Source organism: Bradyrhizobium sp. LeoA1Lang (assembly GCF_055413685.1).
The window spans coordinates 1-54,067 of the sequence record NZ_JBVAPG010000048.1 but is presented as its reverse complement, the minus strand read 5'-3'; the positions used below and the strand labels follow the sequence as shown (position 1 = coordinate 54,067).

57 protein-coding genes, 8 pseudogenes and 1 riboswitch are annotated in these 54,067 nt (G+C 60.1%); of the genes and pseudogenes, 21 read left to right on the top strand and 44 right to left on the bottom strand.

Features of this window, described 5'->3' with window-relative positions:
• Nucleotides 1-793 precede the first annotated feature (793 nt).
• Nucleotides 794-1,147 carry a hypothetical protein gene (locus ACZYOF_RS18205; protein WP_463716594.1) on the bottom strand — a complete coding sequence of 118 codons (354 nt, stop codon included), beginning with the start codon at nucleotides 1,145-1,147 and terminating at the stop codon, nucleotides 794-796.
• Nucleotides 1,148-1,184: 37 nt separating this feature from the next.
• A complete protein-coding gene (locus tag ACZYOF_RS18200; RefSeq protein ID WP_463716593.1) occupies nucleotides 1,185-2,039 on the bottom strand; it encodes a sensor histidine kinase in 855 nt (284 codons plus the stop codon).
• 706 nt (nucleotides 2,040-2,745) lie between these two features.
• On the opposite strand from ACZYOF_RS18200, the gene ACZYOF_RS18195 reads away from it, so the two are divergent.
• Nucleotides 2,746-3,498, top strand: a complete 753-nt coding sequence (locus ACZYOF_RS18195) for a transporter substrate-binding domain-containing protein (protein ID WP_463716597.1) — start codon at nucleotides 2,746-2,748, stop codon at nucleotides 3,496-3,498.
• A gap of 63 nt (nucleotides 3,499-3,561) precedes the next feature.
• Here the strand turns inward: ACZYOF_RS18195 and ACZYOF_RS18190 are convergent, their stop codons facing one another.
• Together ACZYOF_RS18190 and ACZYOF_RS18185 are read right to left on the bottom strand one after the other, a co-directional pair.
• The gene (locus ACZYOF_RS18190) at nucleotides 3,562-3,855 is read right to left on the bottom strand and encodes a hypothetical protein (protein WP_282531935.1); all 294 of its coding nucleotides are present in this window, start codon (nucleotides 3,853-3,855) and stop codon (nucleotides 3,562-3,564) included.
• Between the two features lie 230 nt (nucleotides 3,856-4,085).
• Nucleotides 4,086-4,402, bottom strand: a pseudogene (locus tag ACZYOF_RS18185) (hypothetical protein); the annotation flags it as partial.
• Between the two features lie 113 nt (nucleotides 4,403-4,515).
• Between ACZYOF_RS18185 and ACZYOF_RS18180 the strand changes: the two are divergent.
• Entirely contained in the window at nucleotides 4,516-5,070 is a 555-nt protein-coding gene (locus ACZYOF_RS18180; RefSeq protein ID WP_282531936.1) for a carboxymuconolactone decarboxylase family protein, read from the top strand.
• Nucleotides 5,071-5,355: 285 nt separating this feature from the next.
• Nucleotides 5,356-5,580 (top strand): antibiotic biosynthesis monooxygenase family protein, encoded by a 225-nt coding sequence (locus ACZYOF_RS18175; protein WP_282531937.1) that lies wholly within the window; start codon nucleotides 5,356-5,358, stop codon nucleotides 5,578-5,580.
• Between the two features lie 698 nt (nucleotides 5,581-6,278).
• Here ACZYOF_RS18175 and ACZYOF_RS18170 read toward each other — a convergent pair.
• Nucleotides 6,279-6,428 carry a hypothetical protein gene (locus tag ACZYOF_RS18170; RefSeq protein ID WP_282531938.1) on the bottom strand — a complete coding sequence of 50 codons (150 nt, stop codon included), beginning with the start codon at nucleotides 6,426-6,428 and terminating at the stop codon, nucleotides 6,279-6,281.
• Between the two features lie 108 nt (nucleotides 6,429-6,536).
• Here ACZYOF_RS18170 and ACZYOF_RS18165 point away from each other — a divergent pair, with 108 nt between their 5' ends.
• Both ACZYOF_RS18165 and ACZYOF_RS18160 read left to right on the top strand, forming a co-directional pair.
• Nucleotides 6,537-7,550, top strand: a complete 1,014-nt coding sequence (locus ACZYOF_RS18165; protein ID WP_282531939.1) for a LysR family transcriptional regulator — start codon at nucleotides 6,537-6,539, stop codon at nucleotides 7,548-7,550.
• A 553-nt stretch (nucleotides 7,551-8,103) separates the two neighbouring features.
• Nucleotides 8,104-8,496, top strand: coding sequence for a tautomerase family protein (locus ACZYOF_RS18160; RefSeq protein ID WP_282531940.1), 393 nt, complete (start codon nucleotides 8,104-8,106; stop codon nucleotides 8,494-8,496).
• Between the two features lie 86 nt (nucleotides 8,497-8,582).
• Here ACZYOF_RS18160 and ACZYOF_RS18155 read toward each other — a convergent pair whose 3' ends face one another.
• The 6 genes from ACZYOF_RS18155 to ACZYOF_RS18130 form a co-directional block, all read right to left on the bottom strand.
• The gene (locus ACZYOF_RS18155) at nucleotides 8,583-8,744 is read right to left on the bottom strand and encodes a hypothetical protein (protein WP_463716592.1); all 162 of its coding nucleotides are present in this window, start codon (nucleotides 8,742-8,744) and stop codon (nucleotides 8,583-8,585) included.
• On the bottom strand, nucleotides 8,714-9,247 hold the full coding sequence (locus ACZYOF_RS18150) for an enolase C-terminal domain-like protein (RefSeq protein ID WP_282531941.1): 534 nt from the start codon (nucleotides 9,245-9,247) through the stop codon (nucleotides 8,714-8,716). The genes ACZYOF_RS18155 and ACZYOF_RS18150 overlap by 31 nt, the downstream gene beginning before the upstream one ends.
• 222 nt (nucleotides 9,248-9,469) lie before the next feature.
• Nucleotides 9,470-10,357, bottom strand: coding sequence for a LysR family transcriptional regulator (locus ACZYOF_RS18145; protein ID WP_282531942.1), 888 nt, complete (start codon nucleotides 10,355-10,357; stop codon nucleotides 9,470-9,472).
• Between the two features lie 72 nt (nucleotides 10,358-10,429).
• Nucleotides 10,430-11,443, bottom strand: a complete 1,014-nt coding sequence (cydB, locus tag ACZYOF_RS18140) for a cytochrome d ubiquinol oxidase subunit II (RefSeq protein WP_282531943.1) — start codon at nucleotides 11,441-11,443, stop codon at nucleotides 10,430-10,432.
• Complete coding sequence (locus ACZYOF_RS18135; protein ID WP_463716591.1) at nucleotides 11,440-12,840, bottom strand: cytochrome ubiquinol oxidase subunit I; 1,401 nt, start codon at nucleotides 12,838-12,840, stop codon at nucleotides 11,440-11,442. The genes cydB and ACZYOF_RS18135 overlap by 4 nt, the downstream gene beginning before the upstream one ends.
• Before the next feature lie 715 nt (nucleotides 12,841-13,555).
• Entirely contained in the window at nucleotides 13,556-14,188 is a 633-nt protein-coding gene (locus ACZYOF_RS18130) for a LysE family translocator (RefSeq protein ID WP_282531945.1), read from the bottom strand.
• A gap of 18 nt (nucleotides 14,189-14,206) precedes the next feature.
• Nucleotides 14,207-14,287: riboswitch (ZMP/ZTP riboswitch) on the bottom strand.
• A gap of 136 nt (nucleotides 14,288-14,423) precedes the next feature.
• Here ACZYOF_RS18130 and ACZYOF_RS18125 point away from each other — a divergent pair.
• Entirely contained in the window at nucleotides 14,424-15,362 is a 939-nt protein-coding gene (locus ACZYOF_RS18125; protein WP_282531946.1) for a hypothetical protein, read from the top strand.
• Here the strand turns inward: ACZYOF_RS18125 and ACZYOF_RS18120 are convergent.
• Nucleotides 15,347-15,496 carry a hypothetical protein gene (locus ACZYOF_RS18120; protein WP_282531947.1) on the bottom strand — a complete coding sequence of 50 codons (150 nt, stop codon included), beginning with the start codon at nucleotides 15,494-15,496 and terminating at the stop codon, nucleotides 15,347-15,349. The genes ACZYOF_RS18125 and ACZYOF_RS18120 overlap by 16 nt on opposite strands.
• A 329-nt stretch (nucleotides 15,497-15,825) precedes the next feature.
• On the opposite strand from ACZYOF_RS18120, the gene ACZYOF_RS18115 reads away from it, so the two are divergent.
• Together ACZYOF_RS18115 and ACZYOF_RS18110 are read left to right on the top strand one after the other, a co-directional pair.
• Entirely contained in the window at nucleotides 15,826-16,191 is a 366-nt protein-coding gene (locus tag ACZYOF_RS18115; protein WP_282531948.1) for a redoxin domain-containing protein, read from the top strand.
• A 302-nt stretch (nucleotides 16,192-16,493) separates the two neighbouring features.
• Nucleotides 16,494-16,820 (top strand): annotated as a pseudogene (locus tag ACZYOF_RS18110) (LysR substrate-binding domain-containing protein); the annotation flags it as partial.
• Nucleotides 16,821-16,871: 51 nt separating this feature from the next.
• Here ACZYOF_RS18110 and secY read toward each other — a convergent pair.
• From secY to ACZYOF_RS18075, 7 genes and pseudogenes are all read right to left on the bottom strand, one after another.
• Complete coding sequence (secY, locus tag ACZYOF_RS18105; RefSeq protein ID WP_463716590.1) at nucleotides 16,872-18,203, bottom strand: preprotein translocase subunit SecY; 1,332 nt, start codon at nucleotides 18,201-18,203, stop codon at nucleotides 16,872-16,874.
• 97 nt (nucleotides 18,204-18,300) lie between these two features.
• Nucleotides 18,301-18,624 (bottom strand): annotated as a pseudogene (gene rplO / locus ACZYOF_RS18100) (50S ribosomal protein L15); the annotation flags it as partial.
• Between the two features lie 21 nt (nucleotides 18,625-18,645).
• Nucleotides 18,646-18,849, bottom strand: a complete 204-nt coding sequence (gene rpmD / locus ACZYOF_RS18095; protein ID WP_463716589.1) for a 50S ribosomal protein L30 — start codon at nucleotides 18,847-18,849, stop codon at nucleotides 18,646-18,648.
• Between the two features lie 21 nt (nucleotides 18,850-18,870).
• Nucleotides 18,871-19,190: pseudogene (locus ACZYOF_RS18090) on the bottom strand (uS5 family small ribosomal subunit protein); the annotation flags it as partial.
• 62 nt (nucleotides 19,191-19,252) lie between these two features.
• A pseudogene (locus ACZYOF_RS18085) lies at nucleotides 19,253-19,426 on the bottom strand (50S ribosomal protein L18); the annotation flags it as partial.
• A 55-nt stretch (nucleotides 19,427-19,481) separates the two neighbouring features.
• A pseudogene (locus ACZYOF_RS18080) lies at nucleotides 19,482-19,679 on the bottom strand (hypothetical protein); the annotation flags it as partial.
• A gap of 460 nt (nucleotides 19,680-20,139) precedes the next feature.
• On the bottom strand, nucleotides 20,140-21,066 hold the full coding sequence (locus tag ACZYOF_RS18075; RefSeq protein ID WP_463716588.1) for a LysR substrate-binding domain-containing protein: 927 nt from the start codon (nucleotides 21,064-21,066) through the stop codon (nucleotides 20,140-20,142).
• A gap of 214 nt (nucleotides 21,067-21,280) precedes the next feature.
• Here ACZYOF_RS18075 and ACZYOF_RS18070 point away from each other — a divergent pair, with 214 nt between their 5' ends.
• Nucleotides 21,281-22,033 carry a sulfite exporter TauE/SafE family protein gene (locus ACZYOF_RS18070; RefSeq protein WP_282531952.1) on the top strand — a complete coding sequence of 251 codons (753 nt, stop codon included), beginning with the start codon at nucleotides 21,281-21,283 and terminating at the stop codon, nucleotides 22,031-22,033.
• Nucleotides 22,034-22,187: 154 nt separating this feature from the next.
• On the opposite strand, the gene ACZYOF_RS18065 is transcribed toward ACZYOF_RS18070, so the two are convergent.
• Complete coding sequence (locus tag ACZYOF_RS18065; RefSeq protein ID WP_282531953.1) at nucleotides 22,188-22,307, bottom strand: LysR family transcriptional regulator; 120 nt, start codon at nucleotides 22,305-22,307, stop codon at nucleotides 22,188-22,190.
• Nucleotides 22,308-22,635: 328 nt separating this feature from the next.
• Between ACZYOF_RS18065 and ACZYOF_RS18060 the strand changes: the two genes are divergently transcribed.
• From ACZYOF_RS18060 to ACZYOF_RS18030, 7 genes are all read left to right on the top strand, one after another.
• Nucleotides 22,636-22,986 (top strand): tautomerase family protein, encoded by a 351-nt coding sequence (locus ACZYOF_RS18060; RefSeq protein WP_282531954.1) that lies wholly within the window; start codon nucleotides 22,636-22,638, stop codon nucleotides 22,984-22,986.
• Nucleotides 22,987-23,065: 79 nt separating this feature from the next.
• Entirely contained in the window at nucleotides 23,066-24,433 is a 1,368-nt protein-coding gene (locus ACZYOF_RS18055; protein ID WP_463716587.1) for an NAD-dependent succinate-semialdehyde dehydrogenase, read from the top strand.
• A 237-nt stretch (nucleotides 24,434-24,670) separates the two neighbouring features.
• Nucleotides 24,671-25,423 (top strand): sulfite exporter TauE/SafE family protein, encoded by a 753-nt coding sequence (locus tag ACZYOF_RS18050; RefSeq protein ID WP_282531956.1) that lies wholly within the window; start codon nucleotides 24,671-24,673, stop codon nucleotides 25,421-25,423.
• Between the two features lie 11 nt (nucleotides 25,424-25,434).
• On the top strand, nucleotides 25,435-26,631 hold the full coding sequence (zapE, locus tag ACZYOF_RS18045) for a cell division protein ZapE (protein WP_463716586.1): 1,197 nt from the start codon (nucleotides 25,435-25,437) through the stop codon (nucleotides 26,629-26,631).
• Between the two features lie 4 nt (nucleotides 26,632-26,635).
• Nucleotides 26,636-26,833 (top strand): helix-turn-helix domain-containing protein, encoded by a 198-nt coding sequence (locus ACZYOF_RS18040; RefSeq protein ID WP_282531958.1) that lies wholly within the window; start codon nucleotides 26,636-26,638, stop codon nucleotides 26,831-26,833.
• Nucleotides 26,834-27,475: 642 nt separating this feature from the next.
• Entirely contained in the window at nucleotides 27,476-28,774 is a 1,299-nt protein-coding gene (locus tag ACZYOF_RS18035) for an integrase catalytic domain-containing protein (RefSeq protein ID WP_463716585.1), read from the top strand.
• Nucleotides 28,775-28,785: 11 nt separating this feature from the next.
• Nucleotides 28,786-29,148, top strand: a complete 363-nt coding sequence (locus tag ACZYOF_RS18030) for a hypothetical protein (RefSeq protein ID WP_463716584.1) — start codon at nucleotides 28,786-28,788, stop codon at nucleotides 29,146-29,148.
• Nucleotides 29,149-29,225: 77 nt separating this feature from the next.
• Here ACZYOF_RS18030 and ACZYOF_RS18025 read toward each other — a convergent pair whose 3' ends face one another.
• Nucleotides 29,226-29,435 carry a 4Fe-4S dicluster domain-containing protein gene (locus tag ACZYOF_RS18025; protein WP_463716583.1) on the bottom strand — a complete coding sequence of 70 codons (210 nt, stop codon included), beginning with the start codon at nucleotides 29,433-29,435 and terminating at the stop codon, nucleotides 29,226-29,228.
• A gap of 23 nt (nucleotides 29,436-29,458) precedes the next feature.
• Nucleotides 29,459-29,848, bottom strand: coding sequence for a Rid family hydrolase (locus tag ACZYOF_RS18020; protein WP_282532687.1), 390 nt, complete (start codon nucleotides 29,846-29,848; stop codon nucleotides 29,459-29,461).
• A 387-nt stretch (nucleotides 29,849-30,235) separates the two neighbouring features.
• Here ACZYOF_RS18020 and ACZYOF_RS18015 point away from each other — a divergent pair, with 387 nt between their 5' ends.
• Nucleotides 30,236-30,886, top strand: coding sequence for a LysR substrate-binding domain-containing protein (locus ACZYOF_RS18015; protein WP_463716582.1), 651 nt, complete (start codon nucleotides 30,236-30,238; stop codon nucleotides 30,884-30,886).
• Between the two features lie 140 nt (nucleotides 30,887-31,026).
• Here the strand turns inward: ACZYOF_RS18015 and ACZYOF_RS18010 are convergent, their stop codons facing one another.
• The 4 genes from ACZYOF_RS18010 to ACZYOF_RS17995 all read right to left on the bottom strand — a co-directional run bounded on the left by ACZYOF_RS18010 (nucleotide 31,027) and on the right by ACZYOF_RS17995 (nucleotide 33,088).
• Nucleotides 31,027-31,467, bottom strand: coding sequence for an acyl-CoA thioesterase (locus tag ACZYOF_RS18010; RefSeq protein ID WP_463716596.1), 441 nt, complete (start codon nucleotides 31,465-31,467; stop codon nucleotides 31,027-31,029).
• Nucleotides 31,468-31,577: 110 nt separating this feature from the next.
• Nucleotides 31,578-32,252: a GNAT family N-acetyltransferase gene (locus ACZYOF_RS18005; protein ID WP_463716581.1), complete on the bottom strand. Its 675-nt coding sequence runs from the start codon at nucleotides 32,250-32,252 to the stop codon at nucleotides 31,578-31,580.
• A gap of 213 nt (nucleotides 32,253-32,465) precedes the next feature.
• Nucleotides 32,466-32,765, bottom strand: a complete 300-nt coding sequence (locus ACZYOF_RS18000) for a hypothetical protein (RefSeq protein WP_282532686.1) — start codon at nucleotides 32,763-32,765, stop codon at nucleotides 32,466-32,468.
• Nucleotides 32,762-33,088, bottom strand: a complete 327-nt coding sequence (locus ACZYOF_RS17995) for a hypothetical protein (protein ID WP_463716580.1) — start codon at nucleotides 33,086-33,088, stop codon at nucleotides 32,762-32,764. The genes ACZYOF_RS18000 and ACZYOF_RS17995 overlap by 4 nt, the downstream gene beginning before the upstream one ends.
• Before the next feature lie 431 nt (nucleotides 33,089-33,519).
• Here ACZYOF_RS17995 and ACZYOF_RS17990 point away from each other — a divergent pair, with 431 nt between their 5' ends.
• Nucleotides 33,520-33,975 (top strand): hypothetical protein, encoded by a 456-nt coding sequence (locus ACZYOF_RS17990; protein WP_463716579.1) that lies wholly within the window; start codon nucleotides 33,520-33,522, stop codon nucleotides 33,973-33,975.
• 1,162 nt (nucleotides 33,976-35,137) lie between these two features.
• On the opposite strand, the gene ACZYOF_RS17985 is transcribed toward ACZYOF_RS17990, so the two are convergent.
• The 6 genes from ACZYOF_RS17985 to ACZYOF_RS17960 form a co-directional block, all read right to left on the bottom strand.
• A complete protein-coding gene (locus tag ACZYOF_RS17985) occupies nucleotides 35,138-35,290 on the bottom strand; it encodes a hypothetical protein (RefSeq protein WP_282532683.1) in 153 nt (50 codons plus the stop codon).
• An 81-nt stretch (nucleotides 35,291-35,371) separates the two neighbouring features.
• A complete protein-coding gene (locus ACZYOF_RS17980) occupies nucleotides 35,372-35,497 on the bottom strand; it encodes a hypothetical protein (protein WP_463716578.1) in 126 nt (41 codons plus the stop codon).
• Nucleotides 35,498-35,574: 77 nt separating this feature from the next.
• Nucleotides 35,575-36,186, bottom strand: coding sequence for a TorD/DmsD family molecular chaperone (locus ACZYOF_RS17975; protein ID WP_282532681.1), 612 nt, complete (start codon nucleotides 36,184-36,186; stop codon nucleotides 35,575-35,577).
• Between the two features lie 36 nt (nucleotides 36,187-36,222).
• On the bottom strand, nucleotides 36,223-36,864 hold the full coding sequence (locus tag ACZYOF_RS17970; RefSeq protein WP_463716577.1) for a DUF3306 domain-containing protein: 642 nt from the start codon (nucleotides 36,862-36,864) through the stop codon (nucleotides 36,223-36,225).
• 17 nt (nucleotides 36,865-36,881) lie between these two features.
• Nucleotides 36,882-37,358: a DUF3305 domain-containing protein gene (locus ACZYOF_RS17965; protein ID WP_282532775.1), complete on the bottom strand. Its 477-nt coding sequence runs from the start codon at nucleotides 37,356-37,358 to the stop codon at nucleotides 36,882-36,884.
• On the bottom strand, nucleotides 37,355-37,714 hold the full coding sequence (locus tag ACZYOF_RS17960; protein WP_282532774.1) for a hypothetical protein: 360 nt from the start codon (nucleotides 37,712-37,714) through the stop codon (nucleotides 37,355-37,357). The genes ACZYOF_RS17965 and ACZYOF_RS17960 overlap by 4 nt, the downstream gene beginning before the upstream one ends.
• A 228-nt stretch (nucleotides 37,715-37,942) precedes the next feature.
• Here ACZYOF_RS17960 and ACZYOF_RS17955 point away from each other — a divergent pair, with 228 nt between their 5' ends.
• A complete protein-coding gene (locus ACZYOF_RS17955; RefSeq protein WP_463716595.1) occupies nucleotides 37,943-39,937 on the top strand; it encodes a 4Fe-4S binding protein in 1,995 nt (664 codons plus the stop codon).
• A gap of 4 nt (nucleotides 39,938-39,941) precedes the next feature.
• On the opposite strand, the gene ACZYOF_RS17950 is transcribed toward ACZYOF_RS17955, so the two are convergent.
• The 7 genes from ACZYOF_RS17950 to ACZYOF_RS17920 all read right to left on the bottom strand — a co-directional run bounded on the left by ACZYOF_RS17950 (nucleotide 39,942) and on the right by ACZYOF_RS17920 (nucleotide 47,757).
• Complete coding sequence (locus ACZYOF_RS17950) at nucleotides 39,942-40,946, bottom strand: formate dehydrogenase subunit gamma (protein WP_463716576.1); 1,005 nt, start codon at nucleotides 40,944-40,946, stop codon at nucleotides 39,942-39,944.
• Nucleotides 40,947-41,001: 55 nt separating this feature from the next.
• Nucleotides 41,002-41,604 (bottom strand): formate dehydrogenase FDH3 subunit beta, encoded by a 603-nt coding sequence (gene fdh3B, locus ACZYOF_RS17945; protein WP_463716575.1) that lies wholly within the window; start codon nucleotides 41,602-41,604, stop codon nucleotides 41,002-41,004.
• A gap of 12 nt (nucleotides 41,605-41,616) precedes the next feature.
• Nucleotides 41,617-44,571, bottom strand: coding sequence for a formate dehydrogenase subunit alpha (locus ACZYOF_RS17940; RefSeq protein WP_463716574.1), 2,955 nt, complete (start codon nucleotides 44,569-44,571; stop codon nucleotides 41,617-41,619).
• A 12-nt stretch (nucleotides 44,572-44,583) separates the two neighbouring features.
• On the bottom strand, nucleotides 44,584-44,796 hold the full coding sequence (locus tag ACZYOF_RS17935) for a formate dehydrogenase (RefSeq protein ID WP_463716573.1): 213 nt from the start codon (nucleotides 44,794-44,796) through the stop codon (nucleotides 44,584-44,586).
• Nucleotides 44,797-45,362: 566 nt separating this feature from the next.
• Nucleotides 45,363-46,457, bottom strand: coding sequence for a DUF7482 domain-containing protein (locus ACZYOF_RS17930; RefSeq protein ID WP_282531538.1), 1,095 nt, complete (start codon nucleotides 46,455-46,457; stop codon nucleotides 45,363-45,365).
• 67 nt (nucleotides 46,458-46,524) lie between these two features.
• Nucleotides 46,525-47,100: a cytochrome P460 family protein gene (locus ACZYOF_RS17925; protein WP_282531537.1), complete on the bottom strand. Its 576-nt coding sequence runs from the start codon at nucleotides 47,098-47,100 to the stop codon at nucleotides 46,525-46,527.
• 9 nt (nucleotides 47,101-47,109) lie between these two features.
• Nucleotides 47,110-47,757 carry a cytochrome P460 family protein gene (locus ACZYOF_RS17920; protein ID WP_282531536.1) on the bottom strand — a complete coding sequence of 216 codons (648 nt, stop codon included), beginning with the start codon at nucleotides 47,755-47,757 and terminating at the stop codon, nucleotides 47,110-47,112.
• A gap of 759 nt (nucleotides 47,758-48,516) precedes the next feature.
• Here ACZYOF_RS17920 and ACZYOF_RS17915 point away from each other — a divergent pair.
• Together ACZYOF_RS17915 and ACZYOF_RS17910 are read left to right on the top strand one after the other, a co-directional pair.
• A complete protein-coding gene (locus ACZYOF_RS17915) occupies nucleotides 48,517-48,708 on the top strand; it encodes a hypothetical protein (RefSeq protein ID WP_463716572.1) in 192 nt (63 codons plus the stop codon).
• A gap of 217 nt (nucleotides 48,709-48,925) precedes the next feature.
• Complete coding sequence (locus tag ACZYOF_RS17910) at nucleotides 48,926-49,300, top strand: hypothetical protein (protein WP_282531534.1); 375 nt, start codon at nucleotides 48,926-48,928, stop codon at nucleotides 49,298-49,300.
• 579 nt (nucleotides 49,301-49,879) lie between these two features.
• Here the strand turns inward: ACZYOF_RS17910 and ACZYOF_RS17905 are convergent.
• The 5 genes and pseudogenes from ACZYOF_RS17905 to ACZYOF_RS17885 all read right to left on the bottom strand — a co-directional run.
• A pseudogene (locus tag ACZYOF_RS17905) lies at nucleotides 49,880-50,631 on the bottom strand (SDR family oxidoreductase).
• A gap of 244 nt (nucleotides 50,632-50,875) precedes the next feature.
• Nucleotides 50,876-51,295 (bottom strand): cupin domain-containing protein, encoded by a 420-nt coding sequence (locus ACZYOF_RS17900; RefSeq protein ID WP_282531533.1) that lies wholly within the window; start codon nucleotides 51,293-51,295, stop codon nucleotides 50,876-50,878.
• Between the two features lie 53 nt (nucleotides 51,296-51,348).
• Complete coding sequence (locus tag ACZYOF_RS17895) at nucleotides 51,349-51,819, bottom strand: pyridoxamine 5'-phosphate oxidase family protein (protein ID WP_282531532.1); 471 nt, start codon at nucleotides 51,817-51,819, stop codon at nucleotides 51,349-51,351.
• A gap of 42 nt (nucleotides 51,820-51,861) precedes the next feature.
• Complete coding sequence (locus ACZYOF_RS17890) at nucleotides 51,862-52,548, bottom strand: glutathione S-transferase N-terminal domain-containing protein (protein ID WP_282531531.1); 687 nt, start codon at nucleotides 52,546-52,548, stop codon at nucleotides 51,862-51,864.
• Between the two features lie 189 nt (nucleotides 52,549-52,737).
• Nucleotides 52,738-53,919 (bottom strand): annotated as a pseudogene (locus ACZYOF_RS17885) (MFS transporter); the annotation flags it as partial.
• Nucleotides 53,920-54,067: the final 148 nt, after the last annotated feature.

Below are 54,067 nucleotides of genomic sequence, written 5' to 3'. Positions count from 1 at the left end.
TCCGGCGGCCCGAGTTTGGCCGATCAGCAAGCTCTGTCAAGGCGGGCCTGCGGCCCCCGCCTGCGGCGGCTACGGCCTTGACAGAGCTTGCTGCCCGGCCACTGTTAGCCACCATGGGATCGACACCAATGTCCGGCTGATAAAACAAACGACTGCAATTCACCCTTCACAGAAGTCTCTTACACAAAATATCTGACATTCCCATCAGCATCCGCCGCATCATGGTCTCGGCCTCGTCGAGAACTCGACTTCCTCCGGCGAAAATGTCCGCAAAGCCTACTCCTCTCTCAGCACCGTCTCGTAAACCACCACCTCCTCGATCACGGTGTAGACCTCAAGGTAGCCGTCATCGGCCGCAAAAACTTTCCGCGGCCTTGACCGCCACCGCAAAGTCATCCACCGCCGCCACGGTCTCACCCGTCTCCGCGTTCACCACGCGATAGACCCTCGCATCTGCTGCTGTCGGTACTTCAGCCGGATGCGCCATGCCTCCAGTTCGGCATGAAAGCGCACCCACTCGCCCCGACATGCTTCGCCGCCAGCTCCTGAAGGTCCGGCGGCGGATTGTTCTTCAACCAGTCAGCGATGGCCGTCGTCACGCTCCACCGCCTTCTCATAATCGATGTCCTGCAAGGTCCGGCAGAACGCGGGGATTTGCTCGACAGCGAGCACCAGCTCGCAAATGCACCGGCCGGCCTCGCCGAGCGCCGGGATGTGCGGGCCGCAATGCGGTCATCGCATAAGCAAATCTGAAATGACGCCGCGTGCGGCGCGTCGGGCCGTAACTTTTCCGTCATGGCGAAGGTCCCTTCGTGATCGGACAAAACACCCGATGCCGGTCCTTGCCGCGACCGATCCACCGCCCGCGCCAGCCCCGCTTCAAACACCACAGCTCCAGGGGTGCGTTTGGCTCGACCACCACGGGCTGCAAGCCGGACGCCAGAATGCCGTCGACCAGTCGTGTTAACGCACCGCGCCCCGGCGCAACGGCATTGAGCAGCACCAAGCGAATGCGCTGCCCGTCGCGCGTAATGAAGGTATCGGTCTTCCACTCGGCCCAGTCCAGCCAGTCGGCCACAAACACCCGCTCGCAGCCGCGCGCCCGCTCGCTCCGCAAAATTTTCGCCCGGGTGGGAAAGGCCGCCATCAACCTATTGCATGTCGCGCCAAATATCATCCCTACTTCACGGCGCGAACGGAAGACTTGAGCCAGCATGCCTTGCTAGAACACGCTCGTCGCGCTCTAGAGGCAGAGTGAACTGAAAGGAGGCGCCCCGAGGTTCATTCGCGCCGGCCCACATCCGCCCGCCGTGCGCCTCGATGATCGAACGGCAGACGGTCAAGCCTATGCCGACGCCTCGGACCTTGGTGGTATAGAAGGCCTCGAATAGGCGGTCGACACTCTTCAGATCCAATCCCGGACCCGAATCTCGTACCGCCACCAGTGCGCCGTTTGATTCCTCTTTCTCCGTGCAAATCAGCAACTCGCGTGCTTCTTCGCGCATGCTGCTCATTGCCTCCATAGCGTTGATAATCAAATTGAGGATTACTTGCTGTAGTTGCACCCGATCTGCTTGGACAGTCGGCGAGGGCTCTGCGAACTGCGTCAGCACTGATACGCCGTTTTTCGTCACCTCGTCACGCGTCAGCTCGAGCACGTCGCGGATCGCTCCATTGATCTCCACGCGCTCCTTCTTCGGTGGCGCCTCCTTGAAGAGCCCCCGGATCCGGTAGATCACGTCACTGGCTCGATAAGCGTCCCTCACGATGCAATCGAGCGTTTGTCGTACCTCGCCCAGGGCCGGGGGTCGATGATCCAGAAAGTGCCGAGCGGCTTGGGCATTAGTGACTATCGCCGCAATGGACTGCGTCACTTCAGGGGCGACCGAGGCCGCAAGCCGTCCTATCGTTGTGATGCGGTCGAAGTACGCCAAATCGACCTGCACCTCGCGCAAGGCTTTGGAGGCGAGCGTCAGGGAGTGCGTTCGTAGTGGTACGGCATCAAAGGTTTTTTCAGTCCTGTCTAGTGGGGCGTCCACATGTCCACTGTCGATAATGGTGCTCTCCTTCGCATGTTCGGAGTGGAATTTTTTCAGTCGTGTAGAGGGCTGATACCGAGCTTTGTGGCCGAGCGTGTACCAAAGGCGTAGATGTCGGCTTCTAACGGCCAGGCGGAAACATCGATCAGTCTGAACATTACCGCTCGTGACTCCAGAGCGACGTGCGCGTGACCGAGGCACGCTAAAATCTCTCAAATACATGTTGGCTAGCGGCGGCTCGAAGGAGCCGCACGCTGCCAAGCTTTGTCGTCACCACCAGCCGTAGTCACCACCAGCCGTAAGAGAAGCCCGGATAGTAATAGGTCGGATAGCCCCAATACGCACTATAGGCGGGATAGCCCCGGTACGAAGGGTACGGATAACCCCGCCGCGCCCGATAGCAATTGCGAGCGCAATCGCGAAGCTGCGGACTTGAATCTTCATGATAACTCCTGTTCGTGTTAAAAATGGCCATCCACTACCCGACGAGAATAGGAACGCGAAACTCGATGTCTAATGACAATCGGTTATTGAATCGATTTCATCGACGCGGTTTACCACGTCGGGCTTGCTGACTTATTCTGTGCCTGCCTCGCGTGACTGACGCTGATGAAGGCTCGATGCTGATGACGGGCCAGTGGGTGGAGAATTTCGAATTATCCTTCAATCCGTACCTTATCTCGCCGGCCTCGTCCTCGCGGTCTCGATGATCGCCGTTCCGGCAGGTGCCGCCTCGCTGAAAGGTGAAATCTCTCCCACCGGCAAGCTGCGGGTGGCGATCGGGATCAGCCCGTCCGGCGGCGCGTTCTGGTCGACCAAGAAAGAATCCGGAGCATATGCCGGCGTGCCGGTCGACCTCGGCAAGGAGATGGCGGCGCAACTCGGCGTGCCCGTGGACTATGTGGTTTTCCAGAACTCCGGCCAGATCACCGACTCCGCCTCGAAAGGCAGCTGGGATATCACGTTCCTGCCGAAAGACCCGGAGCGCGAGACCAAGATGTCGTTCGGCCCGAGCTACATGGTCGCGGATACCACCTACATCGTCAAGGCCAATTCGCCGGTAACGAATTTTGCGACGCTCGACCAACCCGGCACCAAGGTCGCTGCCGTCAACAACACCACGATCATGCGCGGTGCGATCGCGCATCTGAAGAACGCCAAGGTGACGGGCTATCAGACCTATGACGAGATCTTCAACCTTCTGAAGGGCGGCGAGATCGATGCGTTCGCGCTGGAGCGCGACCAGCTCAACGCAATGGCCAAAAAGATTCCCGGCACACATGTGCTGGACGACACCTTCAAACAGACCGTCACCGCGGTCGCGGTGCCGCTGGATCATCCGCAGTCGCTGGCGTTTGCGACCAAGTTCATGACCGACGCCGAATCGAACGGCTTACTGCGCAAGGCCTATGACAATAACGGCCTCAAGGACATTCCGATCCGCACCAAGACGAACTAAGTACACATGCTTACGCGCCGCGCGCCGGACCTGTTCCGGGGACACCGCGAAGCTAGAGTCAGCTTACGTGCGGTTCAAAGGCCGGTACGGGTGCGACAGAAAGCCGGTGCCAATCGACCATGCGATCAGCCAGAGGCAGGTGGCAAGCGCGCTCGCGGCGGCCCATTGCGCCCGATAAAGGCTGCCGGCAACTGGGATGAGGATCACCCCGACAAAAACAAGGCCGACCAGAACAAGGGGCATCAACATGCGCGCGACAATGCCCGAGAACAGCCCCCAACTATTGCCGCGGCTCAGGCGCCATGCGCCTTTGAGGTTTAGTTCCGTGTTTCCGGTGGCGTTGGCCGGAAGCAGCACACACAAGCGCTGCAATACGATGACGCCCGCAACATAGGCCGCGGCGAGCGTCGCGCGCCCTCGCGGTAACTGTTGTTGCCCTCCTGAGCCTTTTTGCTATTAAACCGCTCCGATCGAACATCGGAGCAGCGAATCTGTGCCGGTGTGCTTCCAATGGCCCTCGGCCTGATGAGCTGGGGTTACCCCGCCGCCATTCTGGCGGGACTCGCAGTACTCGCCATTGCGTTGACGCACTTGTCTTCACCGATCGCGTTGACACTCAGTTCCCACGTCACGTGGATCGTCGTGCGTCCGTTGGGCGTGAACACGTCCGACGTCGAATCCAGGATCAGACGGTCCTTGTGACCGAGCGTCTTCACGTAGTGCTGCACCATGAGGCTTCCGCCGATCGTCCCGACAACATCCGCCGGCCGTCCGGCGCAGTGGTGAATCCTGCGGCGATGTGAGCCGGAGAACAGCCCTGATACTCTTGCTCGGCCAGGCCGAAGCACCAGGCTGGAATATCGATCTTGCCGATCGTGGCGTTGATGATGGCGGTGAACCGTATCTTTCAACGAATGAGAGGATCCATTCCAAAGAAGTTGGATTATCACGCGCGCTGCGGCAAGTAGATCTCGGAGTGGATGGACGATCCAAATTACCAACCGAAAGGCAGACGCCATGTCATCCCGTATCAAGATCCCCACCCGCGAAGAAGCTCCCGATGCATCGCAACCCGCGCTTGAGAAGGTCAACAAGACGCTGGGCTTCGTGCCGAACCTTCAGCGTCTGATGTCGATCAGCCCCGCTGCCCTCAACGGCTGGGCCGGGCTCATGGGCTCGTTGAGCACGACTCTCGACCTCAAGACCCGCGACGGCATCGCGCTCGCCGTCTCCGAGGCCGACGGATGCAACTACTGTCTGGCGGCGCACTCCTACACCGCGCGCAATCTCGCCAAAATCGACGTCGACGAGATCTCCATCAATCGCGAAGGCAGATCCGCCGATCCGAAGCGTCAGGCGGCCATTCTGTTCGCTAAACGCCTGATCGAGACCGCTGGCAAGGTGTCTGACGAGGAGTTCGAGGCGGTGCGGAAGGCTGGATGGTCAGATGCCAACATCATTGAGATGATCGCGTTGACCGCGCAGTTCCTGCTCACGAACTTCATCAACAACGCTGTGCAGACGCCGATCGACTTCCCGTCCGTGCCGCCGGCTAAGCCGAAGGTGGCGTGACTGGCGGATGGAGACCGCATCGGGCGTCTCCGTTCCGGTCCGGCCGCCCGCCCGAGACCGCTGCACGCATTCCAACACGAAAGGGCCCGCATGAAGCGAGAGATCATCCGCGTCAAGCCGCTCGCGAGCCTGCTCGAGAAATACAACGCCCCGACGGGCACGGTTGTCCGCCACGCGACACGCTGCACGTCACCGGGGCGCCCCGCTCGACAAAGCGGGCGAAATCATCAAGGGGCCCAGTACAATCAAACGCCAGACCGAGGTCGTACTTGAGCAGATGAAGCTTTGCCTGAGACCGCCGGCTCTTCGCCGGACAACGGGCTCAAACGCAACGTCTACTGCACGTCGGTCGAGTTTCTCGACACAGCGAAGATGCTGCGGTCGGATCTCGAGCAGGTGGAGGGATTCGTCGACAACATCCGCTATAGGAGCTTTCAACGGGAGGGCTGGATCCTCTTCCTTTCCGGCTGGCGCGACGAAAAGTCCCTCGTCCGCTGGCGGACAGGATGAAGCACCACGAGGCCCAGCGGAACGGCCGGGACCAGATCCTGCAGGACTACCACCTCGAGGGCGGCCAGGTCACCAAGGACACTGAGGTGCCCGCGGGCATGGCCATCACCGAGCGGAGCTCGACGAGACCGAGGTCGGCGAAGGCACCACCGTTACTCTCATCACTATGAAGCGCCCGGCGAAATGGAATGAGGCGACCAATCCGACGGACTGCGCGTTTTCGGATGCTCGTGCCATCCGATGCTGAACGCGAAAAGCTCCGGGAAGCTGGAGCTCGCTGTAGGGTAAGTGGTGCCATCGATGTCCAGCACACGCCCTTTTCGCGGAAGTCGACGAGCCACGGCACGACGATTGTCGCCATCGCGCCCATGCCTCCGTCGCTGCTGCGCCGGTCCAAGCTGTGCCGCCCCTTGTCGGCCTCGTTCGACGCGCAGTTTCCGTAGCGGTCGTTTCCGAGCTGATTGGCCTGTGGCGATCGATATCGGGACCGGATGCTGATCCTTCCGAAGATCTCCTGCAGCGGCTCCCGAAGCTCGCTTTAGAGCTTCGATCCCGCCGCGACCGCAAGATCCGGATTCCCGGGAAGGTTGATCGGGCCATGGATATGGCATTCTCGAATGAAGAAGGACCTCGACAGGCGGATCCTGCCGAAGTCCTCCGCTCCTTTGACAGATTTGGGTGTCCTCATGACGCGCCGTTCAGAACATCCACGGTCGGCGATAGGCAAGTTTCTCGCGAAGCTCTTCGTTCTCGGCTTCGAGTTGGCGGATCCTGCGGCGCACCGACTTATCGTCTTCGAGGATCGAGGAGCCGGCGAGTCTCTTGAGGGCTGAGAAGATCTTGGACATGACCTAGTTCCGTTGTTCAAATTGAAGACGATATAGACCTAGGCCTTTTCCTTGGCCTTCATAATCGGCTATTTTCGGCAGTGATCCTCTCATTCAGTGAGAATATCTATGGACCGTCTCGAAGCAATGCAGATCTTCGTGGCCACTGTTGACAGCGGCAGCTTCTCGGGCGCGAGCCGAAAGCTCGGGATCCCGCTGCCGACCGTCAGCCGGAAGGTCTCCGAACTCGAGAATCATCTGAAGTCCCGCCTGCTCGTCCGAACGACGCGGAAGCTCTCGCTCACCGACGCGGGCGCCGCGTATCTGGCGGCTTCCAGAAGGATCCTCGACGACATCAACGCCGCGGAGACGCTGGCGTCCGGCGAATACACCGCGCCGCGCGGGGAGCTCATCCTGACGGCACCGATCACGTTCGGCCGTTTTCACGTGCTCGGCATCGTCAACGACTTTCTGAAGGCGTATCCCGAGATTAACGTGCGCATGTCTCTGTCCGACCGGGGCGTCAATCTGTCCGAAGACAACATCGACATGGCGGTCCAGATCGGCGCCCTGCCCGACAGCAGCATGATCGCGACGCGCGTCGGCAGCGTCCGGCGCGTCGTCGTCGGAAGCCCGGAATATTTCGCCAAGCACGGCGTGCCGAAGCAGCTGTCGGACCTCGTCGACCTCACGTGCGTCACCTTCGCGGCACTCAACGGCAACTCGTCATGGGTCTTCCCCGGCAAGGGCCGCAGCGCGAGCCAGCCCGTCCGTCCGACGTGCCGGCTAAACATCAACACGGCCGAGTCCGCGATCGACGCCGCCATCGCCGGCATCGGTGTGACACACGTGATCTCCTACCAGGTCGCTAAGGCGGTCGCCGAAGGAAAGTTGCAGGTCGTGCTGCAGGAATTCGAGCCCGAACCGATGCCTGTGCATCTTATCCACGCGGCCCAGGGCCGTCTCCCCATCAAAATGCGCAGCTTTCTCGAATTCGGGGCGCCGCGCCTACGCAAGTCGCTTGAGAGCGACGAAGCAAAGCTCGTCACCAAACCGGCGAAGATAACTGTGGCCAAGCCGCCGAAGGGAGCCGCGAAGGCTGACGAGAAAAGCGGGTCGAAGAAGGAAAAGGCGGCGGCGTAGCGATCTCGCTGGTTTCTCTCACCCAGCAATAGCCGACTTCTGCCGGTGCGGCGCTTGAGGAACGGGATGCGCTGTGCCCCGGCACAGTATCGCACGGCGGAATTCGCGACGGACCGATCACGACGCACCGTCGGACGGGCGGGTCGTGCTGTCACTTCGCGTGCGGCGCGGCCATCGCGGCCTGGGAAACCTGGTAAGTCTGCGTCGCAACGAGGCCGATCGCGACTTCGAGGGATATCACCACCCGCTCCCAATCGATCGACTACACTTTCTGCACAACGGAGCCGCAAACTCGTTCGTTGATGCGCAATTTTATCGACCGCATATCGTCTGGATCAAGCATTCAATACAGAGACCAGCTTGTGCCAGCGACAATCCCCAACGTCATCGACCACAAACTGTTGCCTGCCCCGAGCGACGCAGGTGGGCGCCGAGTTTGTGATGCCGACTGCGCTGGTCCGTACAAGTCTGGACCGCCGAAAAGTACGGCCCCCGCCGCCGAAGGTTAGCACCTAGCCCGGTGATCCTCGAAATCAGAGAAAGGATAGACCAGATGCCGCTGCTTCGATTCAATATTCTCGAAGGCCGAATGGACGCCGAGATCGAGAAGCTCCTTGACACGGCTCACGCCGCGGTCGTCGCTGCATTTCATGTGCCTGAAGGCGATCGGTATCAACTTGTATCAGAATATCGTCCTGGCAGGATGATAACCTTGGATACCGGTCTTGGAATTCCGCGCACTAGCCGGGTCGTTTTGGTAGAGGTCACATCCCGACGTAGGCCACAGAGACAAAAGATCGAATTCTACGAGCTGTTGTGTCGGATGCTCAAGGATACCTGCAATCTCGAAAGCTCAGACATCATCGTCTCTTTCGTCGAAAATGGAGACGCTGACTGGTCGTTCGGCTCGGGCCACGCTCAGTTTCTGACTGGTGAACTTGCGTGAGCCCCGAACGGCACGATCAAAGGCTGTCCAGTCGTCTTAATTTGGCCTCGTCCCATACGATTCCAGTGCCTGCGAACGTAGAGGTGTCAACCTTTCCATCCGAGATTCCGCAACAGCGTTTCGAGGATTGCGTCGGCCCAGTCCCCGGGTACTCGAGCCAGCGATGACATTTCGATGCCTTTCGCCGCGGCGACACCGGCGGCCTGCATCCAGCCGCTTACGTCGCCGATGCGCGCGAGGTCCGGCATGACGAAATCGGCGCCCCGCATTCCAATGCTTGCATCATTGCCGTGGGTCCGTTGAAATTGTCGCCGATCCGGACTGGCACTCGAAGCTCGTGCGCTAAAGCCGCATAAGATGCGTAATCGTCGTGCATGATCGGTTTTTCCAACCAGTAGACGCCCATTCGATCCAAGTCTCTTCCACGCGCGAACGCTTCGACGACCGTAAGCGCCTGATTGTAGTCAACCATGATGGCGACGTCATCGCCCACAACGCTTCTGACCGCCTCTATCGCGGCGATGTCTTCGGTGACTGAAGGATAGCCGAGGCGGAGCTTGACGGTCTTTAGACCCAATTCGAGAAGAGCGCTCGTCTCCGCTTTCAACCTATCCTGCTCCATAAGACCAAGGCCGCGACTATCGTAGGCCGATAGCGCCTGAGGTCGCCCGCCGAGTAGCGCCGCCAGCGGCACGCGATGCATCTGAGCGATAGCATCCCAAAACGCCATATCCAGGAGGGACAGCGCCATGCCGACCGTTCCCGTGGCACCGAGGAGCGCAAACTGCCTAGCCAACAATTTCGCCGGCGCCTGGGGCGTGCTCGTTCGCGCTTTGAGGAGATCACCGGCGGGCCGATTCCAAAAGAGCTGGCCAATCTGACGCGCTGGTTCGAGACGACGACCAAACGCCCCAGCGCGAGGGCATAATGAGCAGGCAGCTCGCGAAATGGCGCGAGGGAACGACGGCAATTGTCAATCGGCCTCGAAAGATGCTTTCGCTGCCTTAACTGCGCCGGCGATAAAGCGGTGTACTTCTCGAACGCGCTGCGTCTCATGCGTGTCCGGATGCGAGGTAATCCAATAGCATCGAACAAAGCGGATGGCGGGAAGCAGGCGTATCAACTCCGGAAAGCGAACTGCTGCGTAATCGTGCAAGATGCCAATGCCGTGACCGTTGCGAACAGCCTCCACTTGCGCAACAACACTACCGCATTCGTAGCGACGCGACATAAGACGTCCAAGCGAGGATGCGTAATCCAGAGCGCGGCTGTAAGCGAAGTCCTCGACATGGGTGACGAATAAGCGGCCGGCCAGGTCCGCTGGGGTGGCAATCTGGCCTTCGCGCGAAATATAACTCTGAGCGGCATAGACGCTCAACGTATAGTTGGTCAGCTTCGAAAGGATAAGACGGCCCTGTTTCGGGCGATCGAGGGTGATGGCGATATCGGCCTCCCGGCGGGACAGAGAGAAGGTGCGTGGAAGCGGCACCAATTGAATAACGAGCCCGGAATGTCGGGCCGCCAGCGCCCCCAATTGCTCGGCTAGAAAATAATTACCGAGGCCATCCGGGGCGCCCACCCGGACAGTGCCAGTTATCGCCTCCGTGCCCGCCCCGATCGTTGAACCGACTTTGAGAAATTCACTTTCCGCGCGTTCCGCGGCTCCGACCAGAGCTTCCCCTGCCGGCGTCAGCGTGCAACCAAACGTGTGCCGCTCGAGCAGCTTGGCATTGAGACTCTTCTCCAATGCGGTGAGCTTACGGGCGACGGTTGCGTGATTCAGTTTCAGGTGCTTCGACGCTTTCAAGATCTGCCCTGCTCGCGCCACATCGAGAAAGATCCGAATCCGCTCCCAATCCATCGACTACACTTTCTGTACACCGGCGCCGCACATTCTATCATTGATGCGCAATTTTAACCAACCAGCTGGCTTTCAGTGATAGCCGATGTCCGCTCGAACTTTTCCGCGAAATACCCAATAGGACCAGCTACTGTACATCAAGATCACAGGTAGCAGCACAAGGGTGCCGACCAGAAGGAACGCCTGGGTTCGGGCGGAGGACGCGGCCTCCCACAAAGTGAAGTGGTGCGGAACGATCATTGGATAAAGGCTGATGGCGATGCCCGAATACGATAAGACGAAGAGCAGGATCGCCCCAGCGAACGGCAGGACTTGAGCCTGGCGGTTGCCGAGGGCGCGCCACGTGACGAGCGCGACCGCCGCGGTCGCGATCGGAACCGGGGCCAACAGGAGGAGATTTGGCCAAGCGAACCATCGATCGGCGACGGCCGAATTTGCGAGAGGGGTCCAAATGCTCACAATGACGATGGCTACAAGCACGGCCACAAGACACACACGGCCGTAGCGGCGAGCCGCGCTCTGGATGTCGCCTTCCGTTTTCAGGATCAGCCATCCCGCGCCGAGAAGCCCATAGCCGAACAGGAGGGCGATGCCGGTGAGGATCGAGAATGGCGTTAAGAAAGAAAATGAGCTGCCTGAGAACGCCCGCCCAGCGACCTCGTACCCTTGAATGAAACTGCCGAGCACCAAACCCTGTGCAAACGTCGCAATGCCTGATCCATAAGAGAAGGCGTGATCCCAAAACGTCTTATGCTCGCCATCGCGGAAGCGAAACTCGAAGGCGACGCCGCGGAACACCAGCGCAAGCAACATCACAAGGATCGGGAAATAGGTAGCCGGAATGATGACGGCGAAGGCGAGCGGGAAGGCCGCCAGCAGGCCGAGCCCACCGAACACGAGCCACGTCTCGTTCCCATCCCAGATCGGTGCGATCGAATTCATGATCGTATCTCGCGCTGCAGTGTCCGGCGCGAAGCCAAAGAGCATGCCGACACCGAGATCGAAACCGTCGAGCAAGACGTAGAAGAACACTGCCATCGCCAGAATCAGTGTCCAGATCGGCACGAAGTCGAGGACCTGGGTCATGCGCCATCTCCCGCGCCAACATGCCCTCCGGCCAAGACGGGGGCCTTGGGTCGTCCAGCCTCGATGGCCGCGTCTGGCTCTTCAGTAGTTGCCGGACCTGTCCGCACGACGCGCCACATGAGGAGCACACCAGAAGGATACATGAACAGATAGACGGCCACATAGGCGAGCAGAGAGATCAGTAGGTCGGAGCCGGTCAACGACGGCGACACCGAGTCCGCAGTGCGCAACAGGCCGTAGACTGTCCAGGGTTGGCGTCCGACTTCCGTCACGACCCATCCGGCAATGACGGCGATGAAGCCGATTGGAATTACGAGCTGACACAGTTGGAGAAAGAGCGGCGTATCATCGAGCCGGCCACGCCAACGAAGCCAGCCGCCAAGTAGTACAATACCAAGCATCACGAGGCCGCAACCGACCATGATGCGAAATGCGAAGAATGGAATCGCGACCGGCGGTCGCTGATCCGCCGAAAAATCCTTCAGACCCTTGACCTCTCCGTCGATCTCGTGAGTCAGGATAAGGCTCCCCACGAAAGGCACGTCGAGCGAGAAATGATTCGTTTCGGTCTTCTCGTCGGGGATGGCGAAGAGCGTGATCGGAACGCGGCGGCTGGTTTCCCAATGCGCCTCGATTGCCGCAAGCTTGGCCGGCTGGTACTTTAGGGTGTTGAGCCCCTGATGGTCACCGAGGAATATCTGCAGCGGCACCAAGACGGTCAAGAGCCACAGCGTCATTGACAGCATAGTTCGACCTTCTTCGGCGCACTTCTCACGCTGCAACAGATAGGCTCCGACGCCCATCACGACGAAACCTGTGGTGATAAAAAATGCCACCACCGTGTGCGCGAGCCGCGACAGAAATGACGGATTGAAGACGACTTGCAACCAGTCCGTCGGAAAGAAGCGGCCGTCGATGATCTCGTAGCCGGCCGGCGTCTGCATCCAGCTGTTGGCCGCCAGTATCCAAAACGAAGAGAGCAGCGTGCCCAGCGTCACCATCAGCGCCGCAACGAAATGGGCCCATTGCGGCACCAGCTTTCGTCCGAACAAAAGCACGCCTAGAAATGCAGCCTCGAGGAAAAACGCCGTCAAGCCCTCGTAGGCGAAGAGCGGCGAGAGGACGTTTGCGGTGGCGTCCGAGTAGCGGCTCCAGTTCGTGCCGAACTGGAAAGGCATGACGATACCCGTCACGACGCCCATCCCGAACGAAATCGAGAAGATCTTGATCCAGAACATCGAAACGCAAAGATAGGCTTGGCGCCCCGTTACAAAGTTGAGCCCCTCCAGCAACGCGATGTAGGCGGCAAGACCGACCGTGAAAGCGGGAAGCAGAATGTGCCAACCGATTACCCAAGCAAATTGCAATCGGGATAAGAAGACTGGATCAAAGCCCATCGCCAACCTCACAACGGCTCTCAAGCGCCTTGAACTGTTGCTCGAATGCGTATGCATAGTTCACCAGCGCGATGTCGCCGGTGCCGAGGTCAACCACACCGTTTTTGGCAAGCGCTTCCGTGAGTCGAAGCGACGGCGGCTCAAAGCCGAACGCTGCAGCCCCGGCCAGCGTCGCTCCCGCCCAATTCAGTACGGTCCGCCGCGATCGGTCGCATACATCCGTCCCCTCTCGTCGAGCTAACGAAGTTGCTCTCTCCACGGGATTCCTTCAACTCTGGCGTCGGCCGACCGACCCCGAGGCTGTGCGCCACAGCACAGCGGCCTTAGCGCATACTGCGAATTAATTGGAGGATGCCGCCGCCGCCGGATAAAGGCAAATGCCCTGTGACTATCTATCCGATAACCATTTATCATGGACCTTACGGTCGATGACTAAGGCGAAAAGCCTGTTGAAATCGCCGCCAGGACACGATTGAAACTGGCAATGTCTGTACCTGCCAATTCTCGCGCAAACAGGCTGTCGCGTCGTTCATCGTTGGATCGGCGAAAGCTCGCACCGTATCGCTGTCTTTCGTAGAGTCCGTCGGGGTGTGCTGCTAGCGCCGCCTCGAAATCAGCGCGGCGCTGCGCGATGTCCTGAGCCCCGCGAACCGTCTTGGAGGGAGCCCGCGCGCTGCCGGGCCCGCGAGCCAGCAGGTCCGGAAATCCGTTTGAACTACCGGCGCGCCTCCGTCGCCATCCGCACGGCTAGGCCGGTGAGCACCGTTCCCATCACCCACCGTTGGACGGTCGCAAAGGTTGGGCGTTGTGTGAGAAAGTGCGCGATCGACGCAGCGGACGTCGCGATCATAGCGTTCACGAACACGCTGATGAATATCTGGGTGGTGCCGAGAACGAGCGCTTGCCCCAGCACGCCGCCATTCGCCGGGCTGATGAACTGCGGCAACAGCGACAGGTACATAACCGCGATCTTAGGATTCAGCAGGTTGGTGAGGAAGCCCATGAGGAAGAGCTTGCGCGGGCTATCCTCGGGCAGATCGTTCACCTGGAAGGGGGAACGTCCACCCGGGCGCACGGCCTGCCAGCCTAGCCAGAGAAGATATAGGGCGCCCGCGAAGCGGACGGCATCGTAAGCGTAGGGCACGGCCAACACGAGCGCGGTGATGCCGAATGCCGCGCATAGCATGTAGAAGACGAACCCGAGTGCGACCCCGCCCAGGGAGATCAGGCCGGCGGTCCGCCCTTGGCAGATCGATTGCGAGACAAGATAGACCATGTTAGGCCCTGGCGTCAGGACCACGCCCAGCGCAATCGCCGCGAAGGTGAGCAAGCTGGTGATGGGTGGCATCTGCTATCTCCACTACGAAAAGAATATCCAGACGCGCGGCTCAAAGCCTTCGCGCTTCCCGATGGGTATCCATCTTCAGCGTCAGTCACGCGAGGCGGGCACAGAATAAGCCAGCAAGCCCGACGTGCTAAACGGCGTCGATGGCATCGATTCAATAACCGATGGTCATTAGACGTTGGGTTTCGCGTTCCTATTTTCGTCTCGTCTGCAGAGGAATTCGGAAGATTAGACTATTGTGAAATACACAACGAGATTAGTTGCCGAATTTCTTGCGGTTACCTTCGTGGGAGGAATTGGGCTTGCAGTCGATACCACGGGCATATCTCTTATCCTGTTTCCTGAGATTGCCGCTTTAGCGTATGATGTATTCACGCGCCCCTGCGGAAAATGGGCAAGCCAACCAATCAGACTAGTTGCTACCCCTACGATCACCGCGATCCTAGGGGTGATGATTACCCGACACTGGGAATACAGCGCCCTCGCGGTAACTGTTGTTGCCCTCCTGAGCCTTTTTGCTATTAAACTGCTCCGATCGAACATCGGAGCATCCATCTCTGCCGGTGTGCTTCCAATGGCCCTCGGCGTGATGAGCTGGGGTTACCCCGCCGCCATTCTGGCGGGACTCGCAGTACTCGCCATTGCGTTGACGCTCTGGAAGCGCCTTGATCCTCATCGTTACCTATCTGAGGGGAGCAAGGAGAGCCGGATTATTGAGACCGCCGAAACTCCGCCGAGAGATCGGTTCTGGATCTTCGCACTGACGGCATTCGTCTTCGCGCTGGGAGTGGCGGCTCAAGCAACGGGATTGCGCTTCCTGTTATTCCCTCCACTGATCGTCGTAGCCTATGAATTATTCGGCCACCCGGAGCTTCCTGGCTGGATGTCACGGCCGGTATTGTTTCCTCTCGTATGTTTCCTGACCGCGTCCATCGGCTTACTCCTGAGCACGGGCTTTCACGCAGAGTTTTTGGGCGTGACGGTTACCATGCTTTGCTCGATTGCTATTTTGCGGATGTTTAAAGTCCATATGCCACCTGCCCTCGCCGTTGGTTTGATACCGTTCGTCATCCTCCATCCCACCTTTTGGTATCCGATTTCGGTGTTCTTGGGCGCCGCCGCGCTCATCGCGTTCACCAGAGCATACAGCTTTATTACTCATCAGTCGGCAATATAGGCGACACTCGGCGCTCTGAAGAAAGACTGGATGAGCCGGGGCGCAGCCTTGAGACGAGCCAACTGCGCCTCGATCTTGTCCTGCAACCGCTCACCCTTGCGCAGCGGCGTCCTGGCCACGCCAGCGCGCTTCATATGAGTGGTCTGGGTTCAACTCCGGCGCGTATCCTGGCAGGTAGTGCAGCGTCAGCCGCCCCTCGGTCGATTGCACATAGTCTTCAGCAGCCTTGTCTTGTGCCGGGCGATGGCCAGATAGGTCTCGCGCTGACACCGCTCAATCGCCTCGGATCGCGCTGATACGCCCGTTGCGAGGGCTTTTGCGGCGTCAGATTGAGCTTGCCGAGCAGCGGGCGACCATTCATGCATGACAAGAATAACTCACACTCGCGCGGCAAGACTACCGCCGCCGCACTGGACAAGCGATTATCCCAAGGCCACACCAGGCCGCGCGCGACGAGACGAAAATGTCACTCCAAGACAAACTGGACGCGCTGAAAGCCGAGCGTCTCGCCAAGACGCCGCCGAAGGTGACGCTGGTTCGACAACGGGCGGTGGAAGAGCTCGCCGCATCCGGATTGGCCGAGCGGGCCATGCACGCCGGGGAGCAAGCCCCCTCTTTCCAGCTGCGTGACGGCTACGGCGAGGCGTTCTCCTCGCGCGAGGCGCTGCGTCGCGGCCCGATCGTCCTCGTGTTCTACAGGAGGAGATGGTGCCCCTACTGCAACGTCGAATTAGTTCGGCATCCGGGGATCATTCGCCTTGTAGCCCGACCGAAAACAACTGTCGCTATTGAATTTAGCAACTTCATCGTCGATGCCTTTAGAGAGTGAGGAGGCACAACGCGATGACGCGTACCGAAATGCTCAACTTTAAATCGCCGTAATTATGATGCAACTACCGCCAACACCTCTTCTACTCTATTGAGGCAACGGATCACGGCAGCTTTCGAGCCGCCGTAGAGACCTTGATGATACAACAAACGACTTTGAGCCGCTGCATTCGTCGACTTTAGTATACGATCGGAACGCCCGTCTTCGATCGATATAGTGGCGGCGTCCGAGAAACACGATTCGGTCAACCGCTTCCTACGCGTCGCAAGGAGCATCCTTGAACAGGTCGACAGTTTTGTAGTATCGGCGCAAATGACAGAACGTGGTTAGCATGGTCGGCTCTCAGTAGGCTTCTATACGTCACTTGCGCTAGCAATCTTCGGGCGACTCTCGTCGAATACACGCAACAATTTCCGCACGTCGAGGTAGAAATGATTGAGCGTTCGAGGAGTCGTCTCACGACCGCTCTGCGCGACGCTGCCATCGTAACCGGCGAACGAGCGTTGCTTGGTTCCAGATCGATGTCGCTTTGGACCGAACGCATTCTGGCTGTCTTACCCGAGAGCCATAAATTAGCCGGAGACCAACCAGTGGCATGGACGGACCTTGGCGAAGAAGTTCTCTTGCTGGGGGTGACGCGATCCCGGACCAGCTATTCAAGCGTGCGACGCGCCGCCCCTTTAGCGGCGGCGTCCGCGCAATTTGGATTTGCGGATCAGCCCTTCATACTGATGGGCAAGCAGATAGCCCTGAACCTGTGCCACCGTATCCATGGTCACGCTGACCACGATCAGAAGCGAGGTACCGCCAAAGTAGAACGGCACGGAGGCGTAGGAAATCAGAATCTCCGGGATGAGACATACGATCGCAAGATAGATCGCGCCAACCACCGTGATGCGCGACAGCACATAGTCGATGTACTCGGCCGTGCGCTCGCCCGGGCGGATACCCGGAATGAAGCCGCCATGCTTCTTCAGGTTGTCGGCAGTCTCGATCGAGTTGAACACGATCGCGGTGTAGAAGAAGGCGAAGAACACGATCAGCGCAAGATACAGGAACAGGAACAGCGGCCGGCCGTGGCTGAGCTGCGTGGTCAGCCACTGCATCCATTCCGGCCCCTTGCCGGCGTTGAAGTTCGCGACCGTGGTCGGCAGCAGCAGCAGCGAGGACGCGAAGATCGGCGGAATCACGCCCGAGGTGTTGAGCTTGAGCGGCAGATGCGAGGACTGGCCTTCGAACATCTTGTTGCCGACCTGGCGCTTCGGATACTGGATTAGGAGGCGGCGCTGGGCGCGCTCCATGAAGACAATGAAGGCGATCACGGCGACCGCCATGACGATCACGACCAGGATCAGGCCGGTCGACAGCGCGCCCTGACGGCCGAGTTCGAGCATGTTGGCGAGCGCCGAGGGCAGCTCGGCGACGATGCCGGACAGGATGATCAGCGAGATGCCGTTACCGATACCACGCGAGGTGATCTGCTCGCCGAGCCACATCAGGAACATGGTGCCGCCGGTCAGCGTAATCGTCGTCGACAGCAGGAAGAACATGCCGGGTTCGCTGACGACGTTGCCGGCGCCCTGCAAGCCGACGGCGATGCCGTAGGACTGGAACGTGGCAAGGATCACCGTGAGATAGCGGGTGAACTGATTGAGCGTCTTGCGGCCCGCCTCACCTTCCTTTTTCAGCGCCTCGAGCTGCGGCGAGACCGTGGTCAGCAGCTGGATGATGATCGATGCCGAGATGTACGGAATGATGTTCAGCGCGAAGATCGCCATGCGGTTGATGCCGCCGCCGGCGAACATGTTGAACATGCCGAGGATGCCGCCCGCCTGCGAGCGGAACACCTGCTCCCAGACGTTGGGGTCGATGCCCGGCAGCGGGATATAGGTACCGAGCCGATAAACAAGCAGCGCACCCAGCGTAAACCAGATGCGCTTCTTTAGTTCTTCGGCCTTGGCCAGCGCGGCGAAATTGAGGTTTGCCGCAAGTTGTTCTGCTGCTGAGACCATGTCTTTGTCTTTGGCTTTCTCCCGCGCGCCCCCTGCTGCCGCAATTTCCGGACCCGAACCCTCAGCAGTCGTCGGATACTATCTGGTATCCGGCTTCGATAAGTCCATTGTTCCAGAAGGCAAACGCCGGCAATGACGCAGATGTTATGTCGATTGGCTTGGCGTCGACGGCCTGCTGCAGGTGGTCGAGATTGATCTCGGTAAACTCGACGCGGAACACGTTGTTGAAGCCGCGCTTGGGCAGACGGCGATGCAGCGGCATCTGGCCGCCTTCAAAACCCTTGATGCGCACGCCCGAGCGCGCGGTCTGGCCCTTGCCGCCGCGGCCGGCCTGCTTGCCCTTGCCTGAACCGATGCCGCGGCCGACACTCATGCGCTTCTTGCGCGAGCCGGCGTTGTCGGCGCTATCGCTGAGCTTCATCGCGCTTCTCCTTAAGAAAGATTACTTGTCGCCGACGATGCGGACGATGTGTTGAACCTTGGCGATCATGCCGCGAACTTCCGGGCTGTCGGGCAGTTCGGCAGTGCGGCCGATCTTGTTGAGCTTGAGGCCGATCAGGGTCGAGCCCTGCGAGTGATGGCGGCGGATTGCGCCGCCGGTCTGCTCGATCTTGATCGTCTTTGCGGCCTTCGACTTGGCGACCACGTCCTGGACGCCCAGCCTCTAGAACACCGCGCGCATCGGGCCGCGGCGATGATGCCGGTACCGGCCGGAGCGGCACGCAGGTAGACACGGCCGGCGCCATGACGGCCGAAAATGTCGTGATGCAACGTACGGCCTTCGCGCAACGCGCGCCTTGCCGTGACCGAAGCCTGCGCGCCCTTTTGGTCGCCGATCACGACCAGCGCCGCAAAGCCGAAGCACTTGCCGTCCTTGACGACCTTCGCCACGCGATTGATGTGGACGAGCTTGTCGACGAACTCGCTGTCGCGCTCCTCGCGCTTCCTGCTCAGTTCGCGTCCGCCGCGTTCGCGTTCACCTGCTATGGTGTTTTCCAATTTCTACGGGGTCGATACCCCTGTCGTAAGTTTTCGATCTCGTTAGAAGCTCAGCCCCTCTCGCGTGCGGCATCCGCAAGCGCCTTGACGCGCCCGTGATAGAGGTAGCTGCCGCGGTCGAACACGACTTCCTTGACGCCCTTCTGCACGGCGCGCTCGGCAAGCAGCTTGCCGACCGCCTTGGCCGCGTCGATGTCGGCGCCGGTCTTGCCGCCATCGCGCAAGCAAGAGCGCCTGACGGAACGTGAGCCAGTTTTGTCCTGCAAAACCGTTCTCGAGAGTGGCGCCCCAAAGCAGCAGGATGTTAATGCCGGAGTACGATCGCGGCGCCGACGTAGATTGCTGGCAGAGGTGCTTGCTCCGCGTCAGGGATGGAAGCCCGGCAGGGTGAAAGCCCGGCCCCCAGGGCCGAATTTCAGCGAAGACGACAGCCCCGAAGGGGAGACGCCCGAACTGATCTGGAGCGCCAGTCCGCACGGATCTCTGAATCAAGGCTGCATGCGCAGAGGCTTTTTGCGCATTCGCATCATCCGAGCAGGCGGATGGCTTTCCATTCGCACGGATGCAGGCGCGATAGAGCCAGGGCTCGACATAGCTACCCTTCCAGATTCCCCGGCCGACGCACTCAGCGTCGCGCTAGGCGCTGCCATATCTACCTTTTGAGTATTGAGGCCAGTCCAGCGCTAGGCGCTTGCGCACAAGCCATTCGCCGAGGTCCGCGCCATCGACCGAACAGGTCGCGACTGTGCGGCCATATTGATCGAGGCTGAGCGGTACGCACCGCCTTACGGAACGGCTGGAATCGGATGGCGATGCGGTTGAGCCTCTCCCTCAACAGGAGGGATTAGGCTGAAAGCACCGGATACCTAAAACCGTGCTGCTACGCCTATACCCGCTCGATGCCAATCCACGCACCGCGATGTGCCAGCCATAGCGCCTAAGGGATTGCGACCTTCGGCTCCATAAGTTGTTGCGCGAGCAAGCCGGCGTGCGGCGTGAGCGCAGAGAAATCACGCGCGCAAAGATAAAGCCGCCTAAGCGCCCAGCGGTCTTGCAGCGGCACAATAGCCAAGCCGAGGTGTGCCAAGTCTTTAGCGGAAGCCTCCGATAAAATGGCGATCCCAACAGCGGACCTAACCAACATCGCGACGCTCTCAATCCGTCTGAGTTGAATGCGGTAGTAAATCTGGCGACCCAGGCGGGCTGCACGTTCTCCCAAATGAGCTTCCAGCGCAGCATCGGACAAGCCGACGAACGGCTCACCCACGATTTCCACAAAAGCTATCGATCGTTGATCGCTGATGCGATGCGTTTCGCTCGCCACAACGACGAGTTGATCTTGCGTGATAAGGCGAGTTTGCAATGCTGCCAAATCGGCGACGTCGGCCACAACTCCCAAATCAGCGCGACCTTCTGCGATGGCCAGTGCAATCTCAGTGCTTGGCCGTTCATGGAGGTCGATAGAAAGATCCGGATAGGCTACCAAGAATCGGCCGAGTTGATGCGGTAGAAGAGCAGCCAACCCGGCCGTGTTGGACAAGAGCCTGATGCGCCCTTTCAGGCCAGTGCCGTAGGTACGCAGTTCTCCACGCATCTGCTCCACCTGGTCCAGGATCAAACGGGCATGGCGGATCATGGCATCACCGGCCGCAGTCGTAGTGACCCCCCGCCTGTTTCGCTCCAGAAGTTGCGCGCCAAGCGAAGTTTCCATTCCGGAAATGCGCTCGCTCACGGATGCGAGAGCTAGATTCATGACCTCGGCGCCCCTGGTGAGGCTGCCTTGCTCCACCACGGTCAGGAACAACCGCATATCCGTCAAATCGAAGCGCAATGCCCTTCCTTCGTTTCTGCCGAACTTTCCCATCGGAAACTACCAATTGTGACGTTTGGCTGGCTCGCTTACTCTACTAGATGCGACGTCATATTCTCCGATTTTCGATGGTAGCACAAGGGATTGAGGAGATCGCATCTTGATGGGAGCTGGTTCGCTCGCCGGCCCGTCACACCATCAGTGCGCGGCTGCCATCGGTTTATACGAAATCTTCGAATGCAACACTTTCCAGGCCGGGTGAGCCAAAATGAACGATTACTTTTCGCCGTACGTCCTGATTATCGCGTTGACATTCTTCCTCGCCGGGATCGTCAAGGGGGTGACGGGGATGGGGCTGCCAACCGTCGCTATGGGCATTCTCGGGGCGGTCATGTCGCCCGTCAGCGCAGCTTCACTGCTGGTTATTCCATCCTTTGTCACCAATGTTTGGCAACTGGTTACGGGACCGGATTTCCTCGGCGTGATGAAAAGGCTTTGGCTGATGATGCTCGGCATCGTGGTTGGCACACTCGCCGGCTCATGGCTTCTGACAAGCACCAATACCGGATGGACAAGTGTTGGAATGGGCTCCGCCTTAGTTCTCTATGCAGTGCATAGCCTCTGGGCGAAGCCGTTGTCGGTTCCCGCGCGCCTTGAGCGTTTACTATCGCCTGTTATTGGGTTGACGACCGGGGTAATCACCGGAGGAACTGGGTTTTTTGTGATCCCCGGCGTTCCCTATGTCCAGGCCCTCGGCCTTTCCAAAGATAATCTTATCCAGGCGCTCGGGCTGTCGTTCACGGTCTCGACAATTGCGCTTGCAGCGGGCCTGGCTCGTGGCGGAGCTTTTCATCTTGGAAATATTACTTTGTCCGCGCTTGCCGTCATTCCATCGTTGCTGGGCATGCGGGTCGGAACAGCGATCCGTGAGCGCATAAGCGCCACAACTTTTCGGCGCTGGTTCCTGATCTTCCTTGCCATTCTTGGTCTCGAACTCGTCGTTCGCCCATCCTTCTCCTGAGACAGATGACGATGCACCGGAACGTAAGCCCCTCCGTTCCATCGGGCCCCGCCACCATCACCGAGCGCTTATGACGCTCTCTCTGCAAGTGGAACAATTGAGCGCGAGAGAGTGGTGGCCATGTGCGATGCGTTGGCACACCGACTCAGGGACATCAGGCAGACCTGTCTTCCGCGCACTCTGCCGCCTGGACCCAGCCTGCGGCGGTCAGCGTGCAGCCGGATGTGTGCCGTTCGAGCAGCTTGGCATTCAGGCTCTTTTCCAGCGCGGTCAACTGCCGCCAACCGTCGCGTGATTCAGTCGCAGATTTTCTGACGCTTTGAGGATCTACCGTCCGCGCGCGACCTCCGGGAATATCTTCACCCGCTCCCAATCCGTCGACTACACTTTCTGCACAACGGAGCCGCACTTTCATTCCTTGATACCAAATTTATTCACCGTAGATCGTCCGAGATCAAGCTTTCAATGCCCCCTCCTCAGCAGTCGAGGTGATCCATGCGCAGCTCTTACCGCACTGGACCGAGGCCGGAGCATATGAGGCTACGGCTCAACGGAGAAAGACATGCCCCTACTTCGATTTGATGTGGTTGAGGGTCGCAGCGATGCCCGAGATCACCAAGCTCCTCGATGCGGCACATGAGGCGGTCGTGAAGGCGCCGAACGTGCCTGTGCGCGACCGCTACGAGGTGGTGCACCAGCATCCTGCGCATGAGCTCATCGTTCAGGACACCGGCCTTGGCATCGAACGCAGCAAAGACCTGGTGCTGATTTCCATCGTCAGCGTCGGCAGGAGCGACGAGTTGAAGCAGGCCTTGTACAAGGCACTCGCGGACGAGCTCGAGCGCCAGTGCGGCCTCGCGCGGACGGACGTCATGATCTCGCTGACGACAAACACGAAGTCGGACTGGAGCTTCGGCTTTGGCGAGGCGGAATTCCTGACCGGCACGCTTTGAGCGCAGCATTCGCGGCGCATCAGGCAGTCGAACGCGCAAACTCACTGAAGCAGCGCGCATAGCGCGGAAGGAGGCCCTCATGGGCTATGCAACAATCAACCCGTTCAACGAACGAACCCTAAAGACATTCGCCGAGCATGATGATGCTCATGTGGAAGAGACGATAGGCCGAGCTCATTCCTTATACTCACTGGACTGGTCTAGGCGGCCGATCGAGCATCGGAAGGCGATCGCGAAGAAGGCGGCGGCCATCCTTCGCGAACGGCGCGGGAAGCTTGCGGAACTGGTTACACTTGAAATGGGCAAGCTCATCGCTGAGGCTCGTGCCGAGGTGGATCTGAGTGCCGACATTCTCGACTATTATGCCGATAACGCCGCACAGTTCCTCGCAGCCCAGCCCCTAAAGAACGCGGATGGGGAGGCATGGGTGGAGAGCGCGCCCATGGGGGTGCTGTTCTGCATCGAGCCCTGGAATTTTCCCTATTACCAGCTCGCCCGGGTTGCCGGTCCCAACCTAATGGCTGGCAATACGCTCATCGTAAAGCATGCGCCGAACGTGCCGCAGTGCGCGCTCGCCTTCGCAGAGTTGTTCATCGATGCCGGCGCGCCTGCCGGAGCCTACAGCAATTTGTTCGTCAGCAACGAGCAGGCTGCCCGGATCATTGCCGATCCGCGCATCATCGGAGTTGCGTTGACCGGCAGCATGAGGGCGGGCGCCGCGGTCGCGTCGGAGGCAGGCCACGCGATGAAGAAGAGCACAATGGAGCTGGGCGGCAGCGACGCCTTCATCGTGGTCGAAGATGCCAATCTGGACGACGCTGTCAGATTGGGGGTTTGGGCCAAGATGAACAACACCGGCGAATGCTGCGTGGCGGCCAAGCGGTTTATCCTGCACGAGGCTATCGCCGACGCCTTCATGAGCCGCTTCAAGGCCGAGCTTGAAAAGCTCGTGCCGGGTGATCCGATGGACGAGGCTACGACGCTCGGACCACTCTGCACGGAGAATGCGCTCGCGCTGGTTCTTCAGCAGATCGAGACCGCGATCAAAGTCGGAGCGAAGGTCCTCCTGGGCGGCAAGCGGGTCGAGCGCCCCGGCTATTATCTCGAACCGACAATCATCACCGACATCACGTCCGACAATCCGGCTTTCTACGAAGAATTCTTTGCGCCCGTGGCGTTGATGTTCCGCGTGCCCGACGACGCGGCCGCCATTGCCCTCGCCAACGACTCCCCATTCGGTCTCGGCGGCACGATCATGACCACCGACATCGAGCGCGGAAAGCGGATCGCACGCGAGATCCAATCCGGCATGGTGTTCATCAACGCGCCGACCTGGACTGCACCGGATCTTCCCTTCGGCGGCATCAAGAACTCGGGCTACGGGCGCGAGCTCTCCGAACTCGGTATTGGCGAGTTCCTGAACAAGAAACTCATCCGCGTAGCATGACGGAGCCTGCCGGACGCAGCGGTTCGCCATGATCCGATCGGGATTATATCGTCATCACGGCGCCGAAGCACGATCGGAGCGCATTCAAGGCCCTGCGCGATGCGTTGAGGGATGCCGTCGACGGCCTCTCGAAGCGGGCCGGGTTCGCTCGCCGGCCCGTCACACCATGAGCGCACGGGTGCCATCGGTTCACGCGAAATCATCGAATGCAACACTTTCCAAGCCGGGTGAGCCAAAATGAACGATTACCTATCGCCGCACGTCCTAATTATCGCGTTGACGTTCCTCCTCGCCGGGATCGTCAAGGGCGTGACGGGGATGGGGTTGGCGACCGTCGCTGTGGGTATTCTCGGTGCGGTCATGTCGCCCGTCAGCGCAGCTTCGCTGCTGGTTATTCCATCCTTTTTCACCAGTTTTTGGCAACTGTCTACGGGGCCGGCTTTCCTTGCCGTGATGAAAAGGCTTTGGCTGATGATGCTCGGCATCGTGCCTGGCACAATCGCCGGCTCATGGCTTCTGACGCGCGCCAATGCTGAATGGACAAGTGTTGGATTGGGCTCCGCCCTGGCTCTCTATGCAGTGCATAGCCTCTGGGCGAAGCCGGTGTCGGTTCCCGCGCGCCTTGAGCGTTTACTATCGCCTGTTATTGGGTTGACGAACGGGGTAATCACCGGAGGAACCGGGGTTCTTGTGATCCCCGCCGTTCCCTATCTTCAGGCCCTCGGCCTTTCCAAAGATAATCTTATCCAGGCGATCGGGCTGTCATTCACGGTCTCGACGATTGCGCTTGCGGCGGGCCTGGCTCGTGGCGGAGCTTTCCATCTTGGGAATATTACCTTGTCCGCACTTGCCGTCATTCCATCGTCGCTGGGCATGTGGGTCGGAACAGCGATCCGTGAGCGCATAAGCGCCACAACTTTTCGGCGCTGGTTCCTGATCTTCCTTGCCATTCTTGGCCTTGAACTCGTCGTTCGTCCATTCTTCTTCTGAGACAGATGACGATGCACCAGAACGTAAGCCCCTCCGTTCCATCGGGCCCCGCCACCATCACCGAGCGCTATGACGCTCTCGTTGCGAGTGGAACAATTGAGCGCGATCCGGCGCAAGAGACTGTGGTGGTCGCGCTCGATGCGTTGGCGCACCAACTCAGGGACATCAAGCAGACCTGCTTTGGCTTGAACCAACTTCTCGGTCGGGGGGACATCTCCGCCGAAAAGCGGCGCGGAATGTATATTTTCGGCGGAGTCGGCCGGGGCAAGACGATGCTCATGGACCTTTTTTTCGAGAGTGTCCCGTTGGAAGCCAAGCGCCGGATACATTTTCACGAGTTCATGGCGGATGTGCACGACCGCCTCCGGAAAGCTCGCGAGAAGATGGAAAGCCGCCGTATGAGCGATGGTGATCCGCTTTCACGTACGGTTCGAGCACTCGTGAAAGAAGCGAGACTTCTTTGCTTCGATGAGCTTGTCGTTACAGACATCGCCGATGCCATGATGATCGGGCGCGTCCTAACCGAATTGTTCTCTCAAGGCGTCGTGCTTGTTGCAACCTCTAATGTCGATCCGGATTGCCTTTATGAGGGTGGTATCTATCGTGAATTATTCTTGCCCTTCATTGCACTTTTGAAAGCGCACGTTGACGTAGTGAACCTCAACGCCCGTACCGACTTTCGTCTAAAAAAACGGAAAGGGGAAGGCGTCTGGTATACGCCAGCGGATGCAAACGCTAAGGCCGCACTTGATCGCCTCTTCGCTCGTCTCACCGATAATGTCCCACCCGAGCCGTTAACATTGCCCGTAGTAGGTCGAACGATCCGCGTACCGCTTCAAGCGCGTGGCGTCGCTCGCTTCAGTTTCCGCGATTTGTGCCTCGCCCCAATGGCAGTCGTAGATTACATCACCATAGCACAGAGGTTTCATACTCTCATTATTGAGGGTCTGCCCGCGAGATTCAGTCATCGGAATCACGTTAAGCGCCTCTGTTCACTTATCGATGTTCTCTACGTACGGCACGTGAAACTCATCGTTTCTGCCGATGGCGACCCACACAGCATTTATCTTGGTATGGTTGCGGTTTTCGGCGGGGCAATAGGTTTGCCACCCGATCAGTCTGACACTTTCCCTGAATCGCTGGAGTCAAGGCGGGCTGTGTCACGCCTCATCGAGATGCGCTCGCGCGACTATCTCGGCCTCATTTAGACTCATGCTGGTCGAGAAAAGTGCGATCCTCGCATTGAAGGTTGTGCTTGGGAATTTACGCTATGTTAAGTCCGCTGCAGAGAAGCGGAGCTTTCGACAAGCGGCGATCGAGCTGGGTCTTTGGGAATCGACGATCAGTCGGGGTATTCGGGAACTGGAAGACGAGATTGGCGTCGCCCTGGTTAGCCGGGCCGCTCATTGAGCGCGACGCGTTCGTGAACGGAAAAACGAATAATTCCTTCAGCGTATCGATGTGTCGCTCAAGGAACTGGACGAAAGGTGTCAATGCGAAGGCGTGGTCACCGGCCATTCGCCTGTGGTTGGGAATGATGACGTTGTCGAAGTCTGTTTGGCAGCTCGGACACCAGGACACCTTTCCACGGGCGCCAATTGCTTCGATCTGCTTCAGTGTGCTGAGCCCAGCACGACCGGAGGTGTGCGCGTCACCGGAAGAATTTGGAGACCCCGCAGCAGGCCGAGGGGCCGACGACGACTTTGTAGCTCATGCCCATCGCCGGATCACGTCGAGGCAGAGTATCAGGATGTGAGGCGTCTTGCGGACGTTGCAGCCAGTATAGATCGCGATATCTGGACGAATTCCCAACCTCTCCTGACCTGGAGGAGGCCGAAGTTCGTTCGATTGCATCGGTTTCAGGCTGCCGCCTCGAGATGATGCGCACGGCCTTCGCTATGGCTCGAAACGACCGCATTGCGTTGCTCTTGACGACTTCACCATCACGCCGCCGCGTCATCGCGAGATGGGCGCATTGCCTCATCAAGAATGTTACCGGAGAACTGACCGTCAGGATTGGGGCGGCGATACCGAATCGGCTCGGTGTCGCCGATGGCAGGACGGATCAGCATGGGTGCGCGGCGCGAGCTCACGGCGGCGGTGGTAGAGCGCTATCGATCAGCAAGGCGGGCAGATAAGGGGCGCATACTCGACGAGCTTTGCGCGGTGACCGGCTGGCATCGCAAGCACGCGGTTCGGGCGCTTGCCGGCCATGTCGCAATTTCGCCGGAGGCCCGGCGGCAGCGAAGGCCGACCGATGGCGCCCCTATCAGGGATGCGCTGGTGGCGCTGTGGGAGGCCTCGGATCGGATCTGCGGCAAGCGGCTCAAGGTAATGATTCCGACGTTGCTCCCTTCGTTGGAGCGGCATGGCCGGCTCAAGCTCGACCAGGCCGATCGAGCGCTGGTGCTCGGCGTCAGCGCAGCCACGATTGATCGCCTGCTGGTCGAGACCAAAATTGCCGCGGCCGGCGGTAAGCGTCGGCGGGTCGGCTTTTATTCGGCGGTACGGCGTGAAGTTCCGATCCGGACGTTCAACGACTGGCACGATCCGCCGCCGGGGTTCTGCGAGGTCGACATGGTGGCTCATGGCGGCACATCTGTAGCTGGCTCGTTCATTCAGACATTGACGATGGTCGACGTCGCGACTGGTTGGACCGAATGCATGCCGCTGGTGACGCGCGAGAGCGGCCTCGTCGTGCGGGCCATGGAGCGCGCACAGAACCTGTTTCCCTGGCTCATTCGCGGCGCCGACTTCGACAACGACAGCGCGTTTACGAACGATGTCGTCGTGCCCTGGTGTCGCACGCAAAAGATCGAGGTGACACGCTCGCGCGCCTACAAGAAGAATGATCAGGCTTTCGTCGAGCAGAAGAATGGCGCGGTCGTCCGGCGACTTGTGGGATACGGTCGCTTCGATGGCGTCGAGACGACGCGCGTGCTGGAACGCTTGTATGCGGCATCGCGGCTGCACACCAACTTCTTCCAGCCGTCCTTCAAGCTGAAGGACAAGCGACGCGAGGGCGCGAAGGTGATCAAGCGCTATCATGGCCCGGCCACGCCCTATGCGCGCGGACTGGCGCATCCGAAGTTGAGCAAAGGCGTCAAACGGCGCCTTCGAGAGCTTTATCGCACGCTCGATCCCGTGGCTCTGCTGGCTGAGATGAGGGACGCCCAGGCGGAGCTTGGCGCGCGCGTCGGCGCCCGCGCGGGTAAGCTCGCGGCAGCGGCCAGCCCACCGGCACGGCAACGAACGCGGCAGCGTTCGCGAAGGGGCTCGGCAATGAGGTGCATCTGGGGGAGCAGCGCATCATCCATCGGCGCATGCGCAAGCCATACAAAAAGCGCATGAGAATGCCATCGATGTTCGATCCGCACCTCGCCGACATCGAGCGCTGGCTCGCGGCCGAACCTCGTCTGACCGCGCGGGCCATCCTCGGTCGTCTCGCCGAACACGCCCCCGAAAAGTTTGGGCCGCCGCAGCACACCATCGTGCAGCGCTTGTTGCGATCACTCAGACGCAACGCAACCGAGGTGATCATCCCGCGCATGGCCGGGCGTACGGCACCGGCCACCATTGGTGATCCCGGGACCGGGGCCGGCGCTGCGTGTGATGGGCACTCCGCGACGTCCCCAGTCCCTCCGATCCTGCAAGCAATGACGCAACCTCAGACCGGCCGACAGTCAGCGCTACGTCCGTCAAGCGAAAGTAACATCCTCACATGAGGCAATACGATGGGCTGAGACGCACCATCATGCGGGGTTCACTCCGTGGTCACAGGCCTCGACGCAAAAGTCGCTGCTCAAACCACCGGACGCGCCCAGGCCTCCGCTTCGACACGGCCTGCATTGCCGCGAAGGATGTCCACGATGCCGGACAAGACCTTGGTCGGTACCGCGTCCTTGATACCGGCCGGCTCCGTCGTCGGGCAGGCTTGAAAGCACTTTCCGCACCGCGTGCAAGAGGAGCCGATTTCTTCCATGCGAACATCGAGTGCTTCGACGGAATTCACGCTCGCCTCTCGCTTGCAGCAGGCTAGATTGCGGAAACGTGCGCAATCGAAGCGATCTCAACCAAGAGATCTTCACGCACGAGCTTGGCAGCGATCAAGTATCTCGCCGGCGGGTGCGCCCCGAAATACTCGCGATAGATCTCGTTGACGGCCGCATAGTCCGCCATATCCTTGATGATCACAGTGTTGAACGCGACATCCCGCAGGGTCGCTTCACCGGCGCCGAGGATCTTCTTGATGGTTTCGATCACGTGCCTTGTCTGCGCGCGCGCGTCGCCGCCGCCGACCGTCTTGCCATCGCTATCGAGCGCGAGGACGCCGGACACGTATACTGTGTCACCCGCCCTGGTGGCCATTGAATAGGGAGCAATCGGCTTGGGAAGATCGGTTGGATTGAGTGGTTTGATGGACATTGATTTTCTCCGTCAGCAGTGTCTCGCGTCTTGATTGCTAGAGATCTCGGCTTGAATCCAAGCCGAGCGCGATTCCGGAATGATCGTCGCTTCGTGATATCCCGGCCCTTGGTCTTCGGCAGCAACAGCAGCCCGACCACGAGCGGCATGACCGCGATGATGATAACCTTCCACAGTCGCCTCTCCACATTCACCTTTGCCTTTCTATTGCTTCTACAGGGATAATATAGTACATTATCCCTGTCTCGACAACTCGTGTCCTAAGCAAGTTTCCGCGATACGGGAATGATCACTGCCCGTTAGACAGGGTCTTGGTGTGCGTTTGGCGCGCCCTGAGCGGGCGATGGTATGTAATGAAGCTCGTACTAAGGGCTCAGTCTTGAACTGATGAAGCGCGCGCTAATGAGCAGACCACCGAGTCATACGATTCGAATCGCTTCTGACGGGACCGGCGATGACCTATTGACCACTCGCCTGTCGACGTATCTACGGAAGCACCCGGAAATCAATGTCGATGTTATCGATGCTTCGGATTCCGAAGTGGTGAGATTGTTGTCGGATAGGGAAGTGGATCTCGGAATTGCTGTACTCCCTACAACTAATGTCGACGCAATTCGCGCCCATCCCTTCGCGGCAGAAGAGAGGGTCATCGTAACGCCGCCTCGGCACGCTCTCACGCGTCGCCCAAGCTGGCGGTTTCGGGACACTCTTGACTTCGAATATGTGAGGCATTCTGACGGTTGGGGACGACCGGTTCCACTCGAAGAGGAAGCGATCAGATATGGGAAGCGTCTAATGGTGCGCATGAGCGTTTCGACCCAGCGCTTCGCCTGTTGCGCGGTCAGCGCCGGCGCCGGGATTACTATTGTCGACTCGAGGGTGGCGAGGAATTGTCGCAAGGCACTGAGCCTTGGCATAGTTGCACTCGCGGAGGCCTGGGCATGCCGACGGGCGTCGGTGTGTCTGCCGCGGGCGCGATCGCTCCCCGTGCGCGTGAGGGAGCTTGCCGCATATCTTCGATCAGGAAGTGCGGGGTAAGTCACAGGCGTATTGGCGAATTTGCAACAAGCTGGCCCTGGCGGGCATGCCCGTGCCATTTCAAGAAACGAAAGCGCGACTGTCTCGGTCTTTCGCTGCCCAGCAGCAACTTCATTTTCGAGCCGTTTCGTCTGCAGCCACTATCCCGAATGACATGTCTGTGCTCCGACGTCTGTCTCGGAATGGCGGCTAACCACGCGATCCCGAATTTCGGCTGGTAGTGGCACGGGTGCGCGATGTACTCTGTCGATATGGACGGCCGTAAATCTACAGCTCGCGCTGATTTGTTTCGACGCATCGTTTCGGAGCACGTGCCTACCTTTGCGCGATGTCGTTCCGATGTCGGTTATCTCCGATTCGATGTGGCAGGTATCTCCAGGCAGCAGTTCTGATGAGTTGTCGATCTCGCGCTTAACCGCTGACATTCCACGTAATTCGCGAGCCATGTAGTCTCTGGTCAAACCGATGGATGCGAACAGAACCCATGTCGCTTCGTTGAACGTAGCCATGTAGCCCGTTATGTTAAGATGTCCTATGTGATCGCATTCCCAAGACTGTACGGATCCGCAGTACGTGAGCATATTCAGCCACTCCCACGGCGTCAGGAACAACTTCATCCTTAGCGGCGCAATCACGACTGTCGCGACGCCTCCAGGCGCTGAGGCCGGAATCGCGCCGAACAACGCGGCTGTCACGCCGCCGAACAATACCGCGAAGAGACCCAGCGAGATGGTGCCGAGGATCGCCGGATTGCTGCGTATGAACAGACGCCGGCGAACAGATCATCCGAGGTTGCATTACCCTGTGTTTTCGGTTCGGCCGAGCTGAATAGCGCCTGCGGAGGGCCATGCCAAGCAACCACAACAACAGCATGATCCCGCAAGCGAGCGCGGGTGACACCGCAAAGGACGTGCGGATCGCAACTGTCAGCAATAGCAGCGAGCAAGTTGCCTATGTAAGATGTTCGCCTCGCGGCCAACCGGCATGGTCTGCGAGGGCCGCGTCCGCTGCCTCTTCGATCTGCGTCGCGTAAAGCGCCCAATCTCTGTCGCGCCCGGCCAACTGGACGGTGAAGGAATCGGAGGCCGATCTTCTCCAGCACTCGCCGCGACGCGACGTTGTGGGGTTTCGTGATCGCCAGGATGACTTTGTGGCCCAAGACATCCATCGCGTGGTGAAGCAACAAGGCCGCCCCCTCGGTCGCATAGCCTAGACCCGCACAGCGCGAAAGATTTGCGTAGCCGATATCAGGATGCGGCAGGCCCTCGCGATCGACCAAGCCATAGATTCCGCCCGGATCGCTCGATCTGTCCCGAGCTACGAGCCAGAGTGATTTCGAAAGGCGCTCCTCGATGTAGGCGCGCATGTTGCAAGTTGCGGACTGACCGGTCACTGATGTTCGCGAGCCAACCTGGATCGTTCAGCAACTCGAGGATGAAAGCCGCATCCTCGGGAACGACTCCGGTGAGTGTGAGCCGCTCAGTACGCATTTCCGTCATGCCTGTCCCACCATCCCGTCAGCCTGTCGATTGCTCGCTCGCCTTCCCTCAAGCGGGAATAATACGCCTCGCAACGCCGCCTATTTTCTCGTCCGACCAAGCGTTATGTTGCGCCGCTCGCCGCGCCAAAGTTGGCGGCGCTCGTTCTGAGTAACCCCGCTGTAGCCAAAGGCTTCGCCACGCACCTCGTTGACGTGGTCGCCGTGCAGGGTATCTAGCAGCTCTTCCATTTTTGCAAAAGTAGCTGCCGCGAAAGCAGCCTTTTCCTCGCGGGCACGTCCCGTCGACGATAAGGATGTCGAGCCAGAATCGCGCGAGCTTGTGCTGCGCAAGCGATGGCGGCGATCGGCATACCGGCCAAACACCGACGAAATAATCACGTTGCAGCGCGACCGCCTTCGCCAATGTGCGAAGGCGCCGTAACGATGATAGGCAGGTCGAACTGACGTCGGGTATCGGAAAGCAACGAAAGGCCTTCGTTCCGACAGATCAACAGATCGAGGATCACAAAGTCGTAGCCGCCGCTGGCGACTCGCAATTTGATCTCGTCCGATTTGTTGCATGAATGACCTGGATTGGCTGTACCGATGTTCGCCAGTCTCGTGAGACGCGACCGCAAGTAAGCCCAATGCTTGACAATCAGCGACCAGTTTTGCAACCGTCTTTTAACGCGCCATTCAGAAGGCCATTGACAGCGGATCATGAGGCGCAAACACCTCCAGGCTGTTTGCGATGTCGATCACGTGCAGGCCACCGGGAAGAAGCACCCGGGAGACCGACCTTCTCCTTGCTCATCCTAACAAGTTTCATGGCTTTCTCCATACGGCTGGAGTGTATCTGCCGCGCGCTAGCTCGCGTCGTGAAAATAGTCCCGACGGTGTGCGCCGCCGCGGCGAAAAGGTAAGTCCGCCGCGAATCCACAATCCGTCGCCGTTCGTCCAGACAAGCGGCTTTGCCGCCGACAGCGGCTAGGGCTCGAAAGAAATCCACGCCGTCTACGCATCCCCGGGGCGATTGACGCCTACCGGAAGACGAGGCACTTCCCGGATGGCGCCGTTCTGGTGAAAGAGGTCTTCGCGCCCTCGACAAACGAGATGACCACCGGCACGGCAAGCCACGCACTGGTTCGCCATGGTGAGAGACAGCAAGGGAACGCCCCCCGACAACACGTTGCGGGGCGACGGCTGGGGATGGTCGTGGTTCGACACGGACAAGCCGCTCAAGACCACCTCGACCGACTACCATGACCCGCGTCGCGCCAATCAGCACGTGCCCGTGATCGTCGCCGGCCTGCAACAACAGTCCGAAGTCTGCGGGAAGCAACCTTCTCATGATGCTTTCCGTTCCGGCCAGCGCATAGACGCCGTAGCCACGCCTGCTAAGCGCTTGCGGCACCGCCTCGATCGCCGCAGCAACATCAGCAACATCGCGGAGAAAACAAACATACAAGCTGACGCAGCGACAGCTCCAACGGCCTTCGCAAGCCGCGTTTTTGACAAACCTACTTGCGGCGCCCTTCAATCGATACCAATCGCCACGCTGCTCGCAGATCGAACAGACCTGCCAATTGCAGCGTATCGTCAGCATTGACCGTCATACGGGCAACCTCTCCATTGCTGGTTCATAGGTAACGTTTGGTGCGACGACGGGCAAGCACCACGAGCTTGCGGCGCGCCGGGAACGGGTTCACAGCTGCCAAAAATGTATTCTCAAGAGGTGATAAAGAATGTCTGGGGCGCCGAGAATGAACAACAGTATTGCCAAATGGACAGTGCTAAGGGTGCACGAGTCGAAGGCCGAGACTAAGCAAAGGACTGGCCTTGGCTGGTCTACCTCTTCTGCCTTTTGGTGGGGATAGTCGGGGTTGGTAGGGAGATAGTCGACTTCGCGAATTGCCACCCGTGGCTGATCGTAACCATCGTTGTGGGTCTAGTTTGGCTGGACATACGAGGCATGTAGGGAGCACGATCTCTCCCTCCCTGTCCCAATGAACTCCAGCCAGCCCTCTCCGTAAGCCTCAGGAATGGCCTTCCAACTGGCTTTCTCCCATAGGTACACGAAGCCGTTTGGAACATACTGAACGTGCTCAAGGTTCGTCTCGGGCCGGATGACGCGGTCACGGCGGTTGTCGATCATTTCTTGATCCCCGAATTGCGGCGACCGCAGCAACAGCCATTAAAGCTCCGATGAAGAGCGAGGTGAAGATCGCCTGCTCGGTCTTGTCCCAAGCGGATTGACCGTCGATGCCGGGCTTACCGATGCTCGCGACGCCTCAAGAGCCGGGTTTGTGATGAGTCAATTCAGGGAACGGCAGCCGGCCGTACAGTCCAACCTAATTAGGAACGGGCACAACTTGCCACTCATGTCAGACGAACGGCGCGAGGATGATCGACATCATGATGATGGTCGGTCCCCATGTGCTCTCCTTTATGCGGGTCGCAGTGTTTTGATTGTCCGCGTTCCGCAATCCGGAGAGAGCGCCACCGGCAACGGCGGCCGATGGTCTGGGTCTTGACGATGCTGACTTGTCTGTCGGCGTCGACTTTCGCGCTCAACCAGTTGAAGACTAGCCCGAGCAGCGCCTGCAAGCACATGCGCTGCGGTTAGCCATTCGGCCTTGAGTCCAAGCTCTTATATTCACGGACGTCACCGCAACTCTAGGGTTCCCGGAACCCAAGCGACGGCCGATTGCGTCAGCCTATTTCCTCAGTGTCGGATAGATGAGCGATTGATCGCCGATGTCCTGAACGGGCTATTTCTCGATGCCGGCCATCGCATGTAGTTGCACCAGCGGCGGCATGGCCGCGGCGGTCAGCTCAATCGAATCCGACTGCGGCCGCCACGACAGGGCTCCAATAACAATCACGGCGGCAATAAAGATTGCAGGAATCACTGAGCGGATCATGAGGCATCTCCCTCTCCACTCAAATGAGTCTGCGCTTTCGGTTTGGAGTTCGAGACCCGCGCCCGTTGCAGGTCATCGTCACTAGACTCTAGCGCTCGGCTCGGCAAAGGCCGCCGACGCCGTTTCCTGCACGAAATTGTCGAGAATCACTGCCGCTCCAAGTGCGATGACGACTCCGAACAGGCAAGCCCAGGCGAACGCGCGCATCGTGTTTCTCCTCCTCACGTCATTTTGTACCACAGTTCCGCAGCGGATGAGTCCCCGCCGCGGACAGAAAGCAATGTTCATACGGGAAGTGCGAATGCCTCAGCTTCGATGTCGATGAAGGTGCGGCCGAGCGCGCCAACCGATGCATAGAAATCAGCCGATTTTGCCTGTTCCAGGTCGATGAAGGCGCGCTTGATCCAGGGCGAAAGGTGCCGCTCGAAGAAGTCGCGGTCGGCGCCATCGGGGGCTGCGATGTCGCCACCGGCGAGGCCCGCCATGATCTCGCAGAGGAAGCCGGCGTGATCCTCCGGCTCCGTCCGCTCCGGTGTCTTTTCGATGCCGAGGCTATCAAGCGTTTCCCGCACTCGGACGAGCGGCCGCCCATACAATGTCTCGGCGAGATAATGCGACGCATAGGGCAGCAGCGCCCCCTCCCCCAGACCAGCAAACAGGGAAAAGAACTCGCGCGACGCGCGCTCCGCATTGGTCCGGCGGGCTGCTTCGGCCAGCGCGGTGTGCGCTACGCCAATCGGGCTGGCATCGCCGCGCAAGCCGGCAAGACGGGATAGAAGCGGTGCACCGGGGCCGCGCGTCAGCAACGTTGCGAGCAGCGCATATTCCCGTGCCCGGGCGCGGTCGATCTCATCGACGATGCGCACTGCAGAGCTCTTTGAAATTGAATCCGTCATCGTTCGATCCGGAAAGACATGCCACTTTGTCGATCGCTATCGGGGCAATGCGCTGCCATGGCGCCGTTTTCGGCGAGAATCCTGTGCCTCGTCGGCAGGCGTTTGCTCGCCCTGCGCGCCCATGTCCTGCATTTCGTTCCACTGTGCACCGGCATCAACAAGCGATGGCCCGTCTGTCGCGGGAAGCAGATCGAGAACAGGCTCTGCGGAATCGGCCGTCTCGGGCCGAGTCGGATCGGCCGGCGACGTCGTGTCCGCGAGCGCATCCGGAATCTGCTGCAACCGCCTTGAGACCTGCGCGAGAAGGTCGGCGGCGTTTTCCGCCGGATCGAGCGGACCGAACCCCGGAATTGCGTTCGGATCGTTGAAGTCCCACTGGTTCTCCGCGATGCCGATGAAGTCGCGAATGGCGGGATCGCTGGTCCAGGCCCGGCGCAACGCCGCGCGGGTCAATTCGGCCGGCACGCCGGCGCGCAGGAACGCCGCAATGTCCGCATTGGCGGTGATCGATTCGATTGACGGCAGGCTTGTGAGGTCGAACGGCTCATCGCTCGCCGCCTCAGTCGCAGGTGGCGCTGCCGCTTCACTGTCTATCGGAGCCGCTTCCGCATCCCGGCGCTCTTTCGCGGCCTGCTTCAGCCGCGCCCAGCGAAGGAAAACATTGTGCTCTTCAGCCACGGTCCGTCTCTCGTGTCCTACGTCGGAGGCATCTGCCGATCGCGCTGCCGCTTGATGAAGGGGCGCTCGACATGATGCTCGGCAATAAATCGCTCGACGATTTCAACAATACCTGCGGGCATCGGCACCGCATCGACCAGATTGGTGCCGGCATCGGTGAACGCCTCGCCCTCGGCCGGATCCGCGGTGACGGCGAGCAGTTCGTAAGGCGGCTCGGAGCCGGTCGGGCGCAGGTTGATCCACAGGGAGGGCGAGCCGGACCCGAGATTGTCACGATAATTCGTGGTCTCGGTGCGGTGCAGTTCGATCATCGCCTCGCCGGCATAGAACAACGTCACCTCTCCTTGCCTATCGAGCGCCGTCCACGGCGCGGCCGACGGGCTTCCGGCGAACACCGAAACCGGCCGCCACAGGAAGTCGGCCCAGGCACTCCGGCCCTTGCGCCGCTCCACCACGACACCCACGGAAATGCGCATCAGCGCCGTCGATATCAATTGACTGCCTCCGCGTTCGCAATCGGCAAGCCGGTGATGAGGTTCTGCGGCTTCAGCCGCAACACCGCGTCGCCGGTCATGGCGAGCAGCAGATAGACCGGCTCGCCCCTGACCTTTTCGATCATATAGGTGGGATCGCGGAACGTCAGCCGAAACAGGCCGATCAACTGGGCGCGCGTCGCGTCATCGAGACCATCGTCATCCCAGATCGCGTCACCAATGCGCGTGGCGTCGGAGTTCCGCCACGGATCGCGCAGCAGCGCGCGATGCAGCTCCTGCTCCGCCGCGCAGGCTTCCGGGGGCGGCATCAGTTCGGGCCGCGCCAGGAGGGCCTTCAGGACGTCGTCCGTGACCAACTGACGGCCGCTCTCTTCGCGAGCACACGTTGGCGGCAAGCGAGCCAGAAGTCACGCGGCCCGCTCATCCGATGCTCCATGCAAGTCTGTCCGGTTTTTGGGAGAGTGACTATATACTTTCCACAAATTCCCGGCCAGTTTCGCCAGGCGTACCGGATAGACACACAAGGTTGTGACAGCATGGCCGATTTCGCAAGACGTCTTCTGATCTGCTCCTGCGAGGGGACGATGCCGCTCGACGGCGATGCTATCAGCCGTGGCTGCCGTCACGAGCCAACGACGGCAACCCAGCTCTGCCGCGCCGAGCTCGATCGCTTCCGAGCCATTGCCGCCGAAGACGGCCCGCTCACGATCGCCTGCACCCAGAAAGCGGCGTTGTTCTCGGAGGCGGCTGCGGAGACTGACCGCACACAATCCATACAATTCGCCAACATCCGCGAGACTGCCGGCTGGTCCAATGACGCCGATCGCGCGGGACCGAAAATGGCGGCGCTGCTTGCGGCGGCGGCGGAGGCCGCACCGCCAGCGCCATCGGTCGAACTGGAAAGCGGCGGCGTCATCCTGATCTGCGGCCGCGATGAGACCGCGATCGAAGCCGGCAATCTGCTCAAGGACCATCTCGACGTCACCGTTCTGATCGAACCGCCCGCCGCCGTCGCGCCGCCGCGCAATGACGAATTCCCGGTGGCGAAGGGAAAGGTGACCGCGGCACGCGGCCATCTCGGCGCCTTCGAGGTCACGGTCGACGATTTCGCGGAAGCTGCGCCCTCCTCGCGCAGCACGCTGTTGTTCGGCCCTTCGCGCAACAATGCGCAATCGAACTGCGACATCATCCTGGACCTGACTGGCGGCGCGCCGTTGTTCCCGGCTGCGGATTTGCGCGACGGCTATCTCCGCGCCGATCCCGCCTCCCCCACGGCGATGCTGCAGGCCGTGCTCAAGGCACGCGATCTCGTCGGCACTTTCGAGAAGCCGCGCTATGTCACGTTCGACGCCAAGCTGTGCGCGCATTCGCGCTCGGGACGCATCGGCTGCACCCGCTGCCTCGATCTCTGCCCTGCAGGCGCAATCACGCCGGCCGGTGATCATGTCGCGATCGATCCGAACATCTGCGCGGGTTGCGGCCAATGCGCGGCGGCCTGCCCGACCGGCGCTGCGTCCTACGCGCTGCCGCCGGAAGACGCACTGATGCGCAAATTGCGCGCGCTGCTGATCGCCTATCGCGAGGCCGGCGGCGAGCAGGCGATCGTGCTGGTGCATGACGAGGCGCATGGTACGCCGCTGATCGACGCGCTGGCGCGGTTCGGCGATGGGCTGCCGGCCAGCGTGCTGCCGTTCGCGGTCAACGAGGTCACGCAGATCGGACTGGAGAGCATCGCCGCCGCCTTCGCCTATGGCGCCTCCGCGATGCGCTTCCTGCTGCGGGCGAAACCGCGCCATGATGTCGCGGGCCTGACGCGGACGATGACGATCGCCGATCCGATCCTGGCCGGGCTCGGCTTCGGCACGGACCGAATCGCCACCGTCGAGACCGACGATCCGGATACGCTGCTCGAGACGCTGCGCGCGGTGCCGTCATTGCCGCCGGCGCCGCGCCCGGCGAGTTTCCGGGCCACGGGAAAGAAACGCGACGTGCTGCGTTTTGCGCTCGGCGAATTGCATCGCTCAGCGCCGGCGCCTGTCGATATCATCGCGCTGCCCGTGGGCGCACCGTTCGGCGCCGTGGAAGTCGATGCGTCCGGCTGCACCCTGTGCCTGTCCTGCGTCTCGGCCTGCCCGACCAGCGCGTTGCGCGACGATCCCGAACGGCCGGTGCTGCGTTTCGTGGAGGATGCCTGCGTCCAGTGCGGCCTGTGCAAGTCGACCTGTCCGGAGCACGTGATCACGCTAGTGCCGCGGCTGGATTTCGGCGCCGCACGAGCCCCTGCCCGCATCCTCAAGGAGGAAGAGCCGTTCTCGTGCATCCGCTGCGGCAAGCCGTTCGGCGTCAAGAGCACGATCGAGCGCGTGGTCGCCAAGCTCGAAGGCAAGCACTGGATGTACAAGGATTCGCCGCGCAAGCTCGACGTCATCAAGATGTGCGACGATTGCCGCGTCAACTTCGTCGCCGAACAGGGCTTTGAATCCTACGGCGTGGCGAGCCCGACCGTCCGCACCACCGACGACTATCTGCGCGAGCGTGACGCGCAACCGCCTCGCCGCGGCAATCGCGATCGAAAATGAGCAGCTATTCCGCCGGCGTCGCCGTGGATTCGGCGCGCCCCTCGCCCGCCAGCTTCTTGGCGAGCCACTGGTCGTGATGTTCCTTGGCCCAATTGAGGTCGACCTCGCCGGTGCCCATCGCTTCGAACGCGCCCTCCATCCCGACCGTGCCGATATAGATGTGGCCGAGGATCAGGGCGATGAACAGGATGGCCGTCACGGCGTGTACCACCTGCGCGAGCTGCATGCCGAGGATATCGGTCCCATAAAACGGAAACAGCAGCAGGAATCCCGAGGCTGACACGGCAATGCCCGCCGCAATCGACAACCAGAACACCATTTTCTCGCCGAAATTGAAGCGGCCCGACGGCGCGTGTCTGTTCTTGATGAAGCCGCCGCCCTGCTTGAGCCAGTCGATATCCACCTTCTCCAGGAGATTGTCCCTAAGGAAGATCACCAAGATCAGGACGAGGCCTGCCACGAACGCGAAGCTCGTGAAGTTGTGTACGTATTTGGCGGCCTGCGAGATGGCGGCGAACGTGTCCGGCCCGACGAGCGGCAGCAGCACGGCCTTGCCGAAGGTGATGTTCAGCCCGGTCAGTCCGAGGATCACGAAGGACGCTGCCGTCAGCCAGTGCGCGAAGCGCTCGAACGCCTTGAAGCGAACCACTTTCTGGCCCGAGCGCCCGGCTGAGATCGGCAGCCGTCCGAGGATCAGATAGGCAATCGCCAGCAACGCGACCGTGCCGAGGATCACAATCGCGCCGCCCCAGCGCAGCAGAACCTGGTGGAAATAGTCCCAGGTCCGTCCCGCCGGCTGGATCAGCACGCCGGCCTTGGTGTCGGGAATGTCGATGCGGCCGGTGATGCGCGGCACCTGCTGCAGTAATTCGCGCTGGCTTGTGACGCTCGCGGTCGGGTTGGGTGCGCCGTCGGGACCGAGCTTTTGTGCGAGCACAGGCGCCGCCACGGCGACCACAAGCAGCGCCAGGACGAAGGTCGCCAGACGAAAGCGTGCGAGAAACGTCATGACCGTTACCCTGTTCTCATCCCGCGTTCATCGCAGGCCGTATGAGCCTATCCGCTCAGACCCCGACGTCGTTGTGATAGGCCGTGGTCCAGCCCCAGGCGCCGGAACCATAGCCCCGCTTGCGCACCCGCTCGCCGTAAATCTGCGCGATGATGTCGCCATCGCCGGCGAGCAGCGACTTGGTCGAGCACATCTCCGCGCACATCGGCAATTTGCCCTCGCCGAACCGGTTCGAGCCGTATTTGGCGAATTCCGCGGCGCTGCCCGGCGCCTCCGGTCCGCCGCCGCCGGCGCAATAGGTGCATTTGTCCATCTTGCCGCGCGAGCCGAAATTGCCGACTTGCGGATATTGCGGCGCGCCGAACGGGCAGGCGTAGAAGCAATAGCCGCAACCGATGCACTGATCCTTGTTGTGCAGGACGACGCCGTCCTCGGTCGGGAAGATGCAGTTCACTGGACAGACCGCCGCGCAGGGCGCGTCCGTGCAGTGCATGCAGGCCATCGACACCGAACGCTCGCCGGGCTTGCCGTCATTGATGGTGACGACGCGGCGGCGATTGATGCCCCAGGGCACCTCGTTCTCGTTCTTGCACGCGGTGACGCAGGCGTTGCAGTCGATGCAGCGGTCCGCGTCACAAAGGAATTTCATGCGTGCCATCGTCTCGTCCTCTCACGCGGCCCGGATCTGGCAAAGCGTCGCCTTCGGCTCCTGCATGCCGGTCGCAGGGTCGTAGCCATAGGTCGTCAGCGTGTTCACGCTTTCGCCGAGCACGATCGGATCGGCGCCCTTCGGATATTTGCTGCGGAGATCGGCGCCCTCGAACCAGCCGGCGAAATGATAGGGCATCCAGGCGACGCCCTTGCCGACGCGCTCGGTGATCATCGCCTTGACACGGGTCCGCGAATTACTCTCGGCGCCGGTCACCCACACCCAGCCGCCGTCCTTGATGCCGCGCTCGGCGGCGTCGGCCGGGTTGATCTCGACGTACATGAACTGCTTCAGCTCGGCGAGCCACTTGTTGGAGCGCGTCTCCTCGCCGCCGCCTTCATATTCCACCAGCCGGCCCGAGCTCAGGATCAGCGGGAACTGCTTTGAGATGCCGCGGTCGACGGCGGCCTTCTGCACCGAGAAGCCGATATTGGGCATGCGGAACTGCTTGGCGTCGGGCAAGGTCGGATAGTCGGCAACCAGATCCGGACGTGGCGTGTAGATCGGCTCCCGATAGACTGGTATCGGATCGGGCAGGTTCCAGGCGATCATGCGCGCCTTGCCGTTGCCGTACGGCGAGCAGCCGTGCTCGATCGCGACCCGCTGGATGCCGCCGGACAGATCGAGCGACCAGGACACCGTATCGGGGTTGGCCGAATTGACGCGCCGGATGATCTCCATTTCCTGCGGCGTCAGCTCGTTGTCCCAGCCGAGCTTTTTCAGCACGCCCAGGGTGAATTCGGGATAGCCGTCCTTGATGTCGGAGCCAACCGAATAGGAGCCCTCGGCGAGGAGATTGTCATGATCCTCCCGCTCCACCTCCTGCCCGTTCTCCATCACCTTGCGTTTTACGACGCGCTCGACGCCGAACCGCGCGCGGAAGCTGCCGCCGCCGTCCTTCACCGCAAGATTGTTGTTGTAGAGGATCGGCGTGCCCGGATGCCTGAACTCCGGCGTGCCCCAGCACGGCCATGGCAGGCCGTAATAGTCGCCGCCGACCTCCGGATCGTCCTTCGGCGCCCGCAGCGTGACCAGGTCGAACTTGGCCTGGTTCTTCATATGGGCCTTGAGCCGCTCCGGCGATTGCCCGCAATAGCCGGTCGACCAGCCGCCGCGGTTGATCTCGCGCAGGATGTCTTCCGCCGACACCGAGCCGTTCTCGACCTTGATGTTCTTGAACATCAGGTCGGCAAAGCCGAGCTTGCCGGCAAGCATATACATCGTGTCGTAGTCGTTCTTGGATTCGAAGATCGGCTCGACGATCTTCTCGCCCCATTGCAGCGAGCGGTTGGAGGCGGTGCGGGAGCCGTCCATCTCGAAGCTCGTGCAGGCCGGAAGCAGGTAAGCGCCGTTCTTGCGCTCGGAGACCACCGACCACGCGGTCGGATAGGGATCGCACACCACCAGGAGCTCGAGCTTCTCGATGCCGCGCACCGCCTCGGGCATCCGGGTGATGGTGTTGACGCCATGCCCCATGATGAACATGGCCTGCACCGGATTGGGCTGGCTGATCTGGTCCTTCGGCAGCAAGGTCGCGTCGAACCAGCGCGTGCTCGGAATGCCCGGCGTTTCCATCAGTTGCTTGCTCGGGAAGCGAGACTTCATCCAGTCGTAATCGACTTCCCACACCCGGCACCAATGCCGCCAGGCTCCCTCGGCAAGGCCGTAATAGAGCGGCAGCGTCGTGACATCGAGGCCGAGATCGGTCGCGCCCTGCACGTTGGTGTGGCCGCGGAAGATGTTGGCGCCGGCGCCGGGCATGCCGACATTGCCGGTGGCAAGCAGCAAGAGGCAACTGGCGCGGACATTGGCGGTGCCAGTGGCGAACTGGGTCTGCCCCATCGCCCAGATCAGCGTCGCCGGCTTCTGCTTGGCGAACAGTTCGGCGATATGCTTGACCTGCGCCTCGGGCAGGCCGGTGACCCGCTCGACCTCCTTCGGATTCCACTTCGCCGCCGCCTTGCGGATTTCATCGTCGCCGTAGACGCGCTGGCTGATGAATTCCTTGTCCTCCCAGCCGTTCTCGAAAATGTGCCACAGCATGCCGTAGATGGTGGCGATGTGGGTGCCCGGGCGCACCCGGACATATTCGGTCGCATGCGCCGCGGTCCGCGTCATCCTTGGATCGACCACGATCATGTTGGCGCGGTTGAGCTCCTTGCCCTCGAGGATGTGCTGCAACGAGACCGGATGCGCCTCGGCCGGATTGCCACCCATCAACAGGATGGTCCGGGCGTTGCGGATGTCGTTGTAGCTGTTGGTCATCGCGCCGTAGCCCCAGGTATTGGCTACGCCGGTGACGGTCGTCGAATGGCAGATGCGGGCCTGGTGGTCGGAATTGTTGGTGCCCCAGAACGCCGCCAGCTTGCGGTTGAGATAGGCGGCCTCGTTGGTGAACTTGGCCGAGCCGAGCCAATAGACTGAATCGGGACCCGCCTTCTGGCGGATCTCCATGAGCTTGTCGCCGATCTCATTGATCGCGGTCTCCCAGGAGATGCGCGTCCACTGGCCGTTGACGAGCTTCACGGGATAACGCAGGCGGCGCTCGCTCAGGACGTCGTCGCGCACCGCGGCACCCTTGCAGCAGTGCGAGCCGCGATTGATCGGGCTGTCATAGTCCGGCTCCTGCCCGATCCAAACGCCACTGGCGACCTTGGCGATGACGGAGCAGCCGACCGAACAATGGGTGCAGATATTCTTGCGGGTCTCAACGGGCGCGCCCGCAGGCGGCGGCGGGCCGGCCTCCACCTTGCGCACGCCGTTCAGCGCGAGCTCGCCGAGCGCCGCGAGCGTGCCGGCAGCGATGCCCGAACGCTTCAGAAAAGTGCGGCGATCCAATCCGCCGCCTGGCCTGTCCGCTTGCGCGAGAACAGGCCTTGCACTTCCTCGACGACGATCCGACTTCCTGATCAGCACGAACGCCTCCCTCTAGCGGGCGCCGGGATAGCTGTTGACGCGGTAGAAGTCTCGAACCTCAGCGGAATCGGCCTGATAGCGCGCCCTGCGCTTGTCCTTCATATCGACAGATTGCGCGGGTGCCGACAGCGACAACAGCGCGCCGACGGCGGCCGCGCCGCTACCCGCGATGGTCAGACGAAGCAAATCACGCCGAGGAATTTTTCGCTCAGGGTTTTCCTTCATCGCGGCGCGCTCCTAAACCAGGTTCGCTACTCGTTAGCGTACTCCGCGCGATGCCGGACTCTAATTGTGACCGGCACCTCGCCCTACTTCAACAGTTACCGGATTTCAGGTGCTGTTTACTAGCACCCGCTTTCACATTCGCACGATCACATTGGCATGTTTGCGGCCGATCGAAAAAACTTGAACGCGCCGTTCTCTTTTGCCCGTCGCTTTCCTCAGCGAAAGACACCTCCATCATCTACTTCGACGAAGTCGCGAAGCTGCGCACGGAGTCCCTCGTTGGGAACTTCCGTGATCTGGAAGAACGCGACCATGTCGACGATCTGCTGCCGCAGACGTGGTGAAACCCCGGAGTTTGATGATTGACTTGTTTCAGTCCGCGCCCACGGAGGCGCCTGAGACGTAGCACTGCATCAAAAGAACCGCCGACGGCCCATCGCACGATGCCGACCGAATGCGCTTGATTGCGATTTTGGCTGCCGACCCGATTGCTGGGTTTGCACGGACGACTAATGACTCACCAAGCTGCTCTGCCGCACCAACTCGACCTCTCCTTCATCGAAGAATCATTCATTGGTGAAACCCACCACTGGGCAGTTCACCAGATGTTCAATCGTTTTAACCGGACCTCCGACAGGGCTTACCAATAAGCCAGCTTCGCTTTTTGCTGTAATGTCGTTGCCGTCAGTAATCAGCTTCCGTTGATTATTCTCAACAGCCTCTTTGGTCCACTCGGCCAGTTGAACATCCCACATCGGTGAATATCCGGCACTGATCTCCTTGAAATTCGCAAGGATGTCGAGTGCAGGGCCTTCGCCACTGAGCGCGCTGTTAAGCCCTTGGCGCTCGGGATCCTTCGGGCCGGTCCTACCATTTACGATTGTGTAGATAATCTCCGTCGCGCCGCTTTGGAGGATGTCGCTTTCGGCAGGCGCAAAGGTAGATGCCTCGAGCGCTGCTGATTCCTCGGAGTTGGCGTCGAAGCTGAGGTACCGCAGGTGCTTGCCGTCCGCAAATCCGAAGCGCAGCTTCAAATCGACGGTGCCATTGTCAGGGCAAATGCTTGCCACGGAGTCGGTCACAACGGAGTAATCGGGATTGCCGCCGCAGAACGAGATTTTCTCTGGTCCGACGTTGAAGGCGATCATGGGGGCGTTGAAAACAATGTCATTACGGTTTGCCACCCGGACCAACGGGCTGTAGTGCGCATCCCCAACAGACCCGGCCCGCGCCAACCTAGGCGGGAAGAAGTTTGGCGTCTCTCCGGCCGTCAACGTTTGAACTGGTGAGAAATCAACCCGCCCTGATTTGAAGGCGAAGTTATTGGACTCATCCATTTCTGCAACCCGCGTGCTCACGAGATCCTTTGCCTTACTGAGGCTCGGCGCCCATGTGAGGCCCATCTTTTTGGAAGCGGCGAGATCGCTTACGTCGGTGAGAACGAACCAAACCGTCTCTCCGGAGGAAAGGCGACCGCGATGAAGCGGCAATCTTACCACTTCTCTTGCAAGATCGACTTGGCCTGACGTGAGGAATAGCTTGGTGATTCTCTTTTCGGCCAATGTATCGGCCGCCGAACTCCCCTCAGTCGCGAGTAAAGACACAAGAAGAACCATCATCGGTCCGTAAACGCATTTCCCGAGGGGTTTGCTGGATTTCATAATCGCTCCGATCACCGGCTTTCGTAGCCGGCCTTGTGCCGGACTACCATTTGTGGCGATTTCGCACCTACTTCTTCAGTCCGGGATAACCTGAGACATAGATCCAATCCGTTGCCTTGGCTGGGACGTGGCAGCCCAGACAATCAGCACGAAAATCCTTCGAGGTGGTCTTGACCTGATTGTCAGCATCAAACCAGGACCAACCCCAGCCGTTACCCCACAACTTGTTGTCAGGGTGGCTGTTCTTGCTATCCTTCACCATCATGAACCAACCCTTGAGACGATCTACATGGCTGACGGTGCCCGTGGTCATTACTGCAGTCGTTGTGCTCTGGACCTCTTTTACTAAAACCGATCCATCAGGGAACTTGCCCGTGGCGCGATACGCCTCCGCAGCTCCCGGCGAGGCGTAAACAGTGTGCATCTCTTTCGCACCCTTCTCGTCGCCTGCGACAGACCAACTTCCCAGGTATTCATAGCTGGTGCGGTAATTGTCCGGTATGCGCATATTGCCAGCCGCGTCGACGAGTTGAACTTTCTCAGAAGCGGCCTGACTGCCTGCTGGCAGCGAGACAAGGCATCCAATGCCTGTTGCGATTATGGACGCCGATAAAGCCGCCATCGTTGACCCAAGAATCTTCATCGCAGCCTCCTACTTTTTTATAGTCTTGTTCTCGGCGGGCGGCACCGGCACCTGGTCGAGCAACGCGTAGAACTGCGTCCATACGTCATCGCGTTTAGCACTAGCGATATGACAATACGCGCATTCCTCCAGCGGCCTGACCTTGGCGGTGGCGGCCTTCGGCTCGAAGTGGTTGAAGTTATAGTAACCCCAGCCATTGGTCTCGGGGTACCGTTTGGTGTCTTTGACGGTTACATCGGCGCCGTTAAAGGGTCCCGGAAAAAATCCTCGCCCAGAGGGCTCTTGTCTCGAGCCGTCTGCACGATCGGCGGGGAGCATAAGTTGTAGCTCCTTTACGAAGATGGTTCCTTCGGGGAAGACGCCCGTCTTCTTATAGATTTCATAGGAACCAGGCTCGATGTATACATTGTGGAATTCTGGGAAGTTTGCCTTCCCATTGTTCAATATGTTTGGTGTCAGAGGCGAGCCAACATAAACCCATTCATGGAAGTTTTTCGGCAGTACGAGAGCACCATCACTCGTGTATTCCGGAAGATAACGCCCAGTCGCATGCCAGTCGTCCGGTGGAGGAAGCTTTGGTTGCTGCGCGAATACCGCTGTTGCGATCGCGCTGACAGCAAGAACGCTGGAAAGTAATACTGACACCGTGTGTTTCATAATTTTTTCTCCAGTCAAACCGCGATTCGCTCGCGTCGGCGATGAGCCTCTGCCCAGCAAGGCGAGATTTAACCCAGGTGCCTGCGTCGCGGAAATCGAATGTGGGCATCGAATCGATGCTCATCGGGAATGCGGATCCCGGGCAGTTTATGATTCGAGACACGATACTCCCTTAGCCAGGCACCTTGCTGCCTCGCAAGGCGGCGGCAATTGTGTTGCAACTCGACGAGCCGATTTCTACGCTCAACGTAGCAAGCGCGCACCTAGTCCAGCACTCACTAGCAGTGTGCTGAAATACCCCCTCGCCGTAGCGAGAATTTGCTGCTTCACCTTTTTTATCACGAATTGGTGGAAGCTCGTATGCGGGGCACATTTGTGGATCAGGGCCGCCGCTTTCGTACATCCGCCGGAATGTTGGTGCCGCCGAACCATCCGCTGAGAAGGACTCGTGCGGTTGTTGTGGTGTGCTGCGCGAACTGAACGGTTACTTTGGTAAGCTCTATTCGAAATAAGGAGCCCCTCGATCCCTCTGGAGCAATTGCTGTGCAGGCGTTCTAAGGCATTCGATCGGAACGACGGCTGATCGGCAATCGAACTATAATCGTTTGTACTGCTGGTTCGTGGGCTGTCGCCGACGATCCGGTCTGGGATCCGGCCAGCTTCACGAGCAATCGACCGCATCACCAGAGCCAACGCTCACAAGAGAAAAGCCAATACCGTCCTCGGCGAATTTCAATTTCAAGGCGGCGGTTATAGGCATTGCCAAACTACGCGCTGACAATGTTGCTCGTGCACCAGGACAATATCAACTTACCGCGCAGCAGCGCAGCCAAGGCGAGCATCTGGTATCTCAGCGGTGAACGCAAGATCGGTAAATTGGCCGACGGCGACCTCACCGCATATGATGAAAGACCCGGAAGCGTTCCTATCGAGGATCGCCATCATCGCTAAGGGCGCGACAGAAGTCGGTTTCGTCAAATGTGCCCAATGATGCATGATGCGGGAGCCGCACTTGGACAGAGTCCAACGCGTACTTTGTCCAGCCAGTCCAAAAGCCAGTAGCACTGAGATACGGCTAGAGATTTTCGGCTCTGAGCCACCCGAGGTTGAAACGTCACCAGAACAACCCAGCCACCAAATCGCGCTCAAAGGTTGAAACGTCCACACCATGACTAATCGCTTCGTCATTTTCGCCAGCTACGGCAATGATTCCTGCGCGCTGATCCAGTGGGCGCGCGAATGGGATTTGGAAGGTGTTGCGGTCGTCTACTCTGACATCGGCTGGGCTACGGAAGGCTGGGAAAAGCGCGTCCTCGAAAAGGAGGAATGGGTTCGATCGCTTGGTTTGGCGCCTTACCGGACCAATGCGATCGGCTTCCGCCAGCTCGCCCGTGACAAAAAGGGGATTCCCGACGCAGCGCTACCAGTGGTGCTCCTATATCCTCAAGATCGAGCCTGGCATGCGTTGGCTCGAAGAGAACGACCCACACAAAAGCGCTATCTACATCGTCGGCGCGACGGGATGAAGCTGCCGACCCGCTGAGCACCCTTGCCAAATTCCCGGAATACCTCGTGCGAAGCGAAAATCACGGCGGCCGGATGATGCTGGCTCCGATGGTAGACTATGACGCGGATGCTCGTGACGCCCCGCTCAAGCGCGCTGGCGTTGAGCCGCTGCCTCATCGTTCCGGTGAGTGCAAATGCATCAATTCAAACAAGAGCGATCTGAGGCGCTTTTCCGAGGGCGACATCGCAGAGATTGCAGACGCAGAGGCTGAGATCGGAAGACCCATGTTCCGTCCTCACCGGCACATGGAGCGACCGGAATCAAGAAAGTAATCCGATGGGCCAACAGCCCGCGCGGCAAGTACGAGCCGGAACCTGAAGCCGAAACCTGCAACGCGGCATGGTGCGAACAATGATCACGGACCACCCGCTGCGCACTTCTTGGCGATCAGAACGCCATCAGCGCCCACGTGGGGAACGGCTAGGTGTTTAGTCCCAGTTTTTGATGGTGCATTCTTGTCGCACGATTCGAAGGATGCGCTATGGGACAAGTTTTACGCGGCTGCGCCAGTGGTGGCCGGCTCGCGCAATGTCGACGCGGCCCGCGACCGCATGATCAGGCTCTTTTCTGCGAGCTGCGTAACCACTCCTCGAGATTGAGACGGCCGAGACGCGCCTCGCCCAATGGTACGAGCGACTTTTCCTCGAGTCGCCCGCCGAAATATCGGGCTTCGGTCTTTCACGACCTTGCGCGGGTCGCCGACAGCCTTCAAATAGCAAGCGACGATTTCGTTGAACGGCGCTCGTTCCGGGCCTGCGATCCTGATGATCCCGTTTCGCGGATCAGCGAAGGCCACTTCGGCGACGACGGCAGCAACGTCCTCAGCCGCGATAGGCTGAAACAGGCCCGGCGCAAGCCTGACGACGCTTCCATCCGTGCTTGCATCGGCGATGCCGCCGAGGAATTCCAGGAACTGGGTCGAGCGGATGATCGTGTAGGGCATACCGCAAGCCTCGATCAGTTGCTCTTGCGCCACTTTGGCGCGGTAATAGCCTTGGTCGGTAACCGGTCCGTCCCGACGATGGATAGCGTGACATGGTGCTGAACGCCTGCCGCGGCCTCCGCCGCGACAAGATTGCGGCCAGAGGTCTCGAAGAATTCCAACGCCACCTGGGGTCGAATGAAGGCGCATTGGAGACGTCGATCACCACCTGTGCGCCGGCCATGGCTTCTTTGAGCCCCTCTCCGGTGACGGTGTTGACGCCAACTTTGGGCGACGCCGCGGCGACCTCGTGGCCGGCCTGGCGCAGAATGGCAACGGTCTTCGAGCCAATCAGGCCAGTGCCGCCGATCACGACTATCTTCATGGTTTACTCTCCTTCCTCGGTCGCCCGACGCTCATCGTCGTTTCGATACGCCGCGAGATGAGACGCAGCGCTCTTTCCTGGGATGGTACGGCAGAAAGCCAGGAAAGAAAACTTCTCGGGCGGCGCGCGCCCACGGGAGTTCCTACCGTCGCCATTGAGGCGTTGCAGGATAAAATTCGGCGGGATGAGGACCCCCTCCGCCTCGCGACGGAAGACCCTCGTTCCTCTCAATGCGTCTGAAGGTTTATTTGACGGGTGTCGTCAGCGTGCGGTCATTGGTATCGAGGACGAAGACAGCGAGCAGCTTCGCCGGCTCGGTCTTGCTCGCGTTGCGGCTGATCGAATGGCTCGCACCCGGCGGTTCGGACCAGCTCTCACCCGCCCGATAGATGCGCGTCTCGCCGTCATTCACCTTCGACTCGATCGCACCCGAGATCACATAGGCGTAGATGAAAGCCGACTTCGCGTGGGTGTGGGACGGGGAGGCCGCGCCGGGCGCGTAATCGACCTCCACGACGATCAGCGACTTGCCAGGGATATTGGGAATGGCCGCCTCGAAGTTCTTCGTGACGGTTTGCGCTTCGCTATCATGGGCGTGGATGGGGCCGGCCATCGAGACGGCGAGGGCGGCGCAGGTGGCGGCGATGATGGTTCGGATCTTCATGGGCTTTCTCCTTCTGCCTATAGGTCGGTCTTCGTTTTTCGCGGACCCTGCACCTATGCCCCGATGGGTTTCACACCGTACTTTTGGTAGTAGGTGCTCCTGATTTCGTCCTGACTTCGAGGAGGGTGGGCAAAGACATGGGCTGGAGACAGCAACGGGGTGATCGAAGTGGTTTCGATTTTGACAACGTGATCGACAGGATACTCTAGACCATTCGTCGCCCGAACCCAGTTGGCGATCATCAAAGACTCGTCATCGTCTGGCGGCAGTATCAACGCACGGCCCTTGAATCGATAACCGCGCCTCTGGAAGATGTCGACTACGTTAATTTCGACGGCGGGATTGCGCTTCAAGTTCAGTATCGTCCGCGGTGATGCGATATCCGCGAAGTAGAGAACGCCGTTTGTGACCGTCAAAGACGCCTTCGGCGAAAGATTGGGCGTTCCGTCCTCGTTGACTGTCGCGACGAACGACAGTATCGCCTGCTTGATGATCGCCTCCATGTCGGCAGTGATTTCAATCATAGATATCCTCGCTTCGTTCTTCGCGAACCCTCTCTAGCCTGCTTACACGTGCAGCCCGCGCTGCACTGCCGGACGCGCCAGGCCGCGGTCGAGCCACGCCTTCACATGAAGAAAGCGGTCGAAGCCGACGAGCTCGCGTGCTTCGTAAAAGCCGATGAGGTTGCGCACCCAGCCGAGCAGCGAAATATCGGCGATGCTGTAGTCGACGCCCATCACCCAGTCGCGGCCCGCGAGCCGTTCGTCGAGGACACCGAGCAGCCGCGCCGATTCGGTCGCGTAGCGGTCGCGCGGGCGCTTGTCCTCATAGGCCTTGCCGGCGAATTTGTTGAAGAAGCCGACCTGGCCAAACATCGGCCCGACTCCGCCCATCTGCCACATCACCCACTGGATCGTTTCGTAGCGAGTGTTCGGATCGGCCGAGATAAATTGTCCCGTCTTGTCGGCAAGATAGAGGAGGATCGCGCCTGATTCGAACAGCGCGAGCGGCGTGCCGCTCGGCCCGTCGGGGTCGTAGATTGCGGGAATCTTGCCGTTGGGGTTGAGCGCGAGAAAGGCCGGGTCGTGGCTTTCGTTCGCGATGATGTCGATCCGGTGCGGCTCGTAGGTTAGGCTCGTTTCCTCAAGCATGATGCCGACCTTCACCCCATTGGGCGTCGGGGCGGAAAAGAGTTGCAACCGATCAGGGTACTGCGCCGGCCAGCGCGTGAAAATCGAATGATCGAGCGTCACTTTCTTCCTCTTAGATGAGCAGGCCGAGCTGGGCCGGGACATGGCCGAATCTTCCACCTGGATGCGTGCTGAGCTGGCCCGCAGGCGAAGCCAAAAAGCAGGAAACGATCCGGCCTCGGTACACGCTTGTTCCGACCCGTGGCGCATCGAGCACCGGACACATTTGATAACGGTGTCGCTCTTGCGTGCTCATCGAGTAGATTCCTTGACGCCGAGCACGACCGTGGGGGTCGACGAGCTGTCGCAGGTGTTGTTTCCGGCCTTGTCAGTGTGCGGGTTGCGTGCGGAGAGGACAGTGAACAGGGGGGTGCCGAGGGCAAGTACCCCGTATCCGAACGCGATCTGCGGTAGCGAGAAGGTGTTGGAAAGCTTGCCGGAGATGAGGCTGGGGAAGGTGGCGCTGCTGTAGCAGAGGAGATAGATCGCGCTGAATATCGGTGCCCGGTCGGCTAGCGTGCTGCCGTGCAGCAGCCCACGGGTGGCGGCAGTGATAGCGATGCCTTGGCCGGCGCCGGCGACTATGGTTGCGATGATGAATAACGCCAGTGTGCCGGCGTTGATCGCTGTGATGATGCCGATCATTCCGGCCAAGAAGGTGATCATGCCGACGCGTTGGGCTATCGCGGATGTGAATCGGCCGCCAATGGGAGCACCGAGAACGCTGGGGGCCATATAGGCGGCGAACACCAATCCGAGGATGAGCGGGCTGCCGGTGTGGAGTTGATCTTCGACCAGCGCAGGCACGAAGGCTTGGTAGAAGGCGCCGGTTGACCAGGTGGCCAAGAACACCGCTGCCGCGACAGGGAGCAGATGCCTGACCTGGGCCGGTACGCTCACCCGGGGCAACAGCGATCGCCAAACGCCCGGCGTCGGAGTTGCTGTTTCCGGGCTGATGGCGATAAGTGCAGCAGACAGTAATAGGAAGCCGACGCAAACCAGGTAGATGAGGTCGCGTGGCCAGGGGCCGAACTGGACCAAGGCGCCGGAGGTGATGGCACCGACAGTGAGGCCGAGCATCGGTCCTTGGCTGGAGGCGACGGAGGCCAACCATTCTGGCCTGCTGGGGGCGGCGTCGACGATGTAGGAGGTCAGGCTGCTGCTGGCCAACCCGGTACCGACGCCCACCAGGAACCGACCGGCCAGAAGCATGTCGATGTCGTGCACATTCAGCAACAGCAGACAGCCCAGCAGGAGCAGGCCGAGGCTAGTGATCGCAGTGAGCCGGCGGCCCAGATGATTGGACAGTCGCCCCAGCACCAACAGTGCGGCGATGGTGCCGACGGCGTAGGCGACCACAGCCATCGAGATGCCGGCATTGGTGAACCCGTCCTCCGCCCGGTAGATGTTGTACAGGGGGATCGGAGCGGCCGCCGCAGCAAATGAGGCAACCGGGGGAGGGTGTCAGAAAGAATGTGTAAGCAGGTTTCTGTGAGTTTACCTTACCGAGGAGACTCACATGACGACCGACACGACGATTACACCTGAACTGCTGGATCAACTGCTTGCTAACTATGAGAAG

Coding starts and splice junctions, on each gene's coding strand:
- ACZYOF_RS18205 (WP_463716594.1), bottom strand. CDS start 1,147: ATGGCGGCCTTTCCCACCCGGGCGAAAATTTTGCGGAGCGAGCGGGCG.
- ACZYOF_RS18195 (WP_463716597.1), top strand. CDS start 2,746: ATGATCGCCGTTCCGGCAGGTGCCGCCTCGCTGAAAGGTGAAATCTCT.
- ACZYOF_RS18180 (WP_282531936.1), top strand. CDS start 4,516: ATGTCATCCCGTATCAAGATCCCCACCCGCGAAGAAGCTCCCGATGCA.
- ACZYOF_RS18170 (WP_282531938.1), bottom strand. CDS start 6,428: ATGTCCAAGATCTTCTCAGCCCTCAAGAGACTCGCCGGCTCCTCGATC.
- ACZYOF_RS18165 (WP_282531939.1), top strand. CDS start 6,537: ATGGACCGTCTCGAAGCAATGCAGATCTTCGTGGCCACTGTTGACAGC.
- ACZYOF_RS18160 (WP_282531940.1), top strand. CDS start 8,104: ATGCCGCTGCTTCGATTCAATATTCTCGAAGGCCGAATGGACGCCGAG.
- ACZYOF_RS18155 (WP_463716592.1), bottom strand. CDS start 8,744: ATGCCGGACCTCGCGCGCATCGGCGACGTAAGCGGCTGGATGCAGGCC.
- ACZYOF_RS18150 (WP_282531941.1), bottom strand. CDS start 9,247: ATGGCGCTGTCCCTCCTGGATATGGCGTTTTGGGATGCTATCGCTCAG.
- ACZYOF_RS18145 (WP_282531942.1), bottom strand. CDS start 10,357: ATGGATTGGGAGCGGATTCGGATCTTTCTCGATGTGGCGCGAGCAGGG.
- cydB (WP_282531943.1), bottom strand. CDS start 11,443: ATGACCCAGGTCCTCGACTTCGTGCCGATCTGGACACTGATTCTGGCG.
- ACZYOF_RS18135 (WP_463716591.1), bottom strand. CDS start 12,840: ATGGGCTTTGATCCAGTCTTCTTATCCCGATTGCAATTTGCTTGGGTA.
- ACZYOF_RS18130 (WP_282531945.1), bottom strand. CDS start 14,188: ATGCCACCCATCACCAGCTTGCTCACCTTCGCGGCGATTGCGCTGGGC.
- ACZYOF_RS18120 (WP_282531947.1), bottom strand. CDS start 15,496: ATGAAGCGCGCTGGCGTGGCCAGGACGCCGCTGCGCAAGGGTGAGCGG.
- ACZYOF_RS18115 (WP_282531948.1), top strand. CDS start 15,826: ATGTCACTCCAAGACAAACTGGACGCGCTGAAAGCCGAGCGTCTCGCC.
- secY (WP_463716590.1), bottom strand. CDS start 18,203: ATGGTCTCAGCAGCAGAACAACTTGCGGCAAACCTCAATTTCGCCGCG.
- ACZYOF_RS18075 (WP_463716588.1), bottom strand. CDS start 21,066: ATGGGAAAGTTCGGCAGAAACGAAGGAAGGGCATTGCGCTTCGATTTG.
- ACZYOF_RS18070 (WP_282531952.1), top strand. CDS start 21,281: ATGAACGATTACTTTTCGCCGTACGTCCTGATTATCGCGTTGACATTC.
- ACZYOF_RS18060 (WP_282531954.1), top strand. CDS start 22,636: ATGCCCGAGATCACCAAGCTCCTCGATGCGGCACATGAGGCGGTCGTG.
- ACZYOF_RS18055 (WP_463716587.1), top strand. CDS start 23,066: ATGGGCTATGCAACAATCAACCCGTTCAACGAACGAACCCTAAAGACA.
- ACZYOF_RS18050 (WP_282531956.1), top strand. CDS start 24,671: ATGAACGATTACCTATCGCCGCACGTCCTAATTATCGCGTTGACGTTC.
- zapE (WP_463716586.1), top strand. CDS start 25,435: ATGCACCAGAACGTAAGCCCCTCCGTTCCATCGGGCCCCGCCACCATC.
- ACZYOF_RS18040 (WP_282531958.1), top strand. CDS start 26,636: ATGCTGGTCGAGAAAAGTGCGATCCTCGCATTGAAGGTTGTGCTTGGG.
- ACZYOF_RS18035 (WP_463716585.1), top strand. CDS start 27,476: ATGGCAGGACGGATCAGCATGGGTGCGCGGCGCGAGCTCACGGCGGCG.
- ACZYOF_RS18030 (WP_463716584.1), top strand. CDS start 28,786: ATGTTCGATCCGCACCTCGCCGACATCGAGCGCTGGCTCGCGGCCGAA.
- ACZYOF_RS18020 (WP_282532687.1), bottom strand. CDS start 29,848: ATGTCCATCAAACCACTCAATCCAACCGATCTTCCCAAGCCGATTGCT.
- ACZYOF_RS18015 (WP_463716582.1), top strand. CDS start 30,236: ATGAAGCGCGCGCTAATGAGCAGACCACCGAGTCATACGATTCGAATC.
- ACZYOF_RS18010 (WP_463716596.1), bottom strand. CDS start 31,467: ATGCTCACGTACTGCGGATCCGTACAGTCTTGGGAATGCGATCACATA.
- ACZYOF_RS18005 (WP_463716581.1), bottom strand. CDS start 32,252: ATGCGCGCCTACATCGAGGAGCGCCTTTCGAAATCACTCTGGCTCGTA.
- ACZYOF_RS17995 (WP_463716580.1), bottom strand. CDS start 33,088: ATGATCCGCTGTCAATGGCCTTCTGAATGGCGCGTTAAAAGACGGTTG.
- ACZYOF_RS17985 (WP_282532683.1), bottom strand. CDS start 35,290: ATGATCCGCTCAGTGATTCCTGCAATCTTTATTGCCGCCGTGATTGTT.
- ACZYOF_RS17980 (WP_463716578.1), bottom strand. CDS start 35,497: ATGCGCGCGTTCGCCTGGGCTTGCCTGTTCGGAGTCGTCATCGCACTT.
- ACZYOF_RS17975 (WP_282532681.1), bottom strand. CDS start 36,186: ATGACGGATTCAATTTCAAAGAGCTCTGCAGTGCGCATCGTCGATGAG.
- ACZYOF_RS17955 (WP_463716595.1), top strand. CDS start 37,943: ATGCCGCTCGACGGCGATGCTATCAGCCGTGGCTGCCGTCACGAGCCA.
- ACZYOF_RS17950 (WP_463716576.1), bottom strand. CDS start 40,946: ATGACGTTTCTCGCACGCTTTCGTCTGGCGACCTTCGTCCTGGCGCTG.
- fdh3B (WP_463716575.1), bottom strand. CDS start 41,604: ATGGCACGCATGAAATTCCTTTGTGACGCGGACCGCTGCATCGACTGC.
- ACZYOF_RS17935 (WP_463716573.1), bottom strand. CDS start 44,796: ATGAAGGAAAACCCTGAGCGAAAAATTCCTCGGCGTGATTTGCTTCGT.
- ACZYOF_RS17930 (WP_282531538.1), bottom strand. CDS start 46,457: ATGAAATCCAGCAAACCCCTCGGGAAATGCGTTTACGGACCGATGATG.
- ACZYOF_RS17925 (WP_282531537.1), bottom strand. CDS start 47,100: ATGAAGATTCTTGGGTCAACGATGGCGGCTTTATCGGCGTCCATAATC.
- ACZYOF_RS17920 (WP_282531536.1), bottom strand. CDS start 47,757: ATGAAACACACGGTGTCAGTATTACTTTCCAGCGTTCTTGCTGTCAGC.
- ACZYOF_RS17910 (WP_282531534.1), top strand. CDS start 48,926: ATGACTAATCGCTTCGTCATTTTCGCCAGCTACGGCAATGATTCCTGC.
- ACZYOF_RS17900 (WP_282531533.1), bottom strand. CDS start 51,295: ATGAAGATCCGAACCATCATCGCCGCCACCTGCGCCGCCCTCGCCGTC.
- ACZYOF_RS17895 (WP_282531532.1), bottom strand. CDS start 51,819: ATGATTGAAATCACTGCCGACATGGAGGCGATCATCAAGCAGGCGATA.